The following is a 57,671-nucleotide window of genomic DNA, read 5'->3' on the forward strand; positions in this document are numbered from 1 at the left end:
TATTCAGGGAGACGAGTATGTTGAGGTTACTCCAGGGAGTATTAGATTACGTAAAATATTATTATCTGAAATCGACAGAAAAAGAGCGGCGAAGTAATTTCCGTAAAGTTTTTACTTGATTCGGAATTCAAAATAAATATATCAAGAAAGAGCAATTTCCTTTTGGAAATTGCTCTTTTATTTTTTAGGGAAATTATATTTTTTTATTCAATGCGAATACATTTGGCCGGACATAATTCTGATACTCTTTGGTTCAATCTGAGCTCGTCCTCAAAAATTTCAAGAATAAATTGCCCATTCCTACCATCTGATCCTATCAGATCGCATCTTCCATCTCTTTCATTCATTTTCCAAAAGGCTGGTGCAATTTCTACGCAATAACTACATCCTATGCACTTTTTTCTTTGATGAATAATTCTTGACATCATCTTAAAGTTTAAATTTTGTTACTAATTTATTTAGAATTCAAAGATAGATTATTTTCTTAATGTATCTAAAGTAAAGAAAATGAGGATTGTATGATTAATTTGTGATTTATTTTAGTACTGTGTATTGCATATTACCTTTTTTTATACGTATATTTGTATAACAAGCTTGCATGCTTAGGATAGTATTATAAATATTTTAGCTATGAAAACACGAATATATAAATTGAGATGGCTTAAAAAAATCATGTTGTTGGTTCTTGTTATTTGTTTTGGAACAATAGAATCACAAGCACAATACAAATGTGATAATATAAATTCCATTCAAGTTTTGTCTCCTATATTAAAAATAGTAACTGATAAAATTAGTTCGGGGATTACCTATTCGGAGCAAACGGGTGATCAGCCCGAAGTTTCCTATTTAGACTCGGGCATATTTCTATTGGAAGAAAATCTGAAAGTATGTAGAGATTTATTGATCCAGATAAATGACAGTACAACTTGCATTAACGAAATGAAGGTTACTGAAAGCAAGTCAGAAATAAAGAAGGAGATGGATAGCAATACAAGTAATTCTATTCAATTTCCTGTGAAGAAGAAAAGAAAAAGCATCTGGAATTTTCCAGGAAATAAAAAATCAAGCATCTAAAATATTCCAACGATGAAGATAGAAAACACCAAAGCCCAAATGCGAAAAGGAGTGCTGGAATATTGTATTCTTTCCCTACTTTCCAGAAACGATGCCTATGCATCCGACATCATTAAGGAATTAAAACAAGCCAAAATGATTGTTGTGGAAGGAACACTTTATCCGCTCCTAACTCGTTTAAAAAATGCAGGTTTATTAAGTTATCGATGGGAGGAATCCAAACAGGGACCTCCAAGAAAATATTATACTATTACGGAAAAGGGAAATAACTTTCTCCAAGAACTTGATCACTCCTGGCAAGAATTAGTTGATGCCGTAAACACTATTAAAAAATAAGACCCAAAACAATATTACCCATGAAAAAGACATTAACGATAAATATTAGTGGAAACATTTTCCATATCGATGAAGATGCATTTGAGAATTTGCAAAACTATCTTCGAACGATTAATGCTCATTATGGAGCAGGAGAAGAAGGACGAGAAATCATAGCTGACATTGAAGCTAGGATCTCTGAGATATTTCAGGAAAAACTAAGTTCAAAAGATCAGGTGGTGAATCTCGAAATGGTAGATAAAGTAATTTCTATCATGGGTAAACCAGAGGAAATTTTCGCAACTGATGAAGAGGATCACGAGGATGGCGAACCAGCGGCTCATAGTGTTCGGACACATAAAAAGCGAAGACTTTACAGAGATCCTGATCATCGTGTTTTTGGTGGGGTATCTAGTGGTTTATCTGCTTATTTTGGAATAGATGTAGTTGTGATTCGACTTCTATTTGTACTATTTCTGTTTGTTTCAGCAGGCTTTGTTTTTCTTTTATACATCATTCTTTGGATTGTGGTACCTAAAGCGATTACTACCACTCAAAAATTAGAAATGAAAGGCAAAAAGGTCAATATTTCTAATATCGAGGAAACGATAAAGGACGAGTACAAGGAGGTAAAAGATAGTTTTAATAATATGCGTGATAAGAACGGACCTCAGGTAAAAGATGGTTTTGATCGCGCTATAGATTTTCTAGGTACTGCTTTGCGCTTACTACTAAAAGTTGTAATTATTCTGCTGGGAATAGGGTTTGTAATTGCCGGATTTGTATCCTTAATGGGATTTATTGGGTCTATGATTTTTGCACACAGTTTTTTTGGTTCATTTACTGATTTCAATTTTCCTGGTGCAATTCTACCTAAGGTATTTATTGATACAACGAGTATTACACTTTTTACTATTAGTACGATCATCGTTATTGGGATTCCACTTTTACTTTTGATTTTTGCCGGAGTTAAATTGTTATTCCGATTTAAAACCAATAATAAGATAATAGGATTAACAGCCTTGGGTATTTGGCTTGCCGGAATCGTTCTTCTGGTTGTTATGAGCTTTAGTCAGGTTAAGGGATATATGTATAGCAGTACGAGACACTCAGATAATTTTACATTGAAAACATTTCAAAACGATACCTTATACCTTAAGAGCACTGATAATATCGACTATAGTTATGAGGATGAAAATATAGATTTGGATAGAGTGAAAATTATCATGAAAGATGATGAAGAAATGATTATTGGCGAACCTACATTGGATGTAGAAAGAAGTCTTTCTGATCATTTTGAGATTAAAGTTCGCAAAAAATCCCGTGGAAGAACTCACGACAGAGCTGTTGAAAATGCACAAAACATCATTTACAAATGGACACAGAAAGACTCACTTGTCCTCTTTAATCAATTTTTTACACTTCCTGAAAATAGCAAATGGAGAAATCAAAGATTACATATCACCGTTAAGGTACCAAATGGCAAAGTGGTTTATTTGGGTGACAGCATGGGTAAAATTATACATGATATCGACAATGTAACCAACACTTGGGATTACGATATGCTTGACCAAAAATGGATGATGACTAAAGAAGGATTAAGACAAGTTAAATAAATTCTATTCCATCCATGTTTTGCACCGATACCTTTTTCAACACACACTTAAATCGGTGCAAACATGGTTTATTCTAAAAATAAAAAGATGAAAAAATTAATTATTATTCTTGCAGTAATTGTGCTTCCGATGGTATTGCAAGCACAAACAAAAGGGGAAAGCTTGCATGCTAAATACTCAAATATTGATGGTTTTAACAGCTTTAGCTTTTCTGGTAGTTTTCTGAAAAATCTCGATTTTGATGTGGATGAAGATGAATTGGAAAAAAATATTACCGGAGATTGCAAAAATATTAAATTCCTGACTTTTAAACATGAGATTGGCAATGAATCAAAATTCAAGAAAATAGTAATATCCCAACTCTCAAAAGGAGACTCTTATAAAGAAGTGCTTACCGAACGAGATGATGATTCAGATGAAATACATTTCTACGCAAAAGGAAAAGGCAAACGATTTAGTGAATTTCATATACTACATTACAATGAAAATAGGACAAGTTTAATTTCATTTTTTGGTGATTTTCATGTTGATGAATTGGAAACCTTATCGCATATAAGTTTGGATAATGAAGAAAATTAAAAATCGATGAAAAAATTAACAAGATCTCAGTATAAAAAAATTGCAGGTGTTTGCGGTGGAATATCACAATACATAAATCCTGAATTGGATCCGGTTATTATAAGAGCTGGTTGGTTGATTTTAACCTTATTCAATCCTTTAATGTTGTTGGTTTACTTTATCCTGGCTTTAGTTTTATCTGATTCGCCATACGAAACCGTTTAAATAGGTTCTCCGTTTTGGTGTTACTTATTTATGATGCAATCTCCTCATTTGTTAAAGATCCGGATTTCGTCTTTTTCTCTGATCTTCATACATGGAGCATGCAAATTAACTGGAGTTTCTTTCCTTTTATGGAGAGGAACTCTCTTTATTGAAAGGAATAGGAGTTTTTTGCCAACAAAAATGGCTTCAGCTTTCCACTAAGCTCTTATTTTTGCGATTAATATGCATTAAATTTTAGCGGATAATCCTACATTTGTATTTGCTAAAACACAAATTATGGAAAAATACACCATCTATAAAATCATTTTCATACTATCTTTTTTGTCTATTTTCGCGAATTCTAAAGCGCAAGAGAATACACCCTTTGTGCATTATATGGCATTTCAAAAGTTAGACAGTAGTAAATTATTTTTAAGATTGGAGAATTTCAATTTTGTGAAGAATAATGAATACGATGGGAATTTTACCAATGGTGCCACTTATATGGGATATTTAGCAAGTCCAAAATTGGTTTATTATCCAAGTTCAAGGATTAGGTTAGAAATTGGAGCCAGACTGCAGAAATATTCCGGTCGTGAGAATTTTACAAAAACAGAACCAATTCTTACAGCAAATTATCATGCTTCAGATCAGCTTGATATTATCTTGGGAGCTCTCAATCAAGATAATAACCACGATCTTTCACGCGTGCTTTATGAGCCTGAACGTTTTTTTACAGACAAAGCCGAAAATGGATTTCAAATCTTATACAGCTCAAAGCGATTGCAATTAGATACTTGGATTAACTGGGAACAATTTATTCTAGAGAACGATCCTTTTCAGGAGAGATTTACCTTTGGTGTTTCATCAGAAATACGAATCAACCAATTATCTTCTCCTTACAAAATAAGTATACCTGCTAAAATTTTATTTACTCACAGAGGTGGTGAAATTGATAGTTCGAATGGTACGGTCCAAACTATTGGGCATTTTTCGTCAGGTTTAAAGTTGGCTAGGAAGATAGAAAATTCACGATTCACTTCCTGGAGTCTGAAAGCTATTGCCTATTATTTCATTGACAACTCCTCTCGTAAAGAGTTCCTTTTTGATGACGGTCATGCTTTATATCCTCAGGCAAATATCACCACCAAATATTCCAGCCTAAGTATTGGGTATTGGAATGCCTATCATTTTGCAGCTTCCCGGGGATTTGAATTGTTTCAAAGTTCCTCCTATGCCAAGCCTGGCTATTTTGAATCGAGGAGAGAGCTTGCAACGCTTAACTATTACTACGAAAAAAGGATTTCGAAGGGGATCTATTTTGGTGGAAAACTGGATTTATATTATGACCTGAGAAATTCAAAAGAAAGCTATTCTACAGCCATTTATCTTCGTATTAATGGAGATTTCTTTTTGAAGAAGGTGAAATGGAATTAAAAGCACTTTCAATGAATTAAACTCTAAAGAAGCAAGTGGAATCCTAAATAAGCTTATTTAAGACGAAACGATAAGGTTTATTTTTCCAAATATCTTCGGCATAATCAATATTAATACGAGGATGTGAGGTGAAGCTGTATTTTTTTCCATCATCTTCTAACCATATGCGATTTGATACAGAAAGATCTTCTCCGTAAAAACTTTTATCTAATTTTAATTGTTTCCCAATTTTACCTGGACCGTTAATATTATCTAAACCACGAATTAAAATGGCCTGAGGTTTATTCACTTCTCCTGTTACAATATTCAATAGCCAATACATTCCGTAAATTAGATAAACATACACCTTTCCACCAGTCGCATACATCACCTCCGTTCTCAAGGTTCGACCTTTGGAAGCATGAGAGGCAAGATCATCTTCTCCTACATACATTTCTATTTCAGTAATCCTGTATTTCGTTAACTTACCATTATTCCATTTTCGCACCAAAATCTTTCCGATTAAAGCACGAGCCACCATATGGATATCACAACGGAAAAACGATTTTCCTAATTTACGTCCCATACTCTGTCTCTGAAATTCCTTTTATAAAAATAAAAAAATCCTTATTCATTGCATATCAAATCATCTGTTCTTATTTGTGCCATAAAAAAGTAAAGAATGTAAGGTTTGAAATAAAATTATTTCCTACTTTTGCAGAGAAATTGTACCGATGGGTTTACAAAGTAAAATTCCAACCCCAAACAATTGATTCTACTACCCTTAGCAAGTATAAGTTTCAATATTGGGTGATATATCAATTTAGATTTTTTGATTGACTTGGCCACTCCACATCATCCCGATTATCCACAACGGGTTAAGTGATTCATCAATAAATCAATGAAAAAATTGGTGTATTTAGAGGAATAATGTACTTTTGCAAGCCAAATTGGAATAATTGTATTAAAGTATTAATAATTAAAAGTTTTAGAAGTGGATACATTAAGTTACAAAACCGTTTCTGCAAATAGCGCTACTGCTAACAAAGAGTGGGTTGTTATTGATGCAGAAAATCAAGTGTTAGGTAGACTTAGCTCTAAAGTAGCAAAACTACTTAGAGGTAAATATAAGCCAAACTACACTCCTCATGTTGATTGTGGAGACAACGTGATCATTATCAATGCTGAAAAAGTGCGATTAACTGGTAATAAGTTAAACGACAGACAGTATTTCTCTTTTACTGGATACCCAGGTGGACAAAGAATTAAATCTCCTGCTGATTTATTAGCAAAACATCCAGAGAGATTAATCGAGAAAGCTGTAAAAGGTATGCTTCCAAAGAACAGATTGGGAAGTAAACTTTACACTAATCTATATGTATATGTAGGTTCTGAGCACAAACATGAAGCTCAACAGCCAAAAAAATTAGATTTAAACACAATTAAATAATAGGTATGGAAGTAATTAATGCTATTGGACGTAGAAAAGCAGCAGTTGCCCGTATATACGTTAGCGAAGGTAAAGGTCAGATTACCATCAACAAAAAAGAGCTTAAAGAGTACTTTACTACCGGAACTCTACAGTACATCGTTACTCAGCCTTTAAACCTTTTGGAGGTTGCTGATAAATACGATATCAAAGTAAATCTTGATGGTGGTGGAGTTACAGGACAAGCTGAAGCGCTTCGATTGGCTATTGCCAGAGCACTAGTAAAAATTGATGCCGAATCAAAAGCTGCATTAAGAACTGCAGGTTTCATGACTCGTGATCCTCGTGAGGTTGAACGTAAAAAACCAGGACAACCTAAAGCACGTAAGAAATTTCAATTTAGTAAACGTTAATGTTTTTGTGGCAGGTTTAGTATCTAAATTGTTGAGACTTCGAAATTCGAACTACCTAGCAATTGCCATAAAATGAATGTAAACGATTAAAAAAAACAAAAAATGTCAAATACTACATTTGAAGAATTATTGGAAGCTGGTTGTCATTTTGGACACTTAACCAGAAAATGGAATCCAAAAATGGCTCCTTATATTTTTATGGAGCGCAACGGAATCCATGTAATAGACCTACACAAAACAGCTGTAAAGCTTGATGATGCTTCTGCAGCATTAAAGCAAATTGCTAAATCAGGAAGAAAAATTCTTTTTGTTGCTACTAAAAAGCAAGCAAAATCTATTGTTTCTGAAAAAGTGAGTGCAGTAAATATGCCATTTGTAACTGAGCGTTGGCCAGGTGGTATGTTAACAAACTTCCCTACTATCAGAAAGGCAGTTAAAAAAATGACTTCTATCGACAAAATGGAAAAAGATGGAACATTTAACCACCTTTCTAAAAGAGAAAGACTACAAATTTCTCGTCAGAGAGCTAAGTTGGAAAAGAACTTAGGTAGTATTGCTGATCTGACCAGATTACCAGCTGCTTTATTTGTAGTTGATGTAATGAAAGAATACATCGCAGTAAAAGAAGCAAACCGTTTGGGTATTCCTGTATTTGCTATGGTAGATACCAACTCAAGTCCAGCAGGTATCGATTTTGTTATTCCAGCTAATGATGACGCTTCCAACTCTATTTCTATCATTCTTGATAAAGTTACCCATTCTATTAAAGAAGGATTATCTGAAAGAAAAGTAGAAAAAGAAAAAGAAGCTGCAGACAAAAAAGTTGCTGCAGACAAAAAAGCTTCTAAGCTTAGAAAAGCTAAGAAGGAAGCAGCTCCAGTGGAAGAAGCTAAACCAGAAGCTCCTGTTGCAAAAGAAGCTCCTGTAGCAAAAGCTACTCCTGAGACTCCTGAGACTCCTGCTACTCCTGAAGCTCCTGCTAATAAGGCAGAAAAGAATGATAAGGAATAATTAATTCACAAAAAATAAATTCGATATATCATGTCTATTAAAGCAGCAGATGTAGCCAAATTGCGTAAAGCAACTGGCGCAGGAATGATGGATTGTAAAAAAGCTCTTATCGAAGCGGATGGTGATTTTGACAAATCAGTCGAAATTATTCGTAAAAAAGGTATGGCTATAGCTAACAAACGTGCCGACAGAGAAGCAACTGAAGGTGTAGTATTAGCAAAAGTTTCTGAAGATAAGAAAAATGGCGTTATCATCACTTTGAACTGCGAAACTGACTTCGTTGCAAAAAATGATGGTTTTGTAGCATTTGCAACAAAAATTCTTGACTTAGCCTTAGAAAATATGCCTGCTGATTTGGAAGCTTTGAAAGCTTTAGAATTAGAAGGTAGAAAAGTAGAAGAACATGTTACAGAGCAAACTGGAATTATCGGCGAAAAAATTGATCTGAGTTTCTTCGATAAAATTGAAGCGGCATCTTCTGTTGCTTATATCCATGCTGGTAACAAATTAGCTACATTGATTGGTTTTAACAAAGAAGTTGAAAATCAAATGGCAAGAGATGTTGCCATGCAAGCAGCTGCAATGGCTCCTATCGCAATTGACAAGGATGCTGTTTCTGCAGATGTCGTAGCTAAAGAGCTTGAAATTGGAAAAGAAAAAGCTCGTCTTGAGGGAAAACCTGAACAAATGCTTGATAAGATTGCTCAAGGTCGTTTAGGTAAATTCTTCAAAGAAGTAACTTTATTAAACCAGGACTTTGTTAAGGATAGCAAAAAGACTGTTAAGCAGTATCTAGCAGAAGCTGACAAAGAATTAACCGTGGTTGAGATGAAACGCTTCACTCTAAATGCTTAATACAATTATTATTACATATTAAAAGAGTTCCTTTTCGGAACTCTTTTTTTTTATCCTTTAAAAGAATTTTCTCATCTTTAAGAATAAAAATCTGATAAAATGGTTAAATATAATCGTGTTCTTTTAAAATTGAGCGGCGAATCTCTAATGGGAGATCAGCAATATGGCATTGATTCGCAGCGCTTAAATGATTATGCCGAACAGATCAAAGAAATTGCTAATCTTGGTGTTCAAGTTGGAATTGTTATTGGCGGTGGAAATATATTCCGTGGTTTAAGTGGTGCAGCTAAAGGATTTGATCGAGTTAAGGGAGATTCAATGGGAATGCTGGCTACAGTAATTAATAGTCTTGCTTTAAACTCTGCATTAGAAGCAATTGATTGCAAATCGTGTGTATTAACTGCCATAAGAATGGAACCAATCGGAGAATTCTATGCCAAACAAAAAGCCTTGGATTATCTGGACAAAGGATATGTAACTATTTTCTCGGCTGGAACTGGAAATCCATATTTTACCACGGATACGGGTTCTTCCCTTCGAGGCATTGAAATGGAGGCAGATGTGATGTTAAAAGGAACACGCGTAGATGGAATTTATACCGCTGATCCGGAGAAAGATCCAAAAGCGAGTAAATTCGAATCTATCACTTTTGATGAGATTTACAATAAAAATCTTCGTATCATGGATCTTACAGCAACTACTATGTGTAAGGAGAATGATCTTTCTATTATTGTTTTTGATATGGATACCAAAGGAAATTTGAAGAAAGTTATTGAAGGTGAAAACATTGGTACCTTAGTACATAATTAGAGCCAGTATTTTCAGGAAATATGCTAATTTCGATTTTGTAATTAGGAGTATATTTATTGAAGTCCTAATTTTTACTATTTTTGTTAGAACATTACATTGATCAATAATCACAATTAAATCTTTCTCCCATGACTGAAGAGGTTCAAATGTATCTGGAAGATGCAAAGGAAAAGATGGAGGCTGCAGTTGACCATCTTGATAAAGAATTACTTAAAATACGTGCAGGTAAGGCCAATCCTAGTATGTTAAACGGAATTATGGTGGATTATTACGGAAGTATGACACCTCTTGCGCAAGTTGCAAATGTCAGCGTTCCAGACCCAAGAACTATTGCTGTTCAACCTTGGGAAAAAGCGATGATTACTCCTATTGAAAAAGCCATTATGAACGCCAATTTAGGATTGAATCCTGATAATAATGGAGAATTAATCCGAATTAATATTCCGGCTTTAACCGAAGAGCGTAGAAATGATTTGGTGAAACAAGCGAAGAGCGAATGCGAAAATGCAAAAATAAGTGTTCGTAATGCTCGTAGAGACACCAACGATGAATTAAAAAAATTGGTTAAAGAAGGTCTGTCTGAAGATATTGAGAAGGATGCGGAAGCCGAAGTTCAAAAAATGACCGATAATTTTGGAAAGAAAATTGATGTTTTATTCGACGCGAAAGAAAAAGATATCATGACCATATAGAATATTTAAAAGCTGCCAAAAGGCAGCTTTTTTTATTTTGACATATTAATGTCATTTCATTTAAATAGTAGTAAAAAAGTTTCTCCCAGACTATATGTTCCTTGTGGCATTTAAGTATTAAACTTTTTCTACCTCTTTAATTCTTACCAAAAGAAAATTGAATTCGAGCTACAATTTGTCGTGGCATTAAGGCAAATTCGTTGTAAATAAGGCTAAGACTGGAATCGAAAGTGGAGTAGATGTACTTGCTGTTAAAAATATTTCGGCATTCTAACAGATAACTAAATCTACTTCCTTTGGGAGTGTATGAATAGATTAAATCGGTAAATAGTGCCTGCTGACTTCTATGATTAGACTGTTGAAGTAAGGAATATTCTGGACGCATTTCAATCCATTGTCTGGAATCCAAATAATAACAAATTCGTGCTTTGTGAATTTGTTCTGTTGATTTCGTTTTGCTTCCATTACTTTTCTGATTATTTACTGAAATCGAATAAAAGTAGTCCAAGGCTAGAAATTGCCATTTATTCTAAACTCAAAGCGGCTTTTTAATTCTTTTTAAAAAGATCAAGACTTTCGGGAAAAAACATCCAGACCTTTTTACAAAAAGGTCTAGACTTTATTTAATAACATCTTGACTTTATAAAATAAAGTCAAAACTTTTTTGTAGTACATTTTGAATTGTTATTCACTCGTAACAGGAGATTCTTCGGGAGTGGTAATTTTCTCAAATTCAGCATCAGTTAATTCATGCTTGAACAATTTTCCAGGGCGGAAACTAACTTTTACTCCCTGAATGTGGGTGGCATTAAACTCTTCTTGTTTTTCTACTGCATCGCTCTTAGCTATTAGTCCCATATTGCCAAACTCACCAAGATCAACTGTGTAGCCATCGTTTAAGGTTTTGGGTACAATTTGAAGGAAACCTTCGATTACCGACAATACATCCATTTTATTCAAACTGGAACGATCGGCAATCTCTCCGGCTATGTAGCGAATGTTTCTTCTTCCTTTTGAGTTGAGGGAAGCATAATACTTGGCAGGTGCCTGAGGATCTCGGGGATTTTTTCTCCCGATAACTTTAAAATTAATACTCATTTTTTAACATTTTTGGTTCAACGTATAATTGATTTTGTACAAAACTCTGAATTGTTTAGCAAATTTTGTTTGTCGAATTCCTACTTGTATCCCCTATGCTTGTTTTAAATGCTCCTCCTAATAAGAATCCATCATAATAATGACAAAACTATTTTGTTGCGTTGTGTTTATTGATAATTACACTCAAATATAAATGCTATTTTATTTCGATGCAAGAAAAATTATAACCAATTCATAAATACGTTGTTTGAATTTTCGAGTATGTAATATGAGTTCGTGATTGTGTAAAATTAATTGACAATAAACTAAAATTATTCATCATACCACACAAATAAAAAAACTCTGGAAATACAAATTCTCCAGAGTCTTAGTAAATATCTATATTATAATTATCACTTAAAAGTTGCAAGGATATAACTTGATTATCTTATACACTTGGTGCTTTAACTTATGTTCCTAAATGAAAATACAGATTGTTTCGTTACGATTACTTAGCCTAACCTTAAAAGTTTTACCTTATCCATAAAATTTTTAATTCTTTTTTCATCTATTTTATTCTTCCAAACACCCTTCTCCTTAAAATACGAACCCACAATAAAAGCAGAGGCGTAATTCCAATATTCCTCTAAATTTTCATCTGTGATTCCGGATCCAATCAAAATAGGTATTTGTATTTTATCTTTCAGACTTTTTAGTTCGTGTAAATAAACTGCTTTTCCGGTAGCCGAACCTGTAACGATTACCCCGTCACTGAGAAAGAATTCTGCAGCAACAGCAGTTTCATCAATATCTACATCAGCAGTAATGGCATGAGAGCTATGTTTCTTTTTAATATCCGTAAATACTAAGATATCTTCTGCATCAATGGCTTTGCGATAACGCAATAATTCTCCCGCACAAGAATCGATATATCCTTCGTCGGCCACATGTCCAAACACAAAACCCTCCGCACGAATAAATTGCAAATCAGCAGCTTTAGCCACAGCGAGAGCCTCCTTATTTGCACCTGCTAATATTTGAATTCCCAAAGGTAAATCAACTGCCTCACGAACAGCCTTTGCCACCACAGACATGGCTGCAATAATCTCCGGTCCAACGGTTCCCTTTAAATAAGGTACATCGTGCATATTCTCTAGCATGATGGAATCCAGACCGGCTGCTGCATATAGTTTTGCCTCGCTTACCGCAATATCACAAATTTGAGATATGGAATATTTGTTTTGGGGTGTGCCGGGCAATGCCTGAACATGCACCATTCCTATAATTGTTTTGTTTAGATTCATAACTTCTTTTTTGTAAGTTACAAGCAGCAAGACACAAGTTGTAAGAAAATGACTTGAACTATGAGCTTGAAGCTTGTGATTTGCTGCTTAATTAGTTCCTAGTATTTTAAATAATTCATCCAACTTTGGAGTCAATATAATTTCTGTTCTCCGGTTTTTACTTCTTCCCAAAGCAGATGAATTGCTTTCAACCGGAACATATTTGCTTCTTCCGGCAACGGTTAATCGTTGCGGTGCAATGCCTTTATTTCTGATAAGAATGCGAACAATTGAAGTGGCACGTTTCACACTTAAATCCCAATTGTCTTTCAAGGCTCCACTTCCGTGATAAGGAACATTATCGGTATGTCCCTCAATCATCACATTAATATCTTTATTCTGAGCCAAAACAACAGCTAATTGGTCCAATGCTTTTACACCCCTTTGATCTACCTGATAACTTGCTGACTGAAATAACAATTTTTCCTCCATAGAAACATACACTTTGCCATTTCTGGTACTGATGGACAAGCCATTCCCTTCAAATCCGGTAAGGGCATTTCTAACTTTTTGTTTTAAGGCACGAACCGCTTCATCTTTACGGTTTAGTGCGGATTCCAATTCCTTCAATCTCCGATCTCTTTTTCCAATTTCGGTTTGCAAAGCATCCAGTCTTCTTTTGCGAGCATCCATCTGTTTTTCAAGAGCAAGCACCTCATCTTCACGAGTTCGCAAATTGTTTTGTGCTTTTCGGATCTGCTCAAGTAAAACCTTGGTCTCCCTTGCATTTCCTTTTTGCATTCCTGCCATCTGGGTCAATAAATCCTGATTACTATTCTCCAATCGGTTCAAACGTTCCCTTGTAGATTGCAGTCTTCTCGAAATGCTAAGAGTATCCGTCAGCAATGCCAGGTATTTATCGTTTAAAACTTCGAGTTTTCCTTGTAGCTCATTGTTTTGCTCACTTAGTTGGATGTTCTTATCTTTTGCCATCTCCAATTCATCCTGGCAATTTTCCTGTTTGGCCTGAAGTTCCTGGAACTGCCGGGTAGGCACACAAGAGGACAAAATTAGAATGAATAGGAAGCTGATAAGGGAAAGATTTGTTTTTTGTATCATGTTTAATGGTAAACTTTAGGTTCGTAATAGAATACATGCTTAGATAAACAAATATAAGCATACAGCGTTTTATAGACACAATCAATCCGAAGATTACTTGATTTTTATTTATTATCTTCGTGCATAATTTTCACGGAGGTTGGTACAGTCCAGAAAATATCAATAAACTCCACCATCAATAGTCTGTTTAACGATCGAAAAGGGGAATTTCGTACATGGCGAAAGCGGGAAAAAAATTATTAGACCAAATCAATTATCCAAAAGATCTTAAAAAGATTTCAGAAGATGACTTGATACAGGTGTGTGCTGAATTGCGACAGGAAATCATCGATCAGGTTTCTTGTAATCCGGGACATTTTGGTGCTAGTCTTGGGGTGGTTGAGTTGACGGTTGCCTTGCATTATGTGTTGAATACTCCCTATGATAATTTAGTTTGGGATGTGGGACACCAAGCCTACGGACATAAGATTCTCACCGGAAGAAAAGATGTTTTTCATACCAATAGAAAATATAAAGGAATTAGTGGATTTCCCAACCGCAACGAGAGTGAGTACGATGCTTTTACCGTAGGTCACTCTTCTACTTCGATTTCTGCAGCATTGGGAATGGCAGTTGCTGCTCATCTAAACGGAGAATTAGACCGTAAAACTGTAGCTGTAATCGGTGATGGTTCGATGACAGCAGGATTGGCTTTTGAGGGATTGAACAATGCTGCAAATAAGAATGCTGATTTGTTGGTTATCTTGAACGACAATAATATGGCAATCGATCCGAATGTTGGAGGATTAAACGAATATCTTCTGGATATTACTACTTCGCAAACCTACAATAAAGTAAAAAATGATGTTTGGCGATTATTAGGGAAATTTAACCGGCTAAATCCAAACACGCAGAAACTATTTCAAAAAGTTGAGCATGGTATCAAAACCATTCTTTTGCGACAAAGTAATATTTTTGAAGCCTTAAACTTTAGATATTTTGGTCCGGTAGATGGTCACAATGTGAATCACTTGGTGAAAGTGCTTAGTGATTTGCAAAAAATTCCGGGACCAAAACTACTTCATTGTATTACCCAAAAAGGAAAAGGATTTAAACAAGCGGAACTACACCAAACCTACTGGCATGCGCCAGGAAAATTTGATAAGGTAACCGGAGAAATCTTTAAACAAGAAACAAGCGAACCACAGGCAAGCAAATTTCAAGATGTATTTGGTAATACCTTAGTGGAACTAGCCGAAATGAATGATAAAATTGTTGGAATTACACCAGCAATGCCTACGGGAAGTTCTTTAAATATCATGATGGCAAAAATGCCGGATCGCGCGTTTGATGTGGGTATTGCCGAGCAACATGCAGTAACTTTTTCGGGCGGATTGGCAGCCAAAGGAAAAGTACCTTTCTGTGCAATCTACTCCTCGTTTATGCAGCGTGCCTACGATCAGGTAATTCATGATGTGGCCTTGCAAAATGTGAATGTAGTATTTTGTTTGGATCGGGGAGGTGTTGTTGGTGCTGATGGTGCTACTCATCATGGGGTTTATGATCTTGCCTTTATGCGTTGTGTACCAAATATGACCATTGCTGCTCCGCTTAACGAAATTGAATTGCGCAACCTGATGTTTACTGCTCAGCAAGAGGACATGGGGCCATTCTCCATTCGCTATCCTCGCGGCCGAGGTAGGATAATCGATTGGAAAAAAGAATTTACAATTCTTCCGGTTGGAAAAGGACAGCAATTAAAAGACGGTACAGATTTAGTCATTTTATCGATAGGTGCCATAGGAATCGAGGCGATGGATGCCATTGAAGAACTGGAAAAAGATAATATTTCTGTTGGCCATTACGATATGCGCTATTTGAAACCTATCGACACAGAATTATTACAGGAAGTATGTAGTAAATTCAAGCATATTATTACCCTGGAGGATGCTAGTATCATTGGTGGTTTGGGGTCTGCTGTAATGGAATTTATTAACGATCAGGATTACCACTGCAAAGTAACCCGATTGGGAGTGCCCGACAAGTGGGTGGAACAAGGTACACAGCAGGAACTCTATAAAGAATGTGGATACGATAAAGATGGCATTATCAAAACGGTAGTGGAAATACTGGCAGAACAAATCAATTAGAAATTATCCCGATAACCATCGGAATAGGGATCAAGACCTTCGAAATCGCCTGTGAAAGAATCGATTCTATTGTGCATTTCCAGATCCATTTTAATGAGATAAATAACATCTTCAGTTTTTAGTTCTAATGCATTTATCTTTTCTCCGGTTGGTTTCGTAAATTGAATTAAATCATCTTCATAAATCCCATGTGGGAAGGATTTAATCAAAAGTTGGAACAATTCCAGTCCAATGCTTTTGTAGTCCTTTATTACTCTTTTCATCACACTTTGATAAACTATATTTATCAATAAAAAGAACTGATTTGCAATTTCTACCAGCTCCTCTTCATATTCCCGAAATTATTATACCGAGCAAATAAGAGTTTCTTTCGAAGGATCATTTTTCTCTGTTTTTTAATTTAAGGATATTTAAAGTATCAAAAAAAAATATTTTACAAAACTGGCTATAGTATAGATACATAGCTGTATTGTTTTGTAATGCTGTCAAAATTTTTTCAAGTCTTATCTTAATCTTCGGAAGGAGTGCCAGAAAAAAAATAGAGGTAGTTAAAGCCTAAAACAGACTGCTGAGAATTTTTAGAACATATTTTAATCTTCGGAAAGAGTGCTGAGAAAAAAAATCATTCATTTTACGATTAGGACGAGCTCCTGAGAAAATTTGAAGTGCCAAAAAATCATTTATTGGCTTGTCGGAAAATTTTGAACTATCATTTGAAACTTAAAATGATATCTCGAGAATTTTAACGAGGTATTTTAAAGGTAAAATGGTATCTCACAATTTTTTGATCTAGAAGTCCACTTGACTTTTTGTATCTCCTAAAATATTTCTTCAAAACCTAAAAACTACCTATTAAAAATAGGTTGGGCAGCACATACATCGTTTGCGCTCAAATAGAAAAATTTACTCCCTCAAAAAATGTAAGCCTTGAAAGTGAAAAGTCTACTTTTGCCGCCTTTATTAATTTAAAAACACTCTATGGTAGATTATTTCAAGAAGAAAGCAGTGAATTCAAAAGATGATATATTATCCGGACTAACAGTGGCTTTGGCTTTGGTTCCCGAAGCAGTTGCATTTTCCTTTGTGGCAGGTGTTGATCCATTAGTCGGTTTGTATGCTGCCTTTATGATTGGATTAATCACTTCAGTATTTGGTGGTCGTCCGGGTATGATTTCCGGTGCAACAGGATCAATGGCAGTGGTGTTGGTGAGTCTGGTTAAGGAAGGCAACCAAATGGGAATGAGCATGGCAATTCCTGTTGAGAATATGGGTTTAAACTATTTATTCGCTACTATTATTTTAGCCGGTGCTATTCAGTTTTTGGCTGGAGTTTTCCGCTTTGGTAAATTTGTTCGATTAATTCCACATCCTGTAATGATGGGTTTTGTAAATGGTTTGGCGATTGTAATTTTTCTATCGCAATTAAGTATGTTTACCGAAAACATAGGAGGGGCTTCTACCTTTTTACACGACTCAAAACTTTATACGATGATAGGTTTGGTAGGATTAACGATGGCAATCATGTACTTCCTTCCCAAATTAACTACAAAAATTCCAGCAGCCTTAACTGGAATCTTAGTTGTATCTGCCATTGTTATTTTTGGTCAACTGGATGTGAGCACGGTAGGTTCATTTATTAGAGATGGTGGTGGCACCGGACTAAAAGGGGGTCTGCCAAGTTTTCAAACTCAATTGTTCCATATGATTCCACTCAACTGGAGCAGCATTAAATTTATTCTTCCCTATGCTGCTATTTTAGCTGCTATTGGATTAATAGAATCATTGATGACTTTAAATTTATTGGATGAAATTACCAAAAGCCGTGGAAATGGAAATCGTGAATGTATGGCTCAGGGTGCTGCAAATATCGTTACCGGATTTTTTGGTGGCATGGGTGGATGCGCTATGATTGGTCAATCCCTGATTAATGTAAATTCGGGTGGCAGAGGAAGATTATCTGGTGTGGTTGCGGCAATTACCTTACTGATATTTGTTTTGTTTGCTGCTCCATTTATCGAAATGGTACCTATAGCTGCATTGGTTGGGGTAATGTTTATGGTAGTTATTGGAACCTTTGCATGGTCTAGCTTTGGCATTTTGCATAAAATTCCCAAATCGGATGCTTTCGTTTTGATTTTGGTATCTGGCCTAACCGTGGTTTTTGATTTAGCCATAGCCGTTTTAGTGGGAGTTATTGTTAGTGCTTTGGTATTTTCGTGGGAAAATGCACGTAGGATTCGAGCTCGAAAAACTTTCCGATCTGACGGAACTAAGATATATGAAATTTGGGGTCCTTTGTTCTTTGGATCCATTACAACCTTTAGTAATAAATTTGATGTCGAGAACGATCCTGTCTCTGTGGAAATAGACTTTATTGAATCTCGTGTATCGGATCACTCCGGAATTGAAGCTATTCGAAATTTGGTACAGAAATATGAATCTGAAGGGAAAGTTATTAAACTAAAACATCTTAGTGAGGATTGCATCAAGCTACTTCAACGTGCTGATGATCATTTAAAAACAGTTATCATTCGTGATATTGACGATCCAAGATATTATGTGGTTACTGATAAAATGAAAATCGAATAGTAGATATTTGCTATGGGAATTCGATTCTCATGCTTTTTTTTCACCTCCTTCGTGCATTGAAGGAGGTGTTTTTTTTCAGGATTCTCAAGAGGACTGTATCCACTTATGGAACCTAAGCAAGAGCATAAAAAAAGGCTGAAATCCATAAGGAATCAGCCTTTCAATTGTATTTTACTATTATTATTGTTTTAATAACTTTTTGGTGATTTTATTACCATTTTTCGAAATGAAAGTGATAAAGTACATTCCTCGTGGCAGATTGCTAAGCGAAATCTGGCTTACCGGAGCTTTTACTTCAATAATATTTCGTCCGGTAAGATTAGAGATGTGTAAGGATTCTACCTCACTCATATCCGTAAGATGAATTTCGGTAGTTGCAGGATTTGGATAAAAAGAAGGGATTCCTTCAGCGTATAAATCCTCAATTCCTGTTGGATTTTCAGTTGTAAAAGACCAAGTGGTGGCATCGCTTATTCCTTCGAATGCCGCACCCATATCGCTAACAAAGGCATTGTTATCAATTTGAATATTGTATTCGGTAGCGGTTTCTAAATCGTTAGGAAGATCAATGGTAACTTGTTCACTATTGTAAGTAACTGATGCATCCGATGCCAATATCTCCATTACCTTATTATCACCGTTAAAAACTAATATACTACCATTCCCGGCTATTACTTCCTTATCGAAGGTGATTTCCAAATCGGTATCGAGCGAAACATTATCGCTGTCGTCCTCTGGCGAAAAAGACACCAAAGCAGGAGGAATGTAGGTAGTGGTGAAAGACCAGGTAGTCTTATCTGCTATTCCTTCGTATACATTCGAGGCAGCATCAATAATAGCACCTTGATCAACAATAGCATAGTATTTTGTGCCTTCTTCAAATTTAGCTTCCGGATTAATCAAAACGGTATTGTTGCTAAAATTAACACGAACATTGCTTACGTCATAGCTTTCAAATACAGTATCATCCGCATCTCTCTTGATTGTGATATTGCCAGTACCTTCCTTTACTTCTTCCGAAAAGGTAAGAACCAGATTTGCAGTAAGAGAAACTCCATCCGCTCCGTTTGCCGGGCTAAATTCTGTTACTGTAGGACTGGTGACATCTACGGCATCGCCAGTCCAGATTTCGTTCACCCATTCCGGATGATCGATAAAAGGATTACGATTATTCTGGATTGTATAAACCTTTTCGTTGCGTGCTCTTTCGGTATCATCAACAGGATCTTGCTCGTTCCATTGCAGTAGGGTAGACAGCTTACCAAAATAAGGTTCGGTATATTTATCTTTACTGTAGCTCATGTCGTTGGTTAATTCCAGATCGGGATCGCCATTATCGCCTTCGTAGCAAACAGCCATATAAAAAATCATTCTGGCAATGTCCCCTTTTACAGCATCGCGAGGTTCCCACGAGTCACTGTCTGATTTACATTCGGTAGCTTCGCTATTTGGCGTTCCTCCATTGTCGTAAAACAAGTTGCTGCGGTCGGTGTTCACACTGCGGTCGCAGGCACGAAGGTGGTGGATGTCGGTACCTGCACCTGGGGTAGTTCCAAAATTACCATGCGATTTAGCCCAAATATGTTCGCGATTCCATGCATCCTGATCACCAGAACCAGTATCGTGATGTGTTTTGGCATCGCTTCTTCCTGTATAAATCAGGATTACATTATCGGGATTGTTCGGATCCTCATCGGCAGCATCCAATGCATCCCAAACATCAAAGTCGGAGGAGGTATAAGGAAGCTCGGTGTGAGGTCGAATGATGGTGTGCAAACTGGTTTTTAATTCATTTCCGGTTTTGCCTGTTGCATTTTGGTAATACGTATCAATAGAGCTTTGAGCCCAGGACGAAAATCCAAATGCCAATAAAACTGTTAATACAGATAAAAATTTTAAGCGTAGAGATCTAATCATATAATATGCCTTAACGTGTTAATTACAAGGGTTGAGTAGCATAAAAATGGTTGTGCGGTTGTAAAGTGTTACGACAATTCACAAGAAAAGTGACAAATGCAGTCGTAAAATCTGGTGGCAAATTATGAAATAATCGGCACACAACCTTAGCTTTCGCAGATATTTTGATAAAGGAGCAAAAAAAATCCCACCGAAGTGGGATAGGGTATTCTTATTTCAATTTTCTATGCTTTTTTGTTCATCAGAAGCTTGTCGTAGAAAAAGAGTGCAACAACTGCAAAAAGTCCGATTGCTAAAATAATATACCATATCCGGGAAGGATGGTAGGAGCTCCACAGATAATTGGTAAGTTCCCGGGGATTCATATTCATAGCCTTTGCTGCCTGATTAAAGTATTCGTTCTGAGAAAGGCCTTCTGAAATTTCGAGACCTCTTTTCATCACTTCATGTTTTACAAATTCGGTTTTGTCCGACATACTTTGATACACGTTACCTGAAATGATACCGGCAAAAACATTACCCAGAAAGACAGGAATAAAGGAATATCCCATATAAAGAGCTTTTTTATCGGAAGGAGCAATTCGACCGATGTATTCTGTAATTTTTGGTGATCCGGCCATTTCACCAATGGCAAAAATATAGATGGCTGCAAAAGTAAACAGAACGTTTTGCGAAAATAAGGTTAAAGACATACCGATGGCACAAACCAAAAAGCCTGACATCATGGTACGAAGTGGTTTCCATTTCATTACAATGGTAGAAACGATAATCTGGAAAATAATGATGAATAAAGCATCGAAATTAGTGATGAATTCGGCTTCCATTTGTCCGTTATGAGCACTATAGTTTTCACTGATAAATGGGATGTAAGTATGAAAAAATGAGTAAACCACACTGGTGTCAACCCACTGGGCAATAAATACAGGAAGCGTAAAAAACAACTGATTGTACATGGTCCAGAAACCTGCAACAATTAGTAGGAACAGCATAAATTTGAAGTCCTTCAAAACCAGGCCAATATTTTTAAATACTTTGCTTAAGGAGGTTGTCAGAGAATCCTCGTTTACTTGTCGGTTTGGTTCTTTGTAGAATAGTAAAAGAATAAAGTTTAAGGCAATAATTCCAGCCGAGATGTAAAACACTAAATTGTAGGAGGAGTTTTTGTATAATAAGGTTATCATAGGACCAAAAAAGGCACCAATGTTTACCATCATATAAAAAATTCCAAATCCGATTGAAGAAGTTTCGTCAGTAGTAGTTTTCGCAATGGTGGCCGATATGATAGGTTTAAACAAGGCAGCTCCCAAGGCTAGATATAGGTACATTGCGAACACTCCAGTAAAAGTGTCGGCCATTGGCAGTAAAATAAATGCGGATATGTAGACAGTAAAGGCAATATACAGTACTTTTCTGTATCCATATTTGTCGGCGATAGAACCTGTAATTACGGGTAGGAAATACAAAATTCCGGTACCAACTCCCATGATAATTCCTTTTTGTGCTTGGGTAAATTCCAAACCTCCGGCATCTGATGATCCGGTTAGGTAGTTGGCAAATAGCATGAAAAAGCCATACCAGGCCCATCTTTCAAAAAGTTCTATCGTGTTAGCCACCCAAAAAGTACGGGGGAATTTTTTAAAAACGCTTGCAATGCTCATGTTGTTGAGATTTATAGTTGTATAAAATGAATTGCTTGCTTAAAATTTGATGGTGATACCATTACCGCTGAATATCACTCTTTGATTTTTTCTTTTTTGAAAATAAAGCCCTGCAAAGTAGCCAATTCCTCCGCCTAAAACAACATCTGATAGCCAATGCTTATTTCGATACATTCTGGCAAAGCTCACCGATATTGGAACAGCATATAACCATTTGCTATATTCTTCGGCAAAAGGAGTGATTATCGACCAGGCAACAAAGGAGTGTCCTGAGGGCATGGATTTGGCTCCATCACTTTCGTTGTCAAAAGCATGGAAATGCATGCTGCCTCGGTTTAGGTAGGGTCTGGATCTTCCGCTTACATTTTTAATTCCTTCGGTAAGCATTGCACCTATTATCAGAGCTTTTGCCGAGTTGAGAGCCGTATTGGAAAGTCTGTCATTTTTAATCGCTTTACCAATAAGCCAGGTGGCAAAGGTTGCCGAACCCATAATCTTTTTCTCTCCCAATTCATTGGCGAAGTTGGTGTAATGTTTCAGGAAAGGAGATTGATTCGATTGAATTTTGTCATGTGTCCATTCGTCTAATAAAAAGGAGGAGCCTAATAATCCACCAAATATAATTAGGTGCTTTGCACTAAATACTTCTTTTCCTAATCCGGGATTTAATTTGTGTTTTGTTGGTTTTGTGTTTGAGATAGTATCAGTTTTTAGCTGACTAAAAACGCTAAGCGGAAGCACTAGTAATACAACTAAGACTGCTTTAATAGAAGAATGTTTCACGAAGGATAAGTTTAGAATTCCAACAAAAATAGAAGAAATTTTGGATGGAGTAGGGCTAAAATGAAAAAAGCCACCCGTAATGGATGGCTTTTCTGCTCCCCCTCTAGGACTTGAACCTAGGACCCCCTGATTAACAGTCAGGTGCTCTAACCAACTGAGCTAAGGAGGAATTAAATTCCTAATCTTATTTTACAACCATTTAGGATGGTTTTTGCTCCCCCTCTAGGACTTGAACCTAGGACCCCCTGATTAACAGTCAGGTGCTCTAACCAACTGAGCTAAGGAGGAGTATAACTCCTAATCTTATTTTACAACCACTTAGGCTGGTTTTTGGCTCCCCCTCTAGGACTTGAACCTAGGACCCCCTGATTAACAGTCAGGTGCTCTAACCAACTGAGCTAAGGAGGAGTATAACTCCTGATTTTCTTCTGAATTGTACATTTAGCGTACGTTCTAGAGGAAAATTGCGATGCAAAACTAATAGGATTTGTTCAATAATACAACATCTGCCTGAATATTTTTTCAAAAAAATACGTTTTGATATGAATTTTGTACACCTGTGCAAATGCAGTTTTGTTATCTGATTGTAATTCAACCTGCATGGTTAAGAAGAGAGGAATGAAGCAAAGTTGGAAAAAATAGAGCTTGAAGAATAAGCTTAGATCGTTTTTACGATAGTAAGTCGGATAAAAAACAGTTTTTGAAATCTCGACAAGAAAAAATTTATTGTAATTTTGGGAGGTAAATAAATATTACACTAACAGATCAAAACAACAAATACTCATGTACGGAAAATTCAAAGACTATTTGGCAGAGGAAATACAATCCATTAAAGATGCCGGTTTGTACAAAAGCGAAAGGATCATTACGAGTCCTCAGGGAGCAGAAATAAAGGTGAATACTGGTGAGACTGTTTTAAACTTTTGTGCCAATAATTATTTAGGCTTATCGTCTCATCCGAGAGTAATTGAAGGAGCTAAGAAAGCTTTGGAAACTCATGGTTACGGAATGTCCTCGGTTCGTTTTATTTGTGGAACTACTGATATTCATAAAGAATTGGAGCAAAAGATTGCTAAATTCTTCGGGATGGAAGATACTATTTTATATGCGGCTGCTTTTGATGCCAATGGTGGTGTTTTTGAGCCTTTATTTGGTAAAGATGATGCTGTAATTTCTGATGAATTGAATCATGCTTCGATTATTGATGGTGTTCGTTTGTGTAAAGCAGCTCGTTATCGCTACAAACATGCCGATATGGCTGATTTGGAAGCTCAATTGAAAATTTCTCAGGCGCAGCGTTTCAGAATTATCGTTACCGATGGCGTATTTTCAATGGATGGAGACATTGCGAGATTGAATGAAATATGCGATTTAGCTGATAAGTACGATGCTTTGGTAATGGTTGATGATAGTCATGCCTCCGGATTTATTGGACAAACAGGACGCGGCACCCACGAATATCACAAATGTATGGATCGTGTGGATATTATTACCAGTACATTAGGAAAAGCATTGGGTGGTGCATTAGGTGGATTTACTACAGGAAAAGTAGAGATTATCGAAATGCTTCGTCAGAGATCACGTCCGTACTTGTTTTCCAATTCTCTTTCTCCTGTAATTGTTGGTGCTTCCATATCAGTAATTGATATGCTTAGTGAATCAACGGAATTACGCGATAAGGTAATTGGTAATGCAAATTATTTCCGTAAGGGGTTATTGGAAGCAGGTTTTGATGTGAAACCTTCCGATTCGGCAATCAATGCCTTGATGTTGTATGATGCAGTTCTTTCGCAGCAATTTGCAGCCAAGCTTTTGGAAGAAGGAATTTATGTTATTGGATTCTATTATCCTGTAGTACCAAAAGGACAAGCCAGAATTAGAATTCAATTATCAGCAGCTCATAGTAGAGAGCATTTGGATAAAGCATTAGCAGCTTTCATTAAAATTGGTAAAGAATTAAAAGTGATTGAGTAATATCATTTCTATATAACAGAGCCGGAAACACTAATGGTTTCCGGTTTTTTTCCGTTTAAAAAATTATGGTTTGAAAATCATGGAGTGGCAATCCATAATTTATTTGACTATTTTACATTGCTTGAAAGTTATTTTATTAAAATTCATATGAAACGCCTTAGTATTATTCTTTTTACCTTTTTTTTGATAGGAACAGCATCGGCACAATTGCACCGACACGATAATTATATCTGGGGAATAAATACTGGAGCTGTTTTGCCAATAGGAAAGTTTGCAGATGTCTCTAAAGCAGGATTGGATTTGAGCATTTCAGGAAAATGGTTCATGAATGAGCAAATAGCGGTTGGAATGGAGGTCGGTTACCAGAATTTAGGTCAGGATGATGAATTTTGGAACGGAGCCAATATTGGTAAGAATAATGTTACCTACGAATTAGTTCCTCTTGTGCTTACCGGAACCTATTTTTTTAAAGCCTGGGATCGGGATTTCAGACCTTATGCGAGCTTAGGTTTTGGATATTTTTTCTATAAAAATAAAGTGAGATTTAATTCTTTTAGCACGGAAGCCTATCCCTTCAATGGAAATCCATCTTTGAAATATAAGATCAGTGAAAATAAAGTTGGCTTAATGCCTTCTTTGGGATTTTTATATAACCTTAACAAGCAACTAGCCTTGGATATTAGTACTCGCTATACTTATATCCCAAATTTTGCGAAATTCAGAAGTGTTAACCAAACATTCACAAATACAGCGGAAGGCTATGAAAATAAATATATAGTTGAAAATTATGCCATGGGCTTTACCAAAATATCTACGATCACAGTATCTGTTGGTTTGTTTTATCGTTTTTAGAAAAGGCCATGAATTTTAGCTTCTACTTTATCAACAATATTATTTAAGTCTGCCGGGTTTTTTAGAAAATCAATATTGTCTGCATCCACTATCAGTAAGTTTCCGTGTTTGTAGTCTTTCACCCAATTTTCGTATCTGTCGTTAAGGTTCTTTAAATAATCCAGCCGAATAGTTTCTTCATATTGGCGACCTCTCATTTGAATTTGGTTCACTAGGGTAGGAACAGATGATCTTAAGTAGATTAATAAATCAGGTGCCTGAACCATGGAGCTCATCAATTCGAATAGGTTACAATAATTCTTGAAATCTCTTTCCGACATAAGTCCCATGTCGTAAAGGTTAGGTGCAAAAATCATCGCATCCTCAAAAATAGTTCGATCCTGAACTACATGTTTTCCAGAATTACGAATCTCCATGATCTGATTGAATCGGCTTTTCAGAAAATAAATTTGAAGATTAAATGACCATCTCTGCATTTCATCATAGAAATCATTTAAGTAGGGATTTTCATCCACATCTTCAAAATGGGCTTCCCAGCCATATTGTTTTGCGAGTAGCTCTGTCAACGTTGTTTTTCCAGAGCCTATATTACCGGCGATTGCGATATGCATAATCGAATATTATTTTGTCGGCAATGAGAGCCGATCGATAAATCAACAAAAAAAATTAAAATAATCCGTGAAGTTGGGCATCAATTTTATTAATCACCTCACTTAGATGTTTGGGGTTTTGTAGAAAATCAATATCATCTACATCAATAATTAAGAGCTTGCCAAGATTATATCCTCCGATCCAAGCCTCGTATCTTTCATTTAATCGTTTCAAGTAGTCCAAGCGGATTGTTTCTTCGTAATCGCGACCTCGTTCTTGTATGTGTTTTACCAAAGTAGGAATGGAGGCTCGCAAATAAATCAGTAAATCCGGTGGTTGAATTAAAGGACTCATGATATTAAAAAGAGAGAAATAATTATCAAAATCTCTTTTTGGCATTAAACTCATCGATTCCAAATTAGGCGCGAAAATATAGGCATCCTCATAAATGGTACGATCCTGAATAATATTTTTACCTGATTTGCGAAGTGCCAATACCTGATTAAAACGGCTATTCAAAAAATGAATTTGTAAGGCAAATGACCAACGCTTCATGTCTTCGTAAAAATCATTTAGGTAAGGGTTTTCGTCAACATCTTCGAAATGAGCTTCCCATCCGTAATGCTTTGCTAGTAATCCCGCAAGAGTAGTTTTGCCAGCACCGATGTTACCTGCAACTGCAATATGCATATTTATGTTTACTTTTATAGATAAATGCAACTAAAATTAAGAATATTTTTTGGGAAATCCATTGAGAAATATAAAGTGATATTGCAGCAGGTTTTTAATCAGAAACTTATATTTCTTATTGATATTGATTTTTCATTAGAAAGATAAATTTTGTCACGAAATAAAATGGCCTTGATGAATCCTGTTGGGATTTTGTATAATAATGAATCCGATTGGGATTTGGCATTATATTCGTAGACAGCACTGTTTTTTTGATATTGAAAAGTATTTTTATAGAAGGAAATATTGTGTTTGTCTGGTAAATGAATTTTAGCGAGAAATTGTCCGTTTTGGTCAAGTTTAATAACATCCTGATTTCCAGAAAATAAAAATAGATTGCTATTATATTCCTTTATTTTTCGCACGGGAAGCGCATCATAAATTGAATTTACAAGGAGGCTTTCACTTATAATTCCTCCTTTTGCCGAAATATGAAAAGCTTGATTCTCATTTGAATTGTATATCCAAAATCCTCCTTTTTGTGAGCTACAAACCTGTTCTGTTTCATTATCCGAAAAGTCATATAAATCGATTTCTGTTCCAATTTTTGAAAGGTTTCGATCTAAAAAAAGGATTTGATTAAAATTCTTGTAAAACAGGAGAATTCGCAAAGGATCGGAAACATCTACGGAGGAAATAGTTCCCAAAGAGGAGTTTGCAAAAGAGCATATTTGACGACCCTTAGAATCAAATTTCACAATTTCCGAATTATTTACAACATAGATGTAGCCAAAGTGATCGACTTCAAAAAAATCATGAGCATAATTTAGATCAACTTGATTCTGTTGCAACAAGAGATTTATAAAAATTAGAAATAGGTGCATGGTAAATTAATGGTTTTCAGTCAAAAGTTCTTCGATTAATTCGCGATTATTAGAAAGTCTGGGAACTTTATTTTGTCCTCCCAATTTACCTTTTCGTTTCAACCAGGAATAAAATAATCCTGCTTTTGCAATGGTTATATGTGGTTTTTCCAGAGTAATATTTTTATATCGTTTTGCTTCATAGTCCGAATTCAAGCTCATCAAAGCATTGTCTAATACAAAATTAAATTCATCAATATTTTGAGGTGGATTTTCAAATTCAATTAACCATTGGTGCGCTCCTTTTTGATTTTTATCCATAAAGATGGGCGCGGCGGTATAATCCTTAATAATTGCATGCGTTTTATCACATGCAATTTGCATAGCTTTTTCCGCATTATCAATAATTAATTCCTCACCAAATGCATTTATAAAAAGCTTTGTCCTACCGGATATTTTAAATTTGAATGGTTTTTTAGAAGTGAAATAGATAGTATCTCCAATTAGGTAACGCCATAAACCTCCATTTGTAGTAATTAAAAGAGCATAGTTTTTATGAAGTTCGATATCTTCCAGACTAATGGTTTTCGGGTATTCCTTATTCAAATCTTCCAGCTTAATAAATTCATAGTAAATACCATAATCTAACATTAACAGCATAGAATCGTCTAAAGGATTGTCTTGAATTCCAAAAAATCCCTCTGAAGCATTGTAGGTTTCCAGATAGTTCATTTGAGCGGAGGGAAGCATTTCTTTGAATTGTGCTCTGTAAGGAGTGAAGTTAACTCCTCCATGAACAAAAAGCTCTAAGTTCGGCCAAATTTCATGAATATTGCTTTTTCCCGATACCTTTAGGATATTCTTAAGTAATACTAAAAACCATGAGGGAACACCCGATAGACTTGTTACATTCTCGTTCAAGGTTGCCTCAGTCATCTTTTCCAATTTCTCTTCCCATTCATCCATTAATACAATAGAGGTATCAGGGGTGCGAATAAAATCGGCCCAGAAAGGTAAGTTCTGAATTAGTATTGCAGATAAATCTCCATAATATGAGTCGTTTTTAACGTTGTTTATCTGATGAGATCCACCAAGCGTTAAACCTTTGCCACGAAAAATTCCGGTTTCAGGAAAAAGGGAGGTGTAAATGGCCAAAATATCTTTTCCACCCCGAAAGTGACAATCCTCCAGAGCTTCTTTACTTACAGGTATGAACTTGCTTTTGGAATTGGTTGTTCCTGAGGATTTAGCAAACCATTTTATTTCTGAAGGCCAGAAGATATTTTGCTCTCCTTTTCTTAGCCTACCGATAGAATCTTGTATATCTTCATAGCTTTGAACCGGAAGTCTTTCCTGAAATGTAGCGAGAGATTGAATCGATTTAAAATCGTACTTTTTTCCCCATTCCGTATTTTCAGCATGCCCAAGAAGTTGATTGAGGATTTCTCGCTGAGTATCAATCGGATGATTTTTAAAAAAATCGATCTGCGAGAGTCTTTTGGTATTTAGCCAGCTAACAAGAGAGTTGATTAAAGCCATGGTCATCAGTTTTACTGTTTTAAATATAAAGATTTTTTAATTGCTTTCCCTGCTCTTATGGATATTAAATACTGTAATTATGTTGATTTTTTCTATATTTGAGGAGCATTGTTAATTAGAAACTATTTATTTATGAATATTCTCGATATTTTAATTGGACTTCCATTATTGTATGCAATTTATAAAGGATTCACCAAGGGATTAATCATTGAAGTGGCTACGCTTCTTGCTTTGATTCTGGGTATATATGGTGCGATTCATTTCTCCGATTTTACTGCAGAATTTATAAAAGAAAAATTTGATTATAATTCGCAATACATGGGTTATATATCGTTTGTAATCACCTTCCTATTGATAGTTGTGGTAGTAAATTTATTAGGAAAATTACTGAATTCATTGGTAGAAGCGGTGGCACTGGGAATTGTAAACCGATTGTTGGGAGTATTGTTTGGCTTGTTAAAGGGTATTATAATATTAAGTATTATAGTCCATTTAGTCGATTACGTCGATAAAAAATTCAATTTTATTTCGGAAGAAAAGAAATCGGAGAGTTTGCTTTACGAACCAATGCAGACAATTTCTACAACATTGTTTGATCTTTTCGATTCTGATTTTGCAAGTGCCAAAGATAAAATTAAAGAAAAAGTGAAAGATACATTACCCGTAGAAGTATAATGAAACAAACCCTAAAGAAGTATATTCAAAAACTCCCACGTAGAAAATCTTTTCATTTTGAGGGATTTTGTCCGAATTGTGAACATCCTGTTAATGGAAAATTTTGCACTAATTGTGGCCAGTCTGTAAAAGATTTTCATCGTCCATTTTGGAGTGTTCTTGGCGATTCTGTAAGCGATGCACTTTCTATTGATAACAAATTTGTGCGTACGACTATTCCGCTTTTGATTCGTCCGGGATACCTTACCAAGGAATTTATGCGGGGAAGAAGAGCAAAGTACACACCACCATTTCGACTGTATTTGTTCCTTACATTTTTTGCTTTCTTGCTCTTAGCACATAATCACAAACTAGAAATGGATGCTGCAAAAAATTTAACATTTGAGAACGAGAAGGGCAACACTGTGGATCTATTATCCATGCTTGATGATTTTTCGAATGAAAAAGAGACAACTTCGGGAAATTCTTTGGCGGATTCCATTGCTACCAAAGAGAATCAAAAAGAATTATTGAAGTTGAGTTCGACTTCGGACTCTTTGGTGAAGAATCAATCGAGTAAAAGAAAAATTGAAGTCTTCGGCAATGAATTGCAAAATAGCAATATAAAAAGGCTGATTAATATGTGGCGTTTGAATCCAAGCCTGATGATGGATACTGCCTTCAAAAAGCTATCTCAAACATTATTGTTAATTTTACCGCTTTTTGCTTTATTCTTAGCCTTACTCTATATTAGGCGAAAGTATTATTTAATAGAACACTTACTGATATCATTAAATTTTCATTCTTTTATCTTCATTATTGTAATTATAAGTGAGCTGTTAATTATGACAGGAATAGAAATGCTGCATGATTTTGCATTTTATCTTTATCTGCTTATTCCTTTTCAATTACTTTTGGCGATGAAATTTTATTATCGGCAATCCTGGATAAAAACGATATTTAAGTTTTTTATTCTCTCCTTTATCTATAATATAATGCTGATTTCAGGGATTTTCTATAGTCTGATTTCTTTAGCTGTATAATTGATCTTTTTTACAGCTATCATGAAATACTAAAATGCTTATCTTTGACCTTCAAATTAGAAAATTGATAATTAGAACAATATCAGGAAAAAATTAGAAGAATGAATTTTATTGAGGAACTCCAATGGCGAGGCATGATACACGATATGATGCCAGGAATAGAAGAACAACTGGAAAAAGAATTAACTTCTGCGTATGTAGGGATTGACCCAACAGCAGATTCTTTACATATTGGTCATATGGTTGGTGTGATGATGTTGAAACATTTTCAGGTTGCAGGCCATAAGCCAATCGTTTTGGTTGGTGGAGCTACAGGAATGATTGGAGATCCATCCGGGAAATCGCAGGAGAGAAATTTGTTAGATGAAAGCACGCTTCGCCACAATCAGGAATGCCTGAGAGCACAGCTTTCAAAATTTATGGATTTTGATTCTGATGCTGCTAATGCAGCAGAGATGGTGAATAATTACGATTGGATGAAAGACTTTTCTTTTTTGGATTTTATTCGTGATATTGGTAAGCATATCACAGTAAACTACATGATGAGTAAGGATTCTGTGAAAAAGAGATTGAGTGCCGATTCAAAATCAGGAATGTCGTTTACTGAATTTACTTATCAGCTGGTTCAGGGAACAGACTTTTTAGAGCTTTATCGTTCTAAAAACTGTAAACTTCAGATGGGCGGATCCGATCAGTGGGGAAATATCACTACAGGTACGGAGTTAATCAGAAGAAAAGAGGGCGGTACTGCATGGGCAATCACCTGTCCTTTAATCACAAAGGCTGATGGAGGGAAGTTTGGAAAAACAGAATCCGGAAATATATGGTTAGATGCTAAGAGAACTTCGCCATATAAATTTTATCAGTTTTGGCTGAATACTTCCGATGAAGATGCGGAAAAATATATTAAAATTTTCACACTGCTTTCAAAAGAAGAAATTGCAAATTTAGTGGAAGAACATAAAGAAGCACCACATCTACGAAAGTTGCAACAACGATTGGCGAAAGAAGTTACAACAATGGTACATTCAGAAGAAGATTACAATATTGCTGTTGAAGCTTCGCAAATATTATTTGGAAAATCTACTGCTGAGGTGTTGCGAAAATTAGATGAAAATACTTTTTTGTCGGTTTTTGAAGGAGTGCCACAATATCAGGTAAGTAAATCTGAATTTGAGAAGGGTGTCGATATTCTGGAACTTTTGGCAGTAAAAACAGATGTGTTTCCATCAAAAGGAGAATTACGCCGATTGTTTAAAGGGAATGCAATTAGCATTAATAAGGAAAAGAGTCAAAATGAAGGACTTATTGTAACTCAGGAACATTTGATAGCAGACAAGTATTTTCTGGTTCAAAAAGGCAAAAAGAATTATTTCCTTATTGTTGCTTGTTAATTTGATGCTTATCGTTTAATTTTAAGTGATAATATGCAAATGAATTATAACCAAATCAAAAACGAAAAATAAAATCTATGAAAACATTGAAGTTTGTCCTTATCGTTCTGTTCTCTGTAGTTTTAATGAGTTGTGGTGGCGGTGGCGGAGGTGAGAAAGTAGATGAGATTGCCCCTACACTTACAATAAACAAGCCAACTGCAAGCCAAAAATTAGCTGCTGGTGCAAATTTAAACATCGATTTTACTGCAAAAGATAATGTTGCTTTAGCTTCTTATAATGTGACAGTTGCTTATGATGGTGTAAAATCAGTTAAAACTGTTCAGGAATTTTCATTCAACAGTATTGCAGACAAGGATGCTGATGGTAATAATTTACCAACTATTTCCGGAACAAATCAAACGATTAATTTTGATATTGCAACAACTGATAATGCTACCCCTGGAAGTTACAAAGTCTCTGTAACTGTTAAAGATGGGACTAGTAATAGCGTGAGTAAGAATGTTGATTTTGAAATAGAATAATACAGAACTGTTATTGTTATATAGAAAAAGGATTGACTTGTCAATCCTTTTTTTTATGTGATAGAATTGAATTCTATTCCGAATAGGGAAATATCATCAATAACAGCTTTGTTCTTTTTACCTATATCAATATGATGAATTAAGTCTGAAAAAGTGTCTGAGATATTTTTGGGAGTTCCAAATAGTCTGGTTAAAATTTGATTCCCAACTTCCATTTGGTCCCCATGTTCTAATTCTACCAGTCCATCCGTAAAGCAAAGTAATTTGGAATGATCTGAGATTACCATTTCTCCAATAGTGATTGCTGGAATTTCATCAAGCATACCTAATCCTATGCAGCCTTTTTTAAGGTAATCTATTTTTAGTGTTTTATAGTTATATAAAATCGGAGGGTGATGGCTGGCGTTTATATATTTTAATTTTCGAGTAGTATAATTGTATACTCCTATGAAAAAAGTGAGAAATTTATCACTACTGGAGTTTTCACAAACCTTTTGATTTAAGGTATGCATTAATTTATCCAGAGGAATGTCGGGACGAAATAATGCCCGAAGTGTGGCTTGAAAATTAGACATGATTAGTGCGGCAGGAATTCCTTTTCCAGATACATCACCAATACAGAACCCAAGTTCCTTATCGTTGAAATTAATAAAATCGTAATAATCACCACCAATTTCATAATGGGGCTGATAATATCCGCGAGTACTAATGTATTGATTTTGAGGCAAAGTATTTTGATTTGGTATCAATAAACTTTGAATTTTAGAAGCAAGTTCCATTTCTTTTTTAAAAGCTTCCTGAATCAATAATTGCTTATACATGCGCTTATTTTCCATGGCAACAATTATAATGTTGGTAATGGTCTGTATAAAGCTTAGGTGTTTGATAGCAGGACTCATTCCTTCCATCTCTTCATCGATATCGCCAATTAGTACATATGCCAGCATCGAATTCTTGTGGAAAACTGGAATTAGAAAATCAAAGACCCAAAGAATTTCCGGAAGATCTCTGGATATATAAGTTATTTCAGTAAAATTACTTAAATGTTGTTCTATTTGAATTTGGTTTATGATATCAGGAGAAATGCCTGAAACTAAAAGCTGATCCCAAGAAGTGTTAAATTTAAAAACAGCAATTTTCCCGATCTTCAATTCCTCAAATAGAATCTGCTCATATTGTTTTAATAATTCTTCAATGGAAAGATTCTCGTTGATCGCCTGCGTAATTTTTAGGATAAGATTTAGTTTAAATCTACTATTAACAGATTGTTGTTTGATCACGATAGCGGGATTAAGGTTTACGCTAATTTAATAATTATCGACTCATAAGACAATCGAGGACGTATAATAAAAAAAAGGATTCCATGAAGAATCCTTTTTATATGATGAGTTTCGTAAAATTAAGCTTTTACGCGTTCTACATATGCGTGAGTGCGAGTGTCAATTTTAATTTTATCTCCTGTATTGATAAAAAGAGGCACCATTATAGTAGCTCCGGTTTCAACAGTAGCTGCTTTTAAGGAGGAAGTTGAAGAGGTATCTCCTCTAATTCCTGGTTCTGTGTAGGTAATTTCCATTGTTACGTGAGCAGGAAGTTCAACATACAATGGTGTTTCGGTATCTGCATGAAAAACAGCTTCTACGTTATCTCCTTCTTTTAATAAATCAGGAGCATTAAATAGTTCTTCAGGTAATGCAATTTGCTCATAAGTTTCTGTATGCATTAAATTATAGCCCATATCATCCTTATATAAAAATTGATGAGGACGTCTTTCAATACGAGCTATGTCAATTTTTACTCCCGAGTTAAAGGTGTTATCAATTGTTTTACCTGTTTTTACATTTTTTAATTTAGTTCTTACAAAAGCAGGACCTTTACCCGGTTTTACATGTTGAAATTGAGTGATGGTATATAAATCACCTTTGAAATGAATACAAAGTCCATTTCTAAAATCTGCAGTAGATGCCATGATATTTTGAAATTAATTTTTGAGTGTCTAAAAAATTATTTGTCAGAGCTCTAAAACTCTTTTTGCTTTGCAAAAGTAAGAGAAACAATTAATATTCTAAAATATTAAATGCCTTTGTTTAAATAAGAAGGCTAGTGCTAATTAGTCGATTCTTTATTGTTCAGAAGAGTTTTTGTAGAAAAATTAGAAAAGTTAATTAGATCACATCTGAGTGATCCTAGGAATAAATCAAATTGAACCCGAACAGGAATCTTATTTGAATCTGCTGAGATCCAAATCGTCATATCGTCTTCATCTTTAAATGCTCTTCCCGTTTTTACTATTGGAATAAATTTATAACATCTCACCTCACCAATTTTGCTATCCACATTTTCGTATCCCATAAAGCGAAACTGAAGAAGGAATTCCTCGTCAGAAAAATAGGTTTGTATTTTGATTATTTCCCCAATTTTTAAATCGGAATTAAAATGATGTGCTCTTGCAAAATAAAAGGCTGAAAGAATATCATGAATACCTACAGGAACATCTTTAACTCCCGTACGCTGACTCTTAATTTGATTTTTTCCCCTATCAAAAAGTACTTCATTATATCTCTTGTAGTTTCCTTCCCGAATATCCCGAATAGCCTTTATTGGCAATAGAGTCTTCTTACTGATATAACTCTCGTAGGTGTCTTTTACGCGATATAAGGAATTAAATAAACCAACAGTTTTACCTGTAAGGGTCGCATGATAAATTTCTGATGTGCCATATTTTTCAGGCTTCAGTTTGAGGGATGCTTTGCCACCGCGAACAAATCCATAATGAATTACATATCGCAAGTACTCTCCCTTTTCTCTTTTCTTAGCAGGGTTTTCGCCTAAAATGTTAAATCCCAGGAAAAGCATTAAAATTATTGAAAGAGTATACTTGATCATACGCAGCGTTTTTTGTTTCTATTTAAAGATATTCTTTTTAGGGGTAGTTGCAACAAAATCCTTTAAATAAAATGGTTCGAAATAGGCAACATCTTCAAATTGCTTACCTTGGAATTTCTGTTCTGATATTTCAACCATTCCTGATGCAGACGGATATATATTATCAATAAAGATGCCATTTTTACTGTCAATAACTTCTGTACATTTTTGTGCTCCATCACCAAAGAAAACAATTTCGCGTTCTAAAAGTTCTTTTGCATACGAATCTGCATCAATTATGGATGCAGTAATATCATTAATGATTTCATTTTTAATATTGTAAAATGCTGTGTATACTTCCATCCGACGGGCATCAATCATGGGACAGAAATATGCATTCTGTTTATTCTTTATCGTCGAAAGAATTGATGGATTTTGAATAACGGTTAAAGCCATTATTTGTAATGTACTTATAGCCATAAGTGGCAAATTAGCTCCGAAACATATTCCTTTTGCAGTAGAAACCCCAATTCTAAGGCCAGTGTAGGATCCCGGTCCCATACTGATAGCTACTCCGTCTAAATTCGTTGGAAGTAAATCATTTTCTTTTAATATATTTTGGATGAAAACACTCAAATGACTGGCATGTTTCATTCCTTCTTTATTTTCTTTTAAGGCAAGAAGTTTACCGTCTTTTCCTAAAGAGATGGAGCATACAGCAGTAGATGTTTCGATATTTAAAATTAGAGCCATGTTTTAACTTTTTAAATTATTGCAAAATAAAGGATAAAATGCCAACTGCGATTCATTTTAAATCAAATTAATGCCAAGGATCCCATTTTTTGATAAAATTTAGCGAAAGAACGATTATTTTCTTGAGAATGATGGCTTGGTAGTAGGTTAGTCAGAATGTAATTTTGCAAAAAAACTCCTGACCAAATGTTTGGACAGGAGTTTGAACTACTTATAAAATTAAAACCAGACTATAATTTTATTTCTATTCCATTGTAAAAATCGAGAATTTTGGTTCTGAAAATATACTCGTATTTTGCTTGCAATAAATTTGATTTTGCTTCGAATAGATTGTTTTTTTCCTGATTGTAATCAACAGAATTTACCAATCCCAAATTAAATTTTTCTTCGGTATATCGAAATGCTTCTTCTGTTGAGGAAACTGCAGATTCACTGGAGAAATACTTTTTCATCGCTGCTAATGCATTTGCATGAGCCTGCTGAATATCTTTCCGCAAAGCATTTTTTGAATTTTGCATATCCAGTTTAGAACGTTCAATATTAATTTTTGCATTGCTAATATTTCTATTCACTATACCACCATTAAAAATGGGAATACTAAGATTAAAGCCAAATGCTTTATTTTCACGATTGGATAGCTGATCACCAAGTTTCATCTCCCTTCGTATTATTGTGCTCACACCATTAGCATCCAATCCGAATTCAGGAAAGTCTTTAGAATAACTAGATCCCCAATATCCTGACATGCTTAGGGTAGGAGTGCGTTGACCTTTAGCTATGATTAAACCTTTTTCTGAACTTTCCAATCTAAGTTTGGCAGCTTTCATTTCCGGGCGAAACTCTAATGCATTAATGAAAACAGATTCGGGACTAAGCATAGAACGACTTGCATTAAGGACTGGTAAGTCAGGACTTGTAATATCAAAATCACTTGTATTTTCCAAGTCTAAGAGTTGTGCCAGGTTAAGTATTGCCAAATCTAAAGAATTAGAATTAGTAACAACATCAAGTTCATCTCTGGCTGCCTGTGCTTTTTGTTCCATTAAAGTCCCTTTAGGAAGTGTTCCTGCTTCAACCAAAACTTTTGTTCGTTCAATCTGGAGTTGAGTAACTTTAAGTTTTTCCTGAGCAACTTGTAAAAGTTCTTTATTGAATAAAATATCCAAATAATAAGAAGTGATATTTAGTGCTAAATCTTCTTTGGCTTTTTCTACATCTTGTAGAGAGGCAGCCAAATCCAACTCATTTTGTTTTACTGAGTTCCATTTTTGAAATCCGTTAAAAAGAGTGAGGTTAGTAGAAACTCCTATCGAACCACTCTCTGTATTGATATTGCCATAGGTATTATCCGATCGAAGTGTACGGCCATAGCTGAAATTATAATTTGTACTACCATTAAGTGTCGGCAGTAGATTGAATTTCGACTGTTTTGTATTGTTTGCTTGTATTTCTGCATCCATCTTCCTTAATTGGAGATCAATATTGTGTTCTTTTGCATAAGTAATGCATTTCTCTAAGGTCCATTTCTCCTGTGCGTGAACACTGAATATGGATAGAGCTAATGCCATAAGCGGGAATAATATTTTTTTCATATTTTGATTCTTTTGATCAGGTGAAGAATTTTTTATTACTAATAAAATCAGTATTAATCCTGATATCCAAATTGCTATGATTCCGTTTTTTCTTTTACGATATCAATTTTTGATTTTTTCTCACCTCTTAATTTATCATCCTTAGAGATTCCATCCAATACTTCAATATTGATTCCATCAGACAAACCGGTTTTGATATAGCGCTTCTCAAATTTTTGTGGTTCAGTTTCTACCTCTACAAAAGTTGAATCATTCTTAAATTCTAATAAGCTTTCATTTACGGCTAAAACTTTTTCTCTTTTGTCGAGCACAATTTCTGCATTGGCACTGTATCCGGAACGTATAAAGTATTTAGAATTCAGTTGAACCGAAGCTTTTATTTCAAATTGTATAGCGCCATTTTCTTCCACACCTTTAGGTGATATATACTCTAGATGAGCATCAAACTTCACATCTTCGATGGCACCAATAGTTAGTTTTAGATTCATTCCTTGGGTAATTTTCCCAACTTCTGTTTCATCCACTTTACCCTGGAAAATCATTTCTCCCATATCGGCAACAATAGCTACGGTAGTACCATCATTAAAGGTGTTACTTTGAATTACTGAATTTCCTTCTTTTACAGGAATATCCAAAATCATACCCTCAATAGTCGATCGAATAATTGTGTTTGTGGCATTGGCTGAGCTTTTGGTTACTCCTTCTTTTATCAGTTGCAGGTTGTCCTTCGCGGATTGTAACTCTTCCTTAGAATTCCGGAATGATAATTGGGTTTTTTGAAAATCCGATTCCGAGATTACTCTTTTATCGTATAACTCTTTATCTCGATTGTAATTAATTTGAGCATCCTCGAAATTAATTTGAGCAACATTCACTCTTGATTCTGCACTGTTCAGATTAATCATATCCGGAATAATCTTAATCTTGGCGATTGGATCACCTTTTTTTATCATCTGCCCTGCTTCTACGAAGAGGGTTTCTATGATACCGGAAACTCCCTGAGGCTTAATCTCAATTTCTTTTCTGGGTACTACAGATCCTGTTGCAACAGTTTTTTTAATTATATCTGTAATTTCAGGAGATTTGGTATTGTAAATTACTGGTTTATCCTGCGACTTTTTATAAAGGAAGTAGATGGTTCCTAAAAAAATGCCGATAAAAAAAACAACCAAAACAATTCTAAAAACTTTTTTCATGACTAGTATTATTTTCGGATTATGAACTATTTTTATTCGTATCTCAATGCATCAACGGGTTTTATTTTAATGGCTCTTAGTGCAGGAAGTAATCCGGCTAAAACACCAAAAAAGATTAAAACACCTAATGCGATAAATGCAACATTAATATCAACGTAAGGATTTAATATTTGAGGATTAGGGCTTCCTTCGGTCATTTTCCCAATGATCTCCACAATGATAACTCCTAGTACCAATCCCCAAAAACCTGCAAATGTGGTTAGAAATACCGATTCATTGATAATCTGACCTACTACTGCGGACGGTTTGGCACCGATGGCTCTTTTTATCCCTAATTCTTTAGTTCTTTCTTTCACCACAACATTCATGATATTGCTCACACCGATAACTCCTGTGATTAATACCCCAAAGCCAATTACCCAAAACAAGAATCCGATACTATTGAAAAGCCCAAAAATCTTGTTGAATATCTTTGCAATATTAAAGTGCCCAATTGCCTGAGAATCCTTGGGATTAATTGAATGTCTTCGGGCAAGAATTTCAAATATTTTATTTTCTAAATCGGCGACAGATTCTCCAACCTTTGCCGTAGCAAGAAAAACATTGAACTTATCGCCCATATTATATATTTGCTGTAGTGAAGTATATGGCATCTGAATCACATCATCCCTATTTCCAAAGTTTTGACTCAAAGGTTTTATTGTTCCAATGACTTTGAAATAGATTCCATTAACTTTTAAATATTGACCTATGGGATCTTCATCCTTGTCAAACATGAGCTCTGTAACTCTGGGACCAATCGCAATTACTTTTCTAAATTCTTTTAAATCATTTTCATTGATAAATCTTCCGGAGAGAACTTTTACAGGGTTAACCATATTCATAGCTGGAGAAGTACCTTTAATCCTAAAACTTCCCTTTTTATCTTTTCGGAAGGTATTGTTGTCTGCATTTCCACTCCATCCATTAATATCCGGAGCAATATGTTCCAACTCAGGAATGGATTGTTTTAATGCGATTAAATCTTCGTTAGTAAACTGATAGCTTCTGTTTCGGGGAAATCCTTTATAAGCCTGAGTAGTTCTTGCTGTCCAAAAAACAGTAGAATTGGTAGCAAAATTACCCAGCGAAGATTTGATATTATTTTGGAAACCTCTCCCAATCCCCAGCAATGTTACCAGAATCAGAATTCCGAACATCACACCAAGCCCAGTAAGGATGGTTCTCAATTTATTCTTTTTAAGTGCGGCAGTTATTTCTTGCCATTTATCCAAATCGAACATGTTCTAATCGTTTAATTTTTAGTTATTCATCTCTTAAAGCCTCAATAGGTTTAATGGCTGCTGCTTTACGAGCTGGGAAAAATCCAGCCAGAGCACCAGTAATTATCAAAACTAAAGTTGCTCCTGCAGCAATTCCTAAATCTACCTGTGGATTTAAAAAGTAGATGGCAGCAGGTGGATATATTTTATTGATGATATCAAACCGATTAATGAATTCCAGTAATCCAACTCCGGCAATTAAACCGATATATCCTGAAACAGAAGTAATAAAAACGGCCTCCATAAGGATGAGTCCAATTACCGATCGGGGAGTGGCTCCAATAGCTTTTCGGATACCTATTTCTTTGGTTCTCTCCTTCACAACAATCATCATGATGTTGAATACTCCAATTACCCCTAAAACGATGGTGAAAGTTCCGATTATCCATACAAACATTTCAATGGCGCTAAAAAGACCAGCAAAAGTCTGCGAGTTTTCAATGTTATTTTGAATCCAAAGCGCTTTTTTATCCTCCCTACTAAATTTGTGTCGGGCAGCCATTTGATAGGTGATGAATTTTACTACGTCCTTGCTTTCATCTACCGAGACATTATTAAGGGTAAATGATATCCGTCGGAGATGATCATTGTTGTTAAATATTTTTTGAGCGACGCTAATTGGAATATAAATATCTCTTGAATTGTCATCAAAGCTAGACTGGCTAAAAACACCAACTACCTTAAATTTGATATTATTGATATTGATGTATTTGCTGATTGCAGTTTCATGAGGGAAAAGCACCTTCTTTACTTCATCCTGAATGGCAACAACCTTTCTGTTTTCTTTGATATCCTTTTGGTTTAAGAAACGGCCTTTTATGATATTGAAATTTTTAATTTCTTTATAGGTGTCATGCACAGGAGAAACATTAAAATTCCCGAAATTATTTTTGTAGGAAATCGTTTCTGCTCCTGGAATGTAGGACATCGCGGAAATCACATCAAGTTTTTCAATGGTTTTCTTCAGACTTAAATAATCGTCATTTACCATCTGTATAAACTTCCCTTCGCGTGTCCCTTTGTACGCTTTGGTTGTTCTACCACCATATATTTGCATACTATTTTTAGCATCTTGGGCAAATACCGAGATCATTCCATTTCGCAAACCTCTACCGGCACCTAAAAGAAAGATCAACATGAATATACCAGTAGCAACTGAAAATCCAGTTAAAATGGTTCTGGTTTTGTTCTTACTGATGGTACTAAAAATTTCCTGCCATTTATCTCTGTCAAACATAGTAATCTGTTAGGATATTAGGGTTAATTCTCTTTTTGGGGAACTTTAATTGTACTGTTACTATTAACTTTATTGTTGTTGTCCACTATTGATTCAATGATGCCATCTTTTAAATTAATGATCCGATCAGTCATATGGGCGATATCATTTTCGTGAGTAACAATGACAACAGTTATACCGGAATGATTAATTTCTTTTAACAGCTCCATTACCTCAACAGATGTAGAGGAGTCGAGGGCACCAGTTGGTTCATCAGCCAGAATAATTTTAGGCTTTGTGATCATGGCACGTGCAATTGCAACTCGCTGCTTTTGCCCTCCGGATAATTCATTTGGCATATGATGAGCCCATTCTTTTAAACCCATCTTATCGAGATATTCCAGTGCTAGTTGGTTTCTTTTTTTTCTGGGTACTTTCTGATAATATAATGGTAAGGCTACATTTTCCATTGCATTCTTAAAGGATATCAGATTGAAGGATTGAAAAACAAAACCCAATAAGTTATTTCTGAGTTTAGCCGCCTTGGTTTCACTCATGGTTTTTATTTCCTGATTGTTCAATACATAGGTGCCATCGTCGTGGTTATCTAATAATCCCAGGATATTCAAAAGAGTAGATTTACCAGAGCCTGAAGATCCCATGATCGATAACAGTTCTCCTTCTTTAATATGCAAATCAATTCCTTTCAACACATGTAATTTGTTGGTACCGGTAATGTAAGATTTGTGAATGTTTTGTAATCGGATCATAATAAAAGAATATTAAAAAATTCTGTATACAATATTACTTATGAAGTGAATCATATCAAACTTAATTAGACGAACGCAAATAATTATCGATAAACCAGCAAAATTGACTGATAACGAAACAATTTAATCTTAAAATAATAAAAGAAAACATTCACCTCAACTGTTTGTTTCCTTTATCAATCGGTATGCCACAGGGGTAAATGTCCAGTTTTTCAGAGTGTTGTGTGTTTTGTCTGTGTTTTTTATAAGTAAATTGTGTACGCTGATATTACAGGAACTGTACGATAATGTACGTTTTAATATTTTATAATTAGTATATCGCTTTCGTCCTTCTTATAAAGATTAGTTAATCCGCCTGCTGTGCGTGTATGTTAATTATCTTTAAAGCTTGATAACAAAGTTAAAATTTAATGTATTTTTAGGAACTTAAAATTACGAAAAATACGATTTCGAGAAGATCTTCATCTTTGTAAGACACAACAAGAAACCTCTGGATATATTTGGAATAATTGATAGAGGAAGATTTTACTTATGTAAGTAGAAAAAAACAAATCATTTACCTATGAATTGGAAGGAATTATTATCGACAAAACGATTGGGACAGGAAGATCGATTTTCAAATGGGAAATTAGATGTTCGAACACAGTTTCAAAGAGATTATGACAGATTGATATTTTCCTCTCCATTTCGTCGCCTACAAAATAAAACACAGGTTTTCCCTTTGCCGGGAAGTATTTTTGTTCATAATCGCTTAACGCATAGCCTCGAAGTCTCCTGTGTTGGAAGATCATTAGGTAATGCCCTTGCCGAAAAGTTAGTAACAAATAACCTGGTGGAAGATAATACAGGTATTAATGAAATTGGAAGTATTGTAGCTGCGGCATGTTTGGCTCATGATCTTGGTAATCCGCCATTTGGTCATTCCGGAGAGAAAGCTTTATCCCACTTCTTTGAAAATGGGAAAGGTAAAGATCTGAAGTCAAATTTTACCGATGAGGAATGGGCTGATCTAACAAATTTCGAAGGAAATGCCAATGCTTTTAGATTGTTAACCCACGCATTTCATGGGAGGCGTAAGGGAGGATTTGCCATGACTTATTCTACGATTGCTTCTATTTTAAAATATCCTTGGGAAGCCATGCAAATGGGGAATGTAGGTAAAAAGAAATATGGTTATTTTCAATCCGAGAAGGAAGATTTTGAGAAGATAATAGCTGAATTAGGTATCCCTGAGTTATCGACCGGAATATATGCGCGCTTTCCTTTGGTTTATTTAGTAGAGGCTGCCGATGATATTTGTTATCAGATTATGGATATTGAGGATGCTCATAAATTGCAAATACTAAGCACGGAGGAGACCAAAGCACTTTTCCTACAATTTTACGATGCGGAAAAAGAGCAGGAAGAATTGGATAAAATTCAAGCTACTTGTTTAGAGGTTACCGATACGAATGAACAAATTGCTTTTATAAGAGCAGGAGTGATTGGCAAGCTAGCCGGGGAGTGTGTTCGCGTATTCATGGACAATTATCAGGATATTATGCAAGGAACTTTCAACGGATCTTTAATTAATAAAACAGAAGGAATTTGTTTACAAGCCTACCGGAAGTGTACCGATGTTGCAGTGAATAAAATTTATAAACATCGTTCGGTTATTGAGATAGAATTAGCCGGTTATAAAATATTAGGTGCGCTGTTAGAGGAATTTGTTAATGCAGTACTTCAGCCGGATAATTATTACGCCAAAAACTTGTTATCCTTGGTTCCGGAGCAATATTTAAACAAAAGCGATTCAAAATACAGAAAGGTATTATCTATTCTCGATTTTATATCTGGAATGACGGATATATACGCTTTGGATTTGTATCGAAAAATAAAAGGAATTGAATTGCCGGCAATTCATTGAGTTATTATTACTTCGACTTCTTCGATAAATTTCACTTTAATATCAATTGAATCATGAAACGAATCCTACTATTATCTTTTCTCACCATGTATGCCTTAGGTGTTATGGCACAATCATTATGGGTTAAAACAGTATCCGAAAAGTCGGGAGTGAGCTTCGAAATGCCAGGGAAACCAAATTTGAGGAATCAGGATACGGATAAGATTAGCAGCGAAGTATTTAGTTTAAAGGATGCTGTAAATGTTTTCGGGGTAGTAGCTTCTGACTTTTCGAAAATGGGACTGAACTTTACTTATTCCGATCCCAGCGAATATTATAAGGAGATGAGAGATGCTAGCCTGGTGAGCAGCGATGCTGTATTAATTTCAGAACGATCTGTTGCTTACCAGAAGATGCTTGGGAAAGAGATCACCTACGCTCAATTGGTGGGGAAACATGAATACACCTATTACAAGCGTTTCTTTTTTCGGGGGAATTTTATTTATCAGTTTGCTATTGGTGGTCCTTCCAGAATGAAGAATATATTATTGGATAAAAAGAATTTGTATTTCAATTCAATTCATTTTTTGGATGTTCAAACGAAAGAGTAGTGAAAATGAATCACGTGATTGTAAAATGAAATAACGCAATCAGAAACTGATATTACCGGATTATTAAATAGGCCAAAACCTGCTTGATAAATCGACGTATTCCTATTAATTTTAGGGTTATAACACTAAAAATTAGGGGATATGAGTATCTTAAAAAAGATTAAAGAACTATTTCGAATTGTCGATGAAGATTTTGTGGTAATTGATTTAACTACAAAGGTGATTCAGTCTATGAATTCTAAAGAATGGACTCGAATGAAGAACAAGAAGAACTTCATGGTCATTAAGTAGTCGTTTTTTCTATGTCTAAAAGGTCCTATTTAGAAGCAGAATACGTTTGTCGAGGGTTCTGATTTTAAATCCGGGATATTCTGCCCTCCAAACTATTTAGAATTTCGGTTTTTGCCGGAATTTTTTTCTTTGATAAGAATTCCTCCAATAGGGGAGAATAAATCACATATGCTACTGATTTTATCCTCTTTTTACTTCTTCCGGCTCTTTAATCCTTTTATTACCACATTGCCTGTTCCGTACGGATTGCAAGGATACTGAAATGCCTTCGTTCTGGATTTGGAATTATTAATGGTTTTGTAAAATTCATCTAAGTATTTGGTAGTTTTTTTTATATAGGCTTCACTTAGAAGTTTATTCCCGATGTACAATTCATAAATTTCTTGTCTCAAGCCATTAAAGAACTCCACAATTGGGAGAAAGTCATCCGGATTTTGAATGCAATATCCCCGATACCTTCTCTCCCGAACCGATTGTAATTGAAGTTCCTCGGCAGGATGGGCATAGGTCGTTCCAACAATTCCGGCATGGTCGAAATCATAGGGAACAGTAATATAGGATGGTGTTTTGATCCTGCTGATTAATTTAATATTGTGAAGATATTGTACAGACCAATCCGTGTTGCCGATTAAATATTGGAATACTGCCATCTTTAGAAATATTTCCCGATTGGTGATTTTGGGTTGCACATTTAGCCTTTTGATTAATTGAGAATGGTTGCGCTCAGCCATATGATTCTGATCCTCGAGGATAATACCATACCTGGGCTTTGTCTTTTTTCCGGTTTTAATTTCCTGATAGCAAACTTTCACTAATCGGGCGCGAAAGCTATTTTCCGTAATAAGCTGGTAAATTTTATAAACCAGATATTCCCGAAGCACATAGGATTCATTGCTACAGGTTGTGACTAACTTCAATTTGTCTTGTCCTTCGAAAATCGTATTGCAGGTGGTATCCTTATTAAAATTAAGCCATAAGGGAGGAGTGGAACAATTCTGTTTATCGCGACGAAAATGCCCGCGGGTTTTTACCTTTATATCCAGAATGCTTGGTTCACCACCGGGTTTTGTGTAGGACATTACCATAGGATAATAAGCTGCTTCCTCCCTTCTATCATTGAATAATTTTCGAATAGAACCCTTTAAACAAATCTCGATCATCTCCTCGCTGCCAAATATGCTATTGGGGAGATAGGGCGAAACCATGCTATCCTGCTGAGTAGAAGGCAAGAGGTTTCTTGCAATCAGCAGATCACCAGCAGGGCCATCCAATGCAAATAGGAGGAGGATGAGGAATGCACATTTCATACGCAAATACAGCTTTGTTGATACAAGAATAAGGTGTTAGTATTTATCTGTTTTACCAGACTTGCTACGATCTGTCCTATTTCTGTAAATCCTAATTTCTAAATCTAAAAAGAGAAATACTCCCTTCCCGGAGGAATCATTTGGGAATGTTTCTCTCGATTTGAGTTTCTGTAAAAAGGTTCAGGATCTTATTCCCGTAGAGGATATGCCTCAATGAGTTCGAGGGTGTCGGGGTTGAGCACACGAACAAAAACTTTGCTGCCATCTACATCAATCAAAACCAAAGCATTCTGCGTGGAGAATTTTTGCAGGTGATTCATCCAGGGAGTTACTTCCTGAGCATAGTAAGGAGCACCGGCAGCACCATTGTTAATCTGGTAAAAGATGCGGTTTAGTTTTAGTTTGGTGCCTTTATAATTATCCGGATAACGGCTCATTTCATCGGTAATGGGCAGCATATTGTAGTTGTGCTCATCTCCGGTAAGCAAAGCCACTGTTTTTTTAGTTTTATTGATGATGATATCCAGTAATTCATCGCGTCGCTGAATAATTCCCAATTCGTGAGGCTGTCCATTGATAACGGGTCGCCAGGCATTATTTCCCTTGTACCACATATCGTCTTTTACATGTCCTCCGTTGGGAAAAAAAGGCGTGTGGATGCTAATAAAAATATGATCGATATTTTCATTATTATCCAAATCCTGAAGCGTTTTTTCCAGCCATTTCATTTGATTGTCCATGATAAAGCCATGAATATTTCCACCTAGATGTTTCACCCCTATGGGAGTATAGTTGTAGTCCGAATTGAGAACCACGATAGCAACATTATCATAGGCATACCAGTAAACAGATTCCTTATAGGAAGGAAAATCCTGCTTTTTAGGATTGGGATCGTAGCTCGAGCCATCCTCACTATGGGGACCATTTTCGGGCAAGGCAAAGTTATCCTGAAAAAGAGATTCCCCGGAGGCGTCTTTAAAAGGGAAATGGTCGATCAGGAAACTGAAACCACGAATGGTATCGTCAAAAATATAGCTATGGGCTTCATGATTTCCAAAACCAATCATAAAGGGGATGTGGTGCCAGTAGGGTTCCACGGCATGCTTCCAGTTAGAATATTGAAGATTCATTCTCTCCTTGCTATTGTCGTAACCATCGATTAAATCGCCGGTGAACTGTACAAATTTTGCATTCTCCGATTTCGCCAGCGCAGCTATTCGTTTTACGATGTAGGCATTGGTTCCGTACATATCGCGTTCGCCGGCTCCCATTCCGGATCTGGAATCGCTGCTGTAGGCAAAGGTGAATTTCTCGCGACTTCCCGGAAGGGGTGCTGTTTCAAAAGTATAGGTAAATTTAAATTTACCGATTTGAAGCGTGTAATTATATTGCTTTTTAGCCTGAAGGCCATCGATTAATATTTCCTGCTTTAAAGCTGCTTTTTTACCCTTATAGGTTTTATCATTAACCAGAATATTTGACGTAACGCGTTGAGTAGTGGTAAAGGAAATCACCACACTGCTTGGGCTGAGTTTGTTTACAAAAGGACCTTCGACAAGGGTGGGTTCGGCAGTAAATTTCTCTTTCCTATGCGAAAAGGCAAGCTTGCCATCGTAAAGCAGGTATCCTTTTTCCGTTACAATTCGATATCCCAATACTCCCAAGCCAGTAGTTTCCCAATGGATCATATCGTATTTTCCGGAGAGGTTTTTGGCAATAGGAATCGTTGATTTTCCATTTATAATAGGCGATGCTTCCCTAAAATAGACAGGTTGAGGATAGCTGCCATCAGCATAATTGATAAATCCGTAATACAGTGTTCCCTGTAATTTGGGGAATTTAAAATCCAGATTGATTCCCTGGGAAGTGCCTACAGGATTACCATTCAAGTCCTGAAAGTGAAACAGGTCGTTTACAGGATTCGCATATATCTTACCACGGGGCAGCTGCATATAAACACCATTCTTATCCTTGCCCAGGTTTTTGTAAACCGAAGGAATTTCTTGAGCTTCCAATAACTGAATTGTAAAAAGCAATAGCACGCACAAGCCTATTTTTCTCATTGCATCTCCTTATTTTGGTTCTAATTTATATTGAATTTTAATAAAGATACAACATGAGAATGTGGGATGCATGTTTTTTTGATGGGAAAGTCTGCTTAGCATCCTGTTTCAATGGAGCTTAGACTTGAGTGGGAATGGAGAGATAGAAGGGAGGGGTGTCAAATCCCGTCAAATTCTTAACTTTGCAAAAGCAGCGCGCCCGTTGCCCTCTCTTTTTTGATTTTTTGTTTACTGACATATAGCCAAATAAATCGACGAGAGGAACAACAGGCTGCAATTGCTTATAGTTTGCGAATCATTGGATTTCGATCCGGTGGTTCGCTTCTTTTCAGGAGATCATCGCGAAAAGCATTATTCAGTGGCTGAATTTACCAAATCGGCTTCCTCTTCGGTAACTTGAATTTCATTTGCTGACTTATTGGAACCATAAAGTACGTAATCGTGATAAAAGGCCTCGTTGGTATTTTCCCATATCCTTTTGCCAACCTCGCACAATTCAACAATCAGGTCGTATAACTCGTTGCCCAATTCAAAGCGCTTCACACTCATTTGCTCGCGTACGGCAATGGCTTCTGTTTGTGCATCAATGGCATTGTCGAGTGCGGTGGTGGCTTCGGTAGCTAAGGTGATCATCTCTCCGTCTATGTTTCTTTTTGCCAAAGCTTCTTGATACAGTTCGGCAGTTTTGCAAACATGCTTGCTGTAAACTACCAATTCCTGATCGGTTAGGCGATTCATACCGCTGAAGCGAAAGGTTGCGTATTCTTTGCTATTGCTCCCCAAAGCCAATTTTCCTTTAAAGGCCATTTCCCCTAGCATTTCAACAAGTTTTCCTTTTAATTGCTCCTTATTATTGGTGGTAAGCGTTTTCTGACCTTCCCAGTACATATCGGGCAATATCGCCTTAAATTGCTCCGTTTTCACCCTTACGGTTTCCGCTATGCCATCATCGTAACCATATTTCATAAATTCCAGCACATCGCGTTCCAATACTGCTTTTACACGATCACCACGTTGACCTAATTCAGGATAGGACATGGTAAATTTCTTAGTTTGTTTCATGTTTCATTAATTTTTAGTGAAATAATAGAATGAACTCCGTTTTTATATATGTTTTATCGAAGTGGAGCACTAATTTAAAAATAATAAGCTAAATGCAAATGTTTATGCTCATTAAAAGTGTTAAATGATTCATCTTTTTTTTCTTAATGGTTGGTTTACAGTAGCTTTTAGTTGTTGTATGGCTTGTGTTTTTTAATTAATTGTTTGTATGTGTTGGTGAATAAAGCTTTATCAGGATGTATATTTGCTGCTGTCTTATCATTGTTTGTGTTATTTGTGCGCTTTAAAGCTTGTGTGAAGGGGGCTTGGAGAAGATTTTGTTTGAAGGTGTGCTTTCGCTTTATTGAATGACAAAGAGATTAGCGTATGCTGCTGTAATATCTGTTAAAGTAATCGTCAATGTTAATAAAATAGCCTTGAGTGTTGATAAGTTCATCGGGAGACCAGCGAATGTAGTCGGGAGACCTGCCAATGTGCCCAAGAGACTCATCGATGTAGCCTTGACACCTATCAATGTAGCCGAGAGACTTGTCAATGTAGTCGAGAGACCAACCATCTGCAGCCTTATAGTGTTCAGGTGCATTGCAGATAACAGGTCTCTAGGTGAATTTGCCAGGTCTTAAGGTGATTCCGACAGGAATTACGATGCTAATGGCGGGTCTCAAGGCTACAATCCCTGCTCTTAAGGTTTAGTTTGCAGGTATTAGGCTGCGATTGACAGGTAGAAGGAGAACATTCGCAGGAATGGGGGTGAATTTTGTAACAGTCTTCAGCAGATGTGGAAATCTTATACGAATGCTTTAAAGTTAGTCGGTTTTTCAGATCGATTTTTGGCAGGGAATGGTAAAGCGGAAGGTACTTCCTTCCTCTTTGTTGCTTTCTACCCAGATTTCTCCTCCTAGCATATCAACATATGCTTTTGAAATGGCTAAGCCCAATCCAACTCCTTCAATTATTTTTGCCTTATCGAAGTTCGCTTGTGCAAATCGTTCAAATATCAAATGTTGCTGTTCTTCAGGGATTCCAATTCCAGTATCTTTAACAAAGAATTCCAGATATTTCTCTTTTTGGTGGTATCCAAATTCTATTTTGCCCTGATTGCTGTACTTAATTGCATTTTTAATCAGGTTAATTAGTATCGCAGCTATTTTTTGTGAATCAGAAAAGAGATTTGCTTTTTCATGGGAAAAGGATTTTTTCAGAGAAAGAAGTAATCCTTTTTGCTTGGCTTCAGGCTGGAAGAATGAGCAGATATCCTCCAATTGCTCATTGATATTAAATTTTACATTCATCAATTCAATCAGGCCTGCTTCTATTTTTGAGATATCAACAATATCAGTAATAATGCTGAGCATCCGTTGTCCACTCTTCTCAATAATATGAATGTATTCCTGTTGTTTTTCTCCGTTTAATCCTGGAGTTTCCAATAGCTCCGCAAATCCTAGAATACCATTCATGGGCGTGCGTATTTCGTGACTCATATTGGCAAGAAATGCTGATTTTAGGCGATCACTTTCTTCCGCCTTTTCTTTTGCTGCAATTAGTTCATTTTCCCATTTCTTTCGTTCGGTAATATCGATAATAGTCCCCAATAATTCCATTGGTTTCCCTTGCTTATTTTTTATTAATTCAGCCTGAGCTTGTACCCAATGAATGCTTCCATCTTGCCAAATTATACGGTGGTCGATATTGTAGTCTTTTTCTCCCTTGACAGCAAATTGTAACGCTTCTTGTACCATCTCTTTATCATCAGGATGAACTGCTTTTGTTACCAATGACATTGCTGATCCTACCCCAATTTTAGGGTCGATGCCATGGATACGATAAGCTTCATCAGAAATAGAAACATTATTGTTTTGTAGGTTCCAATCGATAAAACCCATATGAGCAATAGCTTCTGCTTTTATTAATTTTTCACGATGCTTTTGCAGATCATCAGAAAATTGTTTTTTTTTGGTAAAATCGCTGGCAATTCCAACTTTACGGATGACAGCACCATTTTTATTCCGTTGAAATACACGTTCTCTGCTATGTAAATAGATCCAATTGCCATTTTTGTGCCTCATGCGGTAATCAATTTCCAGAGTATCCTCATCCGAAGCATGGAGAATTTGGTTCTGAAAATCCAACACTTCTTGCAGATCCTCCGGGTGAATGAGCTTTGGGAATAAATGATCTCCCATTTTCCGGATTTCATTTTTAGAATAGCCTAGTAATCGCTCCATCCCGGAATTGGAATAGATATTACTGTTGGTTTCTAAATCGTAAACATAGATGAGTGCAGGAGAGGTGTCTGCAACTGCCCGAATAAAAGCACCCCGTCTCTTATGTGATTCCTCCACTTTCTTTATTTCGGTAATATCTTGCACTGTTCCCATGGATCGTATTGGATTACCTGTTGGGTCGAAAAAGGTTTCGCATTGTTCATACACATATTTTATTCTACCATCTGGCAGAAGTAATTTGTGTTCAATCTGATAAGGTAATTTAGTTTTTAGTGAGTTCGTGTAGGCTTGATTTACCATTTCACGGTCATCCGGATGAATGGTCTGGAGAAAAGTATCGTAGGATGCCTTAAATTTTTTGGAATCTATTTCGAATATGCGGAAAATTTCATCGGACCATATAAGTTCTTTCGTTTGTAAATTAAGTTCCCAATTGCCTATGTGTGCACTCTGTTGCGCCATTCTTAGGCGCTGAATATTCTTTTTTAATTTTTTTTTAGCTTTTTTCCTTCTATGGTGATCTTTTGAATTGGAATCTTGAAGAAATTTAATTTCCTGCTTCAAGGCTTGGATTTTGCTTAATAATTCTTCTTTGGTGCGATGCATTATTCCCTTGATTTTGTAATTGGAAACGAAACTTTTCTTTTTCGTTTATAGAATCAACAAACAATTTAATGAAAATAACCAGACCTGTCAAATATTATGATATAAATTAAAAAACCAGTTAAGAAAAAAGAGAGTTCAATTTACCTTAGCAGAAAAGAATTTGTGTCCCAATCCTAGGATAACTTAGAATATAACTACAAAGAGGATTAGATTTTACAAGCCCCGTAACCATTCCGGACGCAGTTGTGCATTTTTTGGATCGTTCAGTACATCATTTATGCGAGAAAGCAATTCCTGTTTGTTGCGGTTTAAGTTGCCACGAAGAATAAGGTAATTAGAGGCATGGTCGCTACGGAAAATAGTGTTTTCCAATTCCAGATTTTCGAGGAAAATTTTCATTTCGGCAATTAGTTCGATTGTACTTAAGGCAATAAATTCTCCTTTAAACTTTTGCTTAAAATGATCTTCCCCATAGGGGAATGAAAGAACGAGAGTAGACAGATATTCGGGTTGAATCTGATTAATTAGTTGGGCAGAATTTAAGGCATGTTGCTGAGAAAAGTTTTTGCCTCCCAAGCCATTTAAAATCATTACCGAGAGTTTTATTTCAGCTTTCCGGGCTTTTTGCAATGCCTTGCTGGTACTGGTAAAGTCTTCTCCTTTGTGAATTGCTTGTAGTAATTCGTCATCTCCCGATTCTATCCCTACATATAAGAGTTTAAGTCCTTTATCAGATAAAATTTTAAGCTCTTCGTTGGTTTTGGCAGCAATATCTCTTGCTAAAGCATAAGCCGATATTCTATTTAGTTTGGGAAAGGTGGTTTTGAGCTTATCCAGCAATCGGCTCATTTTATCGAAGGAAAGCACCATGGCATTTCCGTCGGCTAAAAAAACTTTACGGATATCACGAGCATCCGTGGCAAGCGATTCTATTTCCGCAAAAATTTCTTTTTCGGATCGTATCCGAAATTGCTTACTGCTGTACATTTCGCAAAAGGCACATTGGTTCCATGCGCATCCTAATGTAATTTGCAGGATGAGAGAATATGCTTCGCTTGGAGGACGAAATAATGGTTCGTGATAAGATAACATTTGGCAAAAATAGTAAACTTGTTTGTAAGGAAGAATCTGTTTAGGTAGGGACTTTAATTGAAATGGAAATCCCTATCTTGTGAAAAATCAGAAGGAGATGGCAGAAAAGGCAGTAAGCATTCAGGTGTTTGGGAGAGTTCAGGGGGTTGGATTCCGCTATCATACTCGGGAAGCGGCAAAGCGCTTTGGGGTGAAAGGGTTTGTGAAAAATCAGATAGATGGTACTGTATATGTAGAGGCAGAAGGGGATGGTTTGGCTATGGATCTATTTTGCGATTGGTGCCGAAAAGGACCAAATTGGGCGGAAGTGATTAAAGTGAATATTTGTAATCTTGCACCACAGGGTTTTATGGCTTTTGATATAAAATAAAAAAGCTCCTGAAAAATCAGAAGCTTTGTTGTCCCATAAGGACTCGAACCTTAAATGCCTGTACCAAAAACAGGTGTGTTACCATTACACCATGGGACAATTTTATTAAGTCATTTTTGACTAAGACGGTGCAAATATAGTGGAAATATTTATTGGGCAAAACTAAAATATGCAAAAAAGTTACAGGTTGAAATTTCGAAAGTAAAGATTTAGAGGCAAGCTTTCTGATAGTCAATTTATAAGAGGATAAAGCATGGAGCAAAAAAAAATAGAATCCTTAACCGGGAAGTGGATTTATGAGGAGGATTATGGCTATGGAATGGCCAAAGGAGAACTTCTATTGGTTCAGAAAGGGCGGAAGTTATCCGGTAAGATAATTTTTTCGGAGAATGTAGATGCAGCGGAGACTTTCATGATTCAGGAGATTCTGGAAGGGGAAATTATTCAGAATAGGGTAATTATAAAAGCTATTGAATACGATGTGATTCATGCCGATTTTGAGATCAGATATGAACTGGATTCCTGGAATGGAATGTTGATAAATGAAACAACAATTGAAGGAGATAGTGTTGACGAACAAGGTATCACGGGAAGTTTTCGTTTTACGAAACTGGCAACAGAATAGCAGTTAATCATAAACAGGAAATAAAAAAAGCTTCGAAACATATTCGAAGCTTTTTTGTTGTCCCATAAGGACTCGAACCTTAAATGCCTGTACCAAAAACAGGTGTGTTACCATTACACCATGGGACAATCATAATTGATCTTTTTGCAAAGACTCTGCAAATGTAAGAAAAATTTTTTGTGCGCAAACAAAAAGAAGAAAATAATGCTGCATTATTCGGGGGTAGCGTGAAAATTGACTATTTTCGTTCCCGTTATTTAGCTACAAATCAATAGAAAATATCAAATACACACAAGATGAAATCTAATTACAAATTGGTTAATAATGTGTTAGGTTGGCTGGCTTTTGCCATTGCTGCGGTAACATACTTATTTACTATTGAACCAACAGCTAGTTTATGGGACTGTGGTGAGTTCATCACTACCGCACACGGTTTGGAAGTTGGACACCCTCCCGGAGCTCCCTTGTTCATGATTATGGCTCGCTTTTTTTCTTTATTTGCTCCTGGTCCGTCACAAGTTGCTTTAATGGTGAATGTAATGTCGGCATTGGCATCTGCTTTCACGATTATTTTCTTGTTTTGGAGCATTACGCATCTAGCTAAGAGATTGGTGTCTGGCGAATCGGAAATGTCTAAAGGAAATTTATTTGCAATTATGGGAGCCGGTCTCGTAGGTGCTTTGGCTTATACTTTTTCCGATACATTTTGGTTCTCTGCAGTAGAAGGAGAAGTTTATGCTTCCTCCTCCTTATTTACAGCCGTCGTATTTTGGGCCATTCTGAAATGGGAAGAGGTCGCCGATGAAAAATATGCCAACAGGTGGATAATTCTGATAGCTTATTTGATGGGTTTATCGATAGGAGTCCATCTGCTGAATCTTTTAGCAATACCTGCTATTGTTTTTGTGTATTATTTTAAAAAATACGAGCCTACTAAAAAAGGAGTTGCGCTGGCTTTTCTTTTGTCTGTTGCGATATTGGGAGTAATCATGTATGGAGTAATTCCAGGGGTTGTCACAATAGCCTCATGGTTTGAATTACTTTTTGTAAATGGATTTGGTTTACCTTATAATACGGGTGTAATTATTTATGCCTTACTATTATTAAGCGCAGTGGTTTGGGCTATTCGGTATTCTGTGAAGAAGAATATGGTGATTTTAAATACCATTGTTACTGCCTTTATGGTGATCGTGATTGGTTATTCTTCCTTTGCTATGATTGTTATTCGATCATCGGCAAATCCACCTATGGATGAGAACAATCCGGATAACGTATTTGCTTTACTATCTTATTTAAATAGGGAACAATACGGAGATCGTCCACTTGTTTATGGGGAATATTACAATGCTCCGGCGGTTGATTTGGTAAGTACCAGTCCGGTGTATATTCAAAAGAATAAAAAATATGTGATCGCTTCTCACAAACAGAAATATAAGTTTGATCCTCGTTTTGAGACTTTCTTTCCAAGGATGTATAGTTCCCGAGCTAATCATGTGAAGGAATATGAGTTTTGGGGAGATGTGAAAAAAAATAATCCGATAAGCTTATCGAATGGAGATGTAGTTTACAAACCTAGTTTTGCATCCAATCTCGAATTCTTTTTTAGATATCAGGTAGTGCATATGTATTGGCGCTATTTTATGTGGAACTTTGTTGGACGCCAAAACGATATACAGGGAAATGGAGACATCTTGCACGGAAATTGGTTGTCGGGAATTCCTGTGGTAGATGAGATGTTTTTGGGAAATCAGGATAAATTATATCCTGAAATGAAAAATAAAAAGTCCAGGAATACCTATTATTTTCTTCCATTCTTATTGGGCTTGATTGGTCTTTTGTATCAGTGGAAGGCAGGGAAAAATGGGAAACATGATTTTTGGGTGGTAATGTTGTTATTCCTCTTCACCGGATTGGCAATTGTGGTTTATCTGAACCAAACTCCGTTTCAGCCACGAGAAAGAGATTATGCTTATGCCGGTTCATTCTATGCGTTTGCTATATGGATAGGCTTGGGGGTGATGGGATTATATCATGTCGCGAAGAAGAAACTGCCGGCGCTTGTATCCGCAGGATTAGTAACCACTGTTTGTTTGCTTGCTGTTCCTACATTAATGGCACAACAAAACTGGGATGATCACGATCGGTCTGGCAGATATGCTACTTTGGCCTATGCTAAGGATTACTTAAATTCTTGTGCGAAAGATGCCATTTTATTTACCTATGGGGATAATGATACCTTCCCATTATGGTATGCACAGGAAGTGGAAGGAATCCGCCGGGATATTCGAATTGTAAATTTGAGTCTGTTGGCCGGAGATTGGTATATTAACCAAATGCGTAAGAAAGCTTACGACTCTGATCCAATACCAATGCAGCTTACCGCAGATAAAGTAGAGCCTGGAATTAGAGATCAGATACCTGTTATGGATCGTTTAAAGGATTCAGAACCTTTACAGGAAATGATAAAATTTGTAAGTAGTGATAATAAGGGAACCATGGTGGAAATGCAATCCGGTAGGTCATTGGATTATTTCCCCGGAAGAACCGTATACTTACCAGTAGATTCTGCACAAGTTATTGCAAACGGTACAGTTCGTCCCGAAGATGCTGGTTTGATTAAAAAGAAACTGGAATGGAAGATCAAGCGTAATTATTTGTATAAAAACGATATCATGGTTTATGATATCATTGCAAGCAATAATTGGAAGCGTCCGATTTACTTTTCAGTAGGAATGGGAGCTAGCAGTTTTCTGGGATTGGATAAGTTTT

55 protein-coding genes and 5 tRNA genes (2 of these 60 cut by a window edge) are annotated in these 57,671 nt (G+C 35.9%); 27 read left to right on the forward strand and 33 right to left on the reverse strand.

What is annotated here, in order from left to right:
* Positions 1–97 carry the final stretch of a translational GTPase TypA gene (gene typA / locus DLK05_RS08360; protein ID WP_127343560.1) on the forward strand. The gene continues 1,700 nt to the left of window position 1, outside the view, so the window shows 97 of its 1,797 coding nt (coding positions 1,701–1,797); its start codon lies off the left edge, out of view; the stop codon is at positions 95–97.
* 106 nt (positions 98–203) lie between these two features.
* Here typA and DLK05_RS18035 read toward each other — a convergent pair whose 3' ends face one another.
* A complete protein-coding gene (locus tag DLK05_RS18035; protein ID WP_127343561.1) occupies positions 204–428 on the reverse strand; it encodes a ferredoxin in 225 nt (74 codons plus the stop codon).
* 202 nt (positions 429–630) lie between these two features.
* Here DLK05_RS18035 and DLK05_RS08370 point away from each other — a divergent pair, with 202 nt between their 5' ends.
* From DLK05_RS08370 to DLK05_RS08395, 6 genes are all read left to right on the forward strand, one after another.
* Positions 631–1,074, forward strand: coding sequence for a hypothetical protein (locus DLK05_RS08370; protein WP_127343562.1), 444 nt, complete (start codon positions 631–633; stop codon positions 1,072–1,074).
* Positions 1,075–1,086: 12 nt separating this feature from the next.
* Positions 1,087–1,410 carry a PadR family transcriptional regulator gene (locus DLK05_RS08375; RefSeq protein ID WP_127343563.1) on the forward strand — a complete coding sequence of 108 codons (324 nt, stop codon included), beginning with the start codon at positions 1,087–1,089 and terminating at the stop codon, positions 1,408–1,410.
* Between the two features lie 20 nt (positions 1,411–1,430).
* On the forward strand, positions 1,431–3,005 hold the full coding sequence (locus tag DLK05_RS08380) for a PspC domain-containing protein (RefSeq protein WP_127343564.1): 1,575 nt from the start codon (positions 1,431–1,433) through the stop codon (positions 3,003–3,005).
* An 87-nt stretch (positions 3,006–3,092) separates the two neighbouring features.
* Positions 3,093–3,584 carry a DUF4252 domain-containing protein gene (locus DLK05_RS08385; RefSeq protein WP_209319795.1) on the forward strand — a complete coding sequence of 164 codons (492 nt, stop codon included), beginning with the start codon at positions 3,093–3,095 and terminating at the stop codon, positions 3,582–3,584.
* A gap of 6 nt (positions 3,585–3,590) precedes the next feature.
* The gene (locus DLK05_RS08390; RefSeq protein WP_127343566.1) at positions 3,591–3,788 is read left to right on the forward strand and encodes a PspC domain-containing protein; all 198 of its coding nucleotides are present in this window, start codon (positions 3,591–3,593) and stop codon (positions 3,786–3,788) included.
* A gap of 276 nt (positions 3,789–4,064) precedes the next feature.
* Complete coding sequence (locus tag DLK05_RS08395) at positions 4,065–5,204, forward strand: lipid A deacylase (RefSeq protein ID WP_127343567.1); 1,140 nt, start codon at positions 4,065–4,067, stop codon at positions 5,202–5,204.
* Between the two features lie 43 nt (positions 5,205–5,247).
* Here DLK05_RS08395 and DLK05_RS08400 read toward each other — a convergent pair whose 3' ends face one another.
* Entirely contained in the window at positions 5,248–5,769 is a 522-nt protein-coding gene (locus tag DLK05_RS08400) for a DNA-3-methyladenine glycosylase (RefSeq protein ID WP_127343568.1), read from the reverse strand.
* A gap of 408 nt (positions 5,770–6,177) precedes the next feature.
* On the opposite strand from DLK05_RS08400, the gene rplM reads away from it, so the two are divergent.
* From rplM to frr, 6 genes are all read left to right on the forward strand, one after another.
* A complete protein-coding gene (gene rplM, locus DLK05_RS08405; RefSeq protein ID WP_127343569.1) occupies positions 6,178–6,633 on the forward strand; it encodes a 50S ribosomal protein L13 in 456 nt (151 codons plus the stop codon).
* Between the two features lie 5 nt (positions 6,634–6,638).
* A complete protein-coding gene (gene rpsI / locus DLK05_RS08410) occupies positions 6,639–7,025 on the forward strand; it encodes a 30S ribosomal protein S9 (RefSeq protein WP_127343570.1) in 387 nt (128 codons plus the stop codon).
* Positions 7,026–7,127: 102 nt separating this feature from the next.
* Entirely contained in the window at positions 7,128–8,036 is a 909-nt protein-coding gene (gene rpsB, locus DLK05_RS08415; RefSeq protein WP_127343571.1) for a 30S ribosomal protein S2, read from the forward strand.
* A gap of 30 nt (positions 8,037–8,066) precedes the next feature.
* On the forward strand, positions 8,067–8,891 hold the full coding sequence (gene tsf, locus DLK05_RS08420) for a translation elongation factor Ts (RefSeq protein WP_127343572.1): 825 nt from the start codon (positions 8,067–8,069) through the stop codon (positions 8,889–8,891).
* Positions 8,892–8,990: 99 nt separating this feature from the next.
* The gene (gene pyrH / locus DLK05_RS08425; RefSeq protein WP_127343573.1) at positions 8,991–9,701 is read left to right on the forward strand and encodes a UMP kinase; all 711 of its coding nucleotides are present in this window, start codon (positions 8,991–8,993) and stop codon (positions 9,699–9,701) included.
* Positions 9,702–9,829: 128 nt separating this feature from the next.
* A complete protein-coding gene (gene frr, locus DLK05_RS08430; protein WP_127343574.1) occupies positions 9,830–10,393 on the forward strand; it encodes a ribosome recycling factor in 564 nt (187 codons plus the stop codon).
* A 136-nt stretch (positions 10,394–10,529) separates the two neighbouring features.
* Here frr and DLK05_RS08435 read toward each other — a convergent pair whose 3' ends face one another.
* The 4 genes from DLK05_RS08435 to DLK05_RS08450 form a co-directional block, all read right to left on the reverse strand.
* Positions 10,530–10,901: a hypothetical protein gene (locus DLK05_RS08435; RefSeq protein WP_127343575.1), complete on the reverse strand. Its 372-nt coding sequence runs from the start codon at positions 10,899–10,901 to the stop codon at positions 10,530–10,532.
* A 176-nt stretch (positions 10,902–11,077) separates the two neighbouring features.
* Positions 11,078–11,491, reverse strand: a complete 414-nt coding sequence (locus DLK05_RS08440; protein WP_127343576.1) for an HU family DNA-binding protein — start codon at positions 11,489–11,491, stop codon at positions 11,078–11,080.
* A gap of 491 nt (positions 11,492–11,982) precedes the next feature.
* Complete coding sequence (locus tag DLK05_RS08445) at positions 11,983–12,774, reverse strand: BtpA/SgcQ family protein (protein WP_127343577.1); 792 nt, start codon at positions 12,772–12,774, stop codon at positions 11,983–11,985.
* Positions 12,775–12,861: 87 nt separating this feature from the next.
* A complete protein-coding gene (locus tag DLK05_RS08450) occupies positions 12,862–13,872 on the reverse strand; it encodes an OmpA family protein (protein ID WP_127343578.1) in 1,011 nt (336 codons plus the stop codon).
* A 215-nt stretch (positions 13,873–14,087) separates the two neighbouring features.
* On the opposite strand from DLK05_RS08450, the gene dxs reads away from it, so the two are divergent.
* On the forward strand, positions 14,088–16,001 hold the full coding sequence (gene dxs / locus DLK05_RS08455; RefSeq protein WP_127343579.1) for a 1-deoxy-D-xylulose-5-phosphate synthase: 1,914 nt from the start codon (positions 14,088–14,090) through the stop codon (positions 15,999–16,001).
* Here dxs and DLK05_RS08460 read toward each other — a convergent pair.
* The gene (locus DLK05_RS08460; protein ID WP_127343580.1) at positions 15,998–16,264 is read right to left on the reverse strand and encodes a hypothetical protein; all 267 of its coding nucleotides are present in this window, start codon (positions 16,262–16,264) and stop codon (positions 15,998–16,000) included. The two genes, dxs and DLK05_RS08460, sit on opposite strands and share 4 nt — an antisense overlap.
* A gap of 715 nt (positions 16,265–16,979) precedes the next feature.
* On the opposite strand from DLK05_RS08460, the gene DLK05_RS08465 reads away from it, so the two are divergent.
* The gene (locus tag DLK05_RS08465; protein WP_127343581.1) at positions 16,980–18,590 is read left to right on the forward strand and encodes a SulP family inorganic anion transporter; all 1,611 of its coding nucleotides are present in this window, start codon (positions 16,980–16,982) and stop codon (positions 18,588–18,590) included.
* Positions 18,591–18,770: 180 nt separating this feature from the next.
* Here the strand turns inward: DLK05_RS08465 and DLK05_RS08470 are convergent, their stop codons facing one another.
* The 6 genes from DLK05_RS08470 to DLK05_RS08495 form a co-directional block, all read right to left on the reverse strand.
* A complete protein-coding gene (locus tag DLK05_RS08470) occupies positions 18,771–20,507 on the reverse strand; it encodes an endonuclease (RefSeq protein ID WP_127343582.1) in 1,737 nt (578 codons plus the stop codon).
* A 224-nt stretch (positions 20,508–20,731) separates the two neighbouring features.
* Positions 20,732–22,165: an MFS transporter gene (locus DLK05_RS08475; RefSeq protein ID WP_127343583.1), complete on the reverse strand. Its 1,434-nt coding sequence runs from the start codon at positions 22,163–22,165 to the stop codon at positions 20,732–20,734.
* Positions 22,166–22,204: 39 nt separating this feature from the next.
* Complete coding sequence (locus DLK05_RS08480) at positions 22,205–22,948, reverse strand: phosphatase PAP2 family protein (protein WP_127343584.1); 744 nt, start codon at positions 22,946–22,948, stop codon at positions 22,205–22,207.
* Positions 22,949–23,043: 95 nt separating this feature from the next.
* Positions 23,044–23,117, reverse strand: a tRNA-Asn gene (locus DLK05_RS08485).
* Positions 23,118–23,162: 45 nt separating this feature from the next.
* Positions 23,163–23,236 (reverse strand) — tRNA-Asn (locus DLK05_RS08490).
* A gap of 43 nt (positions 23,237–23,279) precedes the next feature.
* Positions 23,280–23,356, reverse strand: a tRNA-Asn gene (locus DLK05_RS08495).
* A gap of 375 nt (positions 23,357–23,731) precedes the next feature.
* Here DLK05_RS08495 and kbl point away from each other — a divergent pair.
* Together kbl and DLK05_RS08505 are read left to right on the forward strand one after the other, a co-directional pair.
* On the forward strand, positions 23,732–24,922 hold the full coding sequence (gene kbl, locus DLK05_RS08500; protein ID WP_127343585.1) for a glycine C-acetyltransferase: 1,191 nt from the start codon (positions 23,732–23,734) through the stop codon (positions 24,920–24,922).
* A 147-nt stretch (positions 24,923–25,069) separates the two neighbouring features.
* Positions 25,070–25,774: an OmpW family outer membrane protein gene (locus DLK05_RS08505; protein WP_209319796.1), complete on the forward strand. Its 705-nt coding sequence runs from the start codon at positions 25,070–25,072 to the stop codon at positions 25,772–25,774.
* Here the strand turns inward: DLK05_RS08505 and DLK05_RS08510 are convergent.
* From DLK05_RS08510 to DLK05_RS08525, 4 genes are all read right to left on the reverse strand, one after another.
* Positions 25,771–26,385 (reverse strand): deoxynucleoside kinase, encoded by a 615-nt coding sequence (locus DLK05_RS08510; protein WP_127343587.1) that lies wholly within the window; start codon positions 26,383–26,385, stop codon positions 25,771–25,773. The two genes, DLK05_RS08505 and DLK05_RS08510, sit on opposite strands and share 4 nt — an antisense overlap.
* 55 nt (positions 26,386–26,440) lie before the next feature.
* Positions 26,441–27,055 carry a deoxynucleoside kinase gene (locus DLK05_RS08515; protein WP_127343588.1) on the reverse strand — a complete coding sequence of 205 codons (615 nt, stop codon included), beginning with the start codon at positions 27,053–27,055 and terminating at the stop codon, positions 26,441–26,443.
* Between the two features lie 98 nt (positions 27,056–27,153).
* The gene (locus tag DLK05_RS08520; protein WP_127343589.1) at positions 27,154–27,885 is read right to left on the reverse strand and encodes a hypothetical protein; all 732 of its coding nucleotides are present in this window, start codon (positions 27,883–27,885) and stop codon (positions 27,154–27,156) included.
* A 39-nt stretch (positions 27,886–27,924) separates the two neighbouring features.
* On the reverse strand, positions 27,925–29,436 hold the full coding sequence (locus DLK05_RS08525) for a GH3 auxin-responsive promoter family protein (protein ID WP_127343590.1): 1,512 nt from the start codon (positions 29,434–29,436) through the stop codon (positions 27,925–27,927).
* A 132-nt stretch (positions 29,437–29,568) separates the two neighbouring features.
* On the opposite strand from DLK05_RS08525, the gene DLK05_RS08530 reads away from it, so the two are divergent.
* The 4 genes from DLK05_RS08530 to DLK05_RS08545 all read left to right on the forward strand — a co-directional run bounded on the left by DLK05_RS08530 (position 29,569) and on the right by DLK05_RS08545 (position 33,051).
* On the forward strand, positions 29,569–30,111 hold the full coding sequence (locus DLK05_RS08530; RefSeq protein WP_127343591.1) for a CvpA family protein: 543 nt from the start codon (positions 29,569–29,571) through the stop codon (positions 30,109–30,111).
* A complete protein-coding gene (locus DLK05_RS08535) occupies positions 30,111–31,133 on the forward strand; it encodes a DUF3667 domain-containing protein (RefSeq protein ID WP_127343592.1) in 1,023 nt (340 codons plus the stop codon). Before DLK05_RS08530 ends, DLK05_RS08535 begins: the two co-directional genes overlap by 1 nt.
* Positions 31,134–31,234: 101 nt before the next feature.
* Positions 31,235–32,527 carry a tyrosine--tRNA ligase gene (gene tyrS, locus DLK05_RS08540; protein WP_127343593.1) on the forward strand — a complete coding sequence of 431 codons (1,293 nt, stop codon included), beginning with the start codon at positions 31,235–31,237 and terminating at the stop codon, positions 32,525–32,527.
* A gap of 77 nt (positions 32,528–32,604) precedes the next feature.
* Positions 32,605–33,051, forward strand: coding sequence for a DUF4625 domain-containing protein (locus DLK05_RS08545; RefSeq protein WP_127343594.1), 447 nt, complete (start codon positions 32,605–32,607; stop codon positions 33,049–33,051).
* A 53-nt stretch (positions 33,052–33,104) separates the two neighbouring features.
* Here the strand turns inward: DLK05_RS08545 and DLK05_RS08550 are convergent, their stop codons facing one another.
* The 9 genes from DLK05_RS08550 to DLK05_RS08590 form a co-directional block, all read right to left on the reverse strand.
* Positions 33,105–34,331 (reverse strand): GAF domain-containing SpoIIE family protein phosphatase, encoded by a 1,227-nt coding sequence (locus DLK05_RS08550; RefSeq protein WP_127343595.1) that lies wholly within the window; start codon positions 34,329–34,331, stop codon positions 33,105–33,107.
* A gap of 119 nt (positions 34,332–34,450) precedes the next feature.
* Complete coding sequence (gene efp, locus DLK05_RS08555; protein ID WP_127343596.1) at positions 34,451–35,020, reverse strand: elongation factor P; 570 nt, start codon at positions 35,018–35,020, stop codon at positions 34,451–34,453.
* Between the two features lie 137 nt (positions 35,021–35,157).
* Positions 35,158–35,937: a DUF3108 domain-containing protein gene (locus tag DLK05_RS08560; protein WP_127343597.1), complete on the reverse strand. Its 780-nt coding sequence runs from the start codon at positions 35,935–35,937 to the stop codon at positions 35,158–35,160.
* Positions 35,938–35,955: 18 nt separating this feature from the next.
* A complete protein-coding gene (gene tsaB / locus DLK05_RS08565; protein WP_127343598.1) occupies positions 35,956–36,669 on the reverse strand; it encodes a tRNA (adenosine(37)-N6)-threonylcarbamoyltransferase complex dimerization subunit type 1 TsaB in 714 nt (237 codons plus the stop codon).
* A gap of 230 nt (positions 36,670–36,899) precedes the next feature.
* A complete protein-coding gene (locus DLK05_RS08570; RefSeq protein WP_127343599.1) occupies positions 36,900–38,261 on the reverse strand; it encodes a TolC family protein in 1,362 nt (453 codons plus the stop codon).
* Between the two features lie 74 nt (positions 38,262–38,335).
* Positions 38,336–39,457, reverse strand: a complete 1,122-nt coding sequence (locus DLK05_RS08575) for an efflux RND transporter periplasmic adaptor subunit (protein WP_127343600.1) — start codon at positions 39,455–39,457, stop codon at positions 38,336–38,338.
* 32 nt (positions 39,458–39,489) lie between these two features.
* Positions 39,490–40,740: an ABC transporter permease gene (locus tag DLK05_RS08580; protein ID WP_127343601.1), complete on the reverse strand. Its 1,251-nt coding sequence runs from the start codon at positions 40,738–40,740 to the stop codon at positions 39,490–39,492.
* Between the two features lie 22 nt (positions 40,741–40,762).
* Positions 40,763–42,016, reverse strand: a complete 1,254-nt coding sequence (locus DLK05_RS08585; protein WP_127343602.1) for an ABC transporter permease — start codon at positions 42,014–42,016, stop codon at positions 40,763–40,765.
* A 23-nt stretch (positions 42,017–42,039) separates the two neighbouring features.
* Positions 42,040–42,765 (reverse strand): ABC transporter ATP-binding protein, encoded by a 726-nt coding sequence (locus DLK05_RS08590; RefSeq protein ID WP_127343603.1) that lies wholly within the window; start codon positions 42,763–42,765, stop codon positions 42,040–42,042.
* 562 nt (positions 42,766–43,327) lie between these two features.
* On the opposite strand from DLK05_RS08590, the gene DLK05_RS08595 reads away from it, so the two are divergent.
* The 3 genes from DLK05_RS08595 (at position 43,328) to DLK05_RS17495 (ending at position 45,552) form a co-directional block, all read left to right on the forward strand.
* Entirely contained in the window at positions 43,328–44,671 is a 1,344-nt protein-coding gene (locus DLK05_RS08595; RefSeq protein WP_127343604.1) for a deoxyguanosinetriphosphate triphosphohydrolase, read from the forward strand.
* 53 nt (positions 44,672–44,724) lie between these two features.
* Positions 44,725–45,261 (forward strand): hypothetical protein, encoded by a 537-nt coding sequence (locus tag DLK05_RS08600; protein ID WP_127343605.1) that lies wholly within the window; start codon positions 44,725–44,727, stop codon positions 45,259–45,261.
* A 141-nt stretch (positions 45,262–45,402) separates the two neighbouring features.
* Entirely contained in the window at positions 45,403–45,552 is a 150-nt protein-coding gene (locus tag DLK05_RS17495; protein WP_209319797.1) for a hypothetical protein, read from the forward strand.
* 191 nt (positions 45,553–45,743) lie between these two features.
* Here the strand turns inward: DLK05_RS17495 and DLK05_RS08605 are convergent, their stop codons facing one another.
* The 5 genes from DLK05_RS08605 to DLK05_RS08625 form a co-directional block, all read right to left on the reverse strand.
* Positions 45,744–46,859, reverse strand: coding sequence for a hypothetical protein (locus tag DLK05_RS08605; RefSeq protein ID WP_127343606.1), 1,116 nt, complete (start codon positions 46,857–46,859; stop codon positions 45,744–45,746).
* A gap of 188 nt (positions 46,860–47,047) precedes the next feature.
* Positions 47,048–48,922 carry a metallophosphoesterase family protein gene (locus DLK05_RS08610; RefSeq protein WP_127343607.1) on the reverse strand — a complete coding sequence of 625 codons (1,875 nt, stop codon included), beginning with the start codon at positions 48,920–48,922 and terminating at the stop codon, positions 47,048–47,050.
* A 351-nt stretch (positions 48,923–49,273) separates the two neighbouring features.
* The gene (locus DLK05_RS08615) at positions 49,274–49,984 is read right to left on the reverse strand and encodes a hypothetical protein (protein ID WP_127343608.1); all 711 of its coding nucleotides are present in this window, start codon (positions 49,982–49,984) and stop codon (positions 49,274–49,276) included.
* Positions 49,985–50,802: 818 nt separating this feature from the next.
* Entirely contained in the window at positions 50,803–52,815 is a 2,013-nt protein-coding gene (locus tag DLK05_RS08620) for a PAS domain-containing protein (RefSeq protein WP_127343609.1), read from the reverse strand.
* 213 nt (positions 52,816–53,028) lie between these two features.
* Positions 53,029–53,907 (reverse strand): radical SAM protein, encoded by an 879-nt coding sequence (locus DLK05_RS08625; protein ID WP_127343610.1) that lies wholly within the window; start codon positions 53,905–53,907, stop codon positions 53,029–53,031.
* A 79-nt stretch (positions 53,908–53,986) separates the two neighbouring features.
* Between DLK05_RS08625 and DLK05_RS08630 the strand changes: the two genes are divergently transcribed.
* Positions 53,987–54,277 carry an acylphosphatase gene (locus tag DLK05_RS08630; RefSeq protein ID WP_209319798.1) on the forward strand — a complete coding sequence of 97 codons (291 nt, stop codon included), beginning with the start codon at positions 53,987–53,989 and terminating at the stop codon, positions 54,275–54,277.
* 28 nt (positions 54,278–54,305) lie between these two features.
* Here DLK05_RS08630 and DLK05_RS08635 read toward each other — a convergent pair.
* Positions 54,306–54,376, reverse strand: a tRNA-Gln gene (locus DLK05_RS08635).
* A gap of 154 nt (positions 54,377–54,530) precedes the next feature.
* Here DLK05_RS08635 and DLK05_RS08640 point away from each other — a divergent pair.
* Positions 54,531–54,902 (forward strand): hypothetical protein, encoded by a 372-nt coding sequence (locus tag DLK05_RS08640; protein WP_127343611.1) that lies wholly within the window; start codon positions 54,531–54,533, stop codon positions 54,900–54,902.
* A 57-nt stretch (positions 54,903–54,959) separates the two neighbouring features.
* On the opposite strand, the gene DLK05_RS08645 is transcribed toward DLK05_RS08640, so the two are convergent.
* Positions 54,960–55,030 (reverse strand) — tRNA-Gln (locus DLK05_RS08645).
* A gap of 168 nt (positions 55,031–55,198) precedes the next feature.
* Here DLK05_RS08645 and DLK05_RS08650 point away from each other — a divergent pair.
* On the forward strand, positions 55,199–57,671 hold the 5' portion of the coding sequence (locus tag DLK05_RS08650) for a glycosyltransferase family 117 protein (RefSeq protein ID WP_127343612.1). 581 nt of this gene lie beyond the right edge of the window; the window shows 2,473 of its 3,054 coding nt (coding positions 1–2,473); its start codon is at positions 55,199–55,201; its stop codon lies off the right edge, out of view.

The sequence above is a fragment of the Ancylomarina longa genome, from assembly GCF_003996985.1.
GTDB classification, from domain to species: Bacteria; Bacteroidota; Bacteroidia; order Bacteroidales; family Marinifilaceae; genus Ancylomarina_A; species Ancylomarina_A longa.

Coding starts and splice junctions, on each gene's coding strand:
- DLK05_RS18035 (WP_127343561.1), bottom strand. CDS start 428: ATGATGTCAAGAATTATTCATCAAAGAAAAAAGTGCATAGGATGTAGT.
- DLK05_RS08370 (WP_127343562.1), top strand. CDS start 631: ATGAAAACACGAATATATAAATTGAGATGGCTTAAAAAAATCATGTTG.
- DLK05_RS08375 (WP_127343563.1), top strand. CDS start 1,087: ATGAAGATAGAAAACACCAAAGCCCAAATGCGAAAAGGAGTGCTGGAA.
- DLK05_RS08380 (WP_127343564.1), top strand. CDS start 1,431: ATGAAAAAGACATTAACGATAAATATTAGTGGAAACATTTTCCATATC.
- DLK05_RS08385 (WP_209319795.1), top strand. CDS start 3,093: ATGAAAAAATTAATTATTATTCTTGCAGTAATTGTGCTTCCGATGGTA.
- DLK05_RS08390 (WP_127343566.1), top strand. CDS start 3,591: ATGAAAAAATTAACAAGATCTCAGTATAAAAAAATTGCAGGTGTTTGC.
- DLK05_RS08395 (WP_127343567.1), top strand. CDS start 4,065: ATGGAAAAATACACCATCTATAAAATCATTTTCATACTATCTTTTTTG.
- DLK05_RS08400 (WP_127343568.1), bottom strand. CDS start 5,769: ATGGGACGTAAATTAGGAAAATCGTTTTTCCGTTGTGATATCCATATG.
- rpsI (WP_127343570.1), top strand. CDS start 6,639: ATGGAAGTAATTAATGCTATTGGACGTAGAAAAGCAGCAGTTGCCCGT.
- rpsB (WP_127343571.1), top strand. CDS start 7,128: ATGTCAAATACTACATTTGAAGAATTATTGGAAGCTGGTTGTCATTTT.
- tsf (WP_127343572.1), top strand. CDS start 8,067: ATGTCTATTAAAGCAGCAGATGTAGCCAAATTGCGTAAAGCAACTGGC.
- pyrH (WP_127343573.1), top strand. CDS start 8,991: ATGGTTAAATATAATCGTGTTCTTTTAAAATTGAGCGGCGAATCTCTA.
- frr (WP_127343574.1), top strand. CDS start 9,830: ATGACTGAAGAGGTTCAAATGTATCTGGAAGATGCAAAGGAAAAGATG.
- DLK05_RS08440 (WP_127343576.1), bottom strand. CDS start 11,491: ATGAGTATTAATTTTAAAGTTATCGGGAGAAAAAATCCCCGAGATCCT.
- DLK05_RS08445 (WP_127343577.1), bottom strand. CDS start 12,774: ATGAATCTAAACAAAACAATTATAGGAATGGTGCATGTTCAGGCATTG.
- DLK05_RS08450 (WP_127343578.1), bottom strand. CDS start 13,872: ATGATACAAAAAACAAATCTTTCCCTTATCAGCTTCCTATTCATTCTA.
- dxs (WP_127343579.1), top strand. CDS start 14,088: ATGGCGAAAGCGGGAAAAAAATTATTAGACCAAATCAATTATCCAAAA.
- DLK05_RS08460 (WP_127343580.1), bottom strand. CDS start 16,264: ATGAAAAGAGTAATAAAGGACTACAAAAGCATTGGACTGGAATTGTTC.
- DLK05_RS08465 (WP_127343581.1), top strand. CDS start 16,980: ATGGTAGATTATTTCAAGAAGAAAGCAGTGAATTCAAAAGATGATATA.
- DLK05_RS08470 (WP_127343582.1), bottom strand. CDS start 20,507: ATGATTAGATCTCTACGCTTAAAATTTTTATCTGTATTAACAGTTTTA.
- DLK05_RS08475 (WP_127343583.1), bottom strand. CDS start 22,165: ATGAGCATTGCAAGCGTTTTTAAAAAATTCCCCCGTACTTTTTGGGTG.
- kbl (WP_127343585.1), top strand. CDS start 23,732: ATGTACGGAAAATTCAAAGACTATTTGGCAGAGGAAATACAATCCATT.
- DLK05_RS08505 (WP_209319796.1), top strand. CDS start 25,070: ATGAAACGCCTTAGTATTATTCTTTTTACCTTTTTTTTGATAGGAACA.
- DLK05_RS08510 (WP_127343587.1), bottom strand. CDS start 26,385: ATGCATATCGCAATCGCCGGTAATATAGGCTCTGGAAAAACAACGTTG.
- DLK05_RS08515 (WP_127343588.1), bottom strand. CDS start 27,055: ATGCATATTGCAGTTGCAGGTAACATCGGTGCTGGCAAAACTACTCTT.
- DLK05_RS08525 (WP_127343590.1), bottom strand. CDS start 29,436: ATGGCTTTAATCAACTCTCTTGTTAGCTGGCTAAATACCAAAAGACTC.
- DLK05_RS08530 (WP_127343591.1), top strand. CDS start 29,569: ATGAATATTCTCGATATTTTAATTGGACTTCCATTATTGTATGCAATT.
- DLK05_RS08535 (WP_127343592.1), top strand. CDS start 30,111: ATGAAACAAACCCTAAAGAAGTATATTCAAAAACTCCCACGTAGAAAA.
- tyrS (WP_127343593.1), top strand. CDS start 31,235: ATGAATTTTATTGAGGAACTCCAATGGCGAGGCATGATACACGATATG.
- DLK05_RS08545 (WP_127343594.1), top strand. CDS start 32,605: ATGAAAACATTGAAGTTTGTCCTTATCGTTCTGTTCTCTGTAGTTTTA.
- efp (WP_127343596.1), bottom strand. CDS start 35,020: ATGGCATCTACTGCAGATTTTAGAAATGGACTTTGTATTCATTTCAAA.
- DLK05_RS08560 (WP_127343597.1), bottom strand. CDS start 35,937: ATGATCAAGTATACTCTTTCAATAATTTTAATGCTTTTCCTGGGATTT.
- tsaB (WP_127343598.1), bottom strand. CDS start 36,669: ATGGCTCTAATTTTAAATATCGAAACATCTACTGCTGTATGCTCCATC.
- DLK05_RS08570 (WP_127343599.1), bottom strand. CDS start 38,261: ATGAAAAAAATATTATTCCCGCTTATGGCATTAGCTCTATCCATATTC.
- DLK05_RS08575 (WP_127343600.1), bottom strand. CDS start 39,457: ATGAAAAAAGTTTTTAGAATTGTTTTGGTTGTTTTTTTTATCGGCATT.
- DLK05_RS08580 (WP_127343601.1), bottom strand. CDS start 40,740: ATGTTCGATTTGGATAAATGGCAAGAAATAACTGCCGCACTTAAAAAG.
- DLK05_RS08585 (WP_127343602.1), bottom strand. CDS start 42,016: ATGTTTGACAGAGATAAATGGCAGGAAATTTTTAGTACCATCAGTAAG.
- DLK05_RS08590 (WP_127343603.1), bottom strand. CDS start 42,765: ATGATCCGATTACAAAACATTCACAAATCTTACATTACCGGTACCAAC.
- DLK05_RS08595 (WP_127343604.1), top strand. CDS start 43,328: ATGAATTGGAAGGAATTATTATCGACAAAACGATTGGGACAGGAAGAT.
- DLK05_RS08600 (WP_127343605.1), top strand. CDS start 44,725: ATGAAACGAATCCTACTATTATCTTTTCTCACCATGTATGCCTTAGGT.
- DLK05_RS17495 (WP_209319797.1), top strand. CDS start 45,403: ATGAGTATCTTAAAAAAGATTAAAGAACTATTTCGAATTGTCGATGAA.
- DLK05_RS08605 (WP_127343606.1), bottom strand. CDS start 46,859: ATGAAATGTGCATTCCTCATCCTCCTCCTATTTGCATTGGATGGCCCT.
- DLK05_RS08610 (WP_127343607.1), bottom strand. CDS start 48,922: ATGAGAAAAATAGGCTTGTGCGTGCTATTGCTTTTTACAATTCAGTTA.
- DLK05_RS08615 (WP_127343608.1), bottom strand. CDS start 49,984: ATGAAACAAACTAAGAAATTTACCATGTCCTATCCTGAATTAGGTCAA.
- DLK05_RS08620 (WP_127343609.1), bottom strand. CDS start 52,815: ATGCATCGCACCAAAGAAGAATTATTAAGCAAAATCCAAGCCTTGAAG.
- DLK05_RS08625 (WP_127343610.1), bottom strand. CDS start 53,907: ATGTTATCTTATCACGAACCATTATTTCGTCCTCCAAGCGAAGCATAT.
- DLK05_RS08640 (WP_127343611.1), top strand. CDS start 54,531: ATGGAGCAAAAAAAAATAGAATCCTTAACCGGGAAGTGGATTTATGAG.